Annotated in this window: 48 protein-coding genes and 1 pseudogene (1 of these 49 running past the window's edge); 23 read left to right on the forward strand and 26 right to left on the reverse strand. The window is 67.0% G+C overall.

Annotated features, from left to right (window positions below; translation table 11 throughout):
- Positions 1–82: 82 nt before the first annotated feature.
- Positions 83–229 (forward strand): annotated as a pseudogene (locus tag MSZK_RS32120) (CAP domain-containing protein); the annotation flags it as partial.
- Positions 230–380: 151 nt separating this feature from the next.
- On the opposite strand, the gene MSZK_RS21855 reads toward MSZK_RS32120, so the two are convergent.
- The 6 genes from MSZK_RS21855 to MSZK_RS21880 all read right to left on the reverse strand — a co-directional run bounded on the left by MSZK_RS21855 (position 381) and on the right by MSZK_RS21880 (position 5,676).
- On the reverse strand, positions 381–1,424 hold the full coding sequence (locus MSZK_RS21855) for an MBL fold metallo-hydrolase (RefSeq protein ID WP_047040146.1): 1,044 nt from the start codon (positions 1,422–1,424) through the stop codon (positions 381–383).
- Positions 1,425–1,476: 52 nt separating this feature from the next.
- Positions 1,477–2,103, reverse strand: a complete 627-nt coding sequence (locus MSZK_RS21860) for a TetR/AcrR family transcriptional regulator (RefSeq protein WP_232530502.1) — start codon at positions 2,101–2,103, stop codon at positions 1,477–1,479.
- Between the two features lie 254 nt (positions 2,104–2,357).
- Positions 2,358–3,884, reverse strand: a complete 1,527-nt coding sequence (locus MSZK_RS21865; RefSeq protein WP_080989703.1) for an aldehyde dehydrogenase — start codon at positions 3,882–3,884, stop codon at positions 2,358–2,360.
- A 55-nt stretch (positions 3,885–3,939) separates the two neighbouring features.
- A complete protein-coding gene (locus MSZK_RS21870; RefSeq protein WP_064895175.1) occupies positions 3,940–4,152 on the reverse strand; it encodes a ferredoxin in 213 nt (70 codons plus the stop codon).
- A gap of 57 nt (positions 4,153–4,209) precedes the next feature.
- Complete coding sequence (locus MSZK_RS21875) at positions 4,210–4,449, reverse strand: hypothetical protein (RefSeq protein WP_064895177.1); 240 nt, start codon at positions 4,447–4,449, stop codon at positions 4,210–4,212.
- A 105-nt stretch (positions 4,450–4,554) separates the two neighbouring features.
- Positions 4,555–5,676 carry an NDMA-dependent alcohol dehydrogenase gene (locus MSZK_RS21880; RefSeq protein ID WP_047040138.1) on the reverse strand — a complete coding sequence of 374 codons (1,122 nt, stop codon included), beginning with the start codon at positions 5,674–5,676 and terminating at the stop codon, positions 4,555–4,557.
- A 328-nt stretch (positions 5,677–6,004) separates the two neighbouring features.
- Between MSZK_RS21880 and MSZK_RS21885 the strand changes: the two genes are divergently transcribed.
- From MSZK_RS21885 to MSZK_RS21900, 4 genes are all read left to right on the forward strand, one after another.
- On the forward strand, positions 6,005–7,522 hold the full coding sequence (locus MSZK_RS21885) for an FAD-dependent oxidoreductase (RefSeq protein ID WP_198419699.1): 1,518 nt from the start codon (positions 6,005–6,007) through the stop codon (positions 7,520–7,522).
- A gap of 104 nt (positions 7,523–7,626) precedes the next feature.
- The gene (locus MSZK_RS21890) at positions 7,627–9,360 is read left to right on the forward strand and encodes an AMP-binding protein (RefSeq protein ID WP_158230620.1); all 1,734 of its coding nucleotides are present in this window, start codon (positions 7,627–7,629) and stop codon (positions 9,358–9,360) included.
- Positions 9,357–10,532 carry a CaiB/BaiF CoA-transferase family protein gene (locus tag MSZK_RS21895; RefSeq protein ID WP_047040135.1) on the forward strand — a complete coding sequence of 392 codons (1,176 nt, stop codon included), beginning with the start codon at positions 9,357–9,359 and terminating at the stop codon, positions 10,530–10,532. The genes MSZK_RS21890 and MSZK_RS21895 overlap by 4 nt, the downstream gene beginning before the upstream one ends.
- Before the next feature lie 94 nt (positions 10,533–10,626).
- Positions 10,627–11,382, forward strand: a complete 756-nt coding sequence (locus MSZK_RS21900; protein WP_047040173.1) for an SDR family NAD(P)-dependent oxidoreductase — start codon at positions 10,627–10,629, stop codon at positions 11,380–11,382.
- A 48-nt stretch (positions 11,383–11,430) separates the two neighbouring features.
- On the opposite strand, the gene fdxA is transcribed toward MSZK_RS21900, so the two are convergent.
- The 5 genes from fdxA to MSZK_RS21925 form a co-directional block, all read right to left on the reverse strand.
- Positions 11,431–11,763 carry a ferredoxin gene (fdxA, locus tag MSZK_RS21905; RefSeq protein WP_047040134.1) on the reverse strand — a complete coding sequence of 111 codons (333 nt, stop codon included), beginning with the start codon at positions 11,761–11,763 and terminating at the stop codon, positions 11,431–11,433.
- Positions 11,764–11,864: 101 nt separating this feature from the next.
- Positions 11,865–12,881, reverse strand: a complete 1,017-nt coding sequence (locus MSZK_RS21910) for an acyl-CoA dehydrogenase family protein (protein ID WP_158230621.1) — start codon at positions 12,879–12,881, stop codon at positions 11,865–11,867.
- Positions 12,878–14,041 carry an acyl-CoA dehydrogenase family protein gene (locus MSZK_RS21915; RefSeq protein ID WP_099250703.1) on the reverse strand — a complete coding sequence of 388 codons (1,164 nt, stop codon included), beginning with the start codon at positions 14,039–14,041 and terminating at the stop codon, positions 12,878–12,880. The genes MSZK_RS21910 and MSZK_RS21915 overlap by 4 nt, the downstream gene beginning before the upstream one ends.
- Positions 14,042–14,096: 55 nt before the next feature.
- Entirely contained in the window at positions 14,097–14,906 is an 810-nt protein-coding gene (locus tag MSZK_RS21920) for an enoyl-CoA hydratase-related protein (protein WP_233211443.1), read from the reverse strand.
- A 157-nt stretch (positions 14,907–15,063) separates the two neighbouring features.
- Entirely contained in the window at positions 15,064–15,855 is a 792-nt protein-coding gene (locus MSZK_RS21925; protein WP_099250704.1) for an enoyl-CoA hydratase/isomerase family protein, read from the reverse strand.
- Between the two features lie 168 nt (positions 15,856–16,023).
- Between MSZK_RS21925 and MSZK_RS21930 the strand changes: the two genes are divergently transcribed.
- Together MSZK_RS21930 and MSZK_RS21935 are read left to right on the forward strand one after the other, a co-directional pair.
- Entirely contained in the window at positions 16,024–17,196 is a 1,173-nt protein-coding gene (locus MSZK_RS21930) for an acyl-CoA dehydrogenase family protein (RefSeq protein ID WP_171055141.1), read from the forward strand.
- A 94-nt stretch (positions 17,197–17,290) separates the two neighbouring features.
- Complete coding sequence (locus MSZK_RS21935; protein WP_158230623.1) at positions 17,291–18,055, forward strand: SDR family NAD(P)-dependent oxidoreductase; 765 nt, start codon at positions 17,291–17,293, stop codon at positions 18,053–18,055.
- Between the two features lie 293 nt (positions 18,056–18,348).
- On the opposite strand, the gene MSZK_RS21940 is transcribed toward MSZK_RS21935, so the two are convergent.
- Positions 18,349–20,025, reverse strand: a complete 1,677-nt coding sequence (locus MSZK_RS21940; protein ID WP_095785376.1) for an AMP-binding protein — start codon at positions 20,023–20,025, stop codon at positions 18,349–18,351.
- Between the two features lie 65 nt (positions 20,026–20,090).
- Positions 20,091–20,726, reverse strand: a complete 636-nt coding sequence (locus MSZK_RS21945; RefSeq protein WP_233211444.1) for a TetR/AcrR family transcriptional regulator — start codon at positions 20,724–20,726, stop codon at positions 20,091–20,093.
- 58 nt (positions 20,727–20,784) lie between these two features.
- On the opposite strand from MSZK_RS21945, the gene MSZK_RS21950 reads away from it, so the two are divergent.
- The 5 genes from MSZK_RS21950 to MSZK_RS21970 are packed head-to-tail and all read left to right on the forward strand — an operon-like array spanning position 20,785 to position 27,665.
- On the forward strand, positions 20,785–22,383 hold the full coding sequence (locus tag MSZK_RS21950; protein ID WP_095785377.1) for an acyl-CoA carboxylase subunit beta: 1,599 nt from the start codon (positions 20,785–20,787) through the stop codon (positions 22,381–22,383).
- Positions 22,384–22,388: 5 nt separating this feature from the next.
- Positions 22,389–24,374, forward strand: a complete 1,986-nt coding sequence (locus tag MSZK_RS21955; RefSeq protein ID WP_095785378.1) for a biotin carboxylase N-terminal domain-containing protein — start codon at positions 22,389–22,391, stop codon at positions 24,372–24,374.
- Positions 24,371–25,135, forward strand: coding sequence for an enoyl-CoA hydratase/isomerase family protein (locus MSZK_RS21960; protein ID WP_095785379.1), 765 nt, complete (start codon positions 24,371–24,373; stop codon positions 25,133–25,135). Before MSZK_RS21955 ends, MSZK_RS21960 begins: the two co-directional genes overlap by 4 nt.
- Positions 25,136–25,137: 2 nt before the next feature.
- Positions 25,138–25,932: a TIGR03084 family metal-binding protein gene (locus MSZK_RS21965; RefSeq protein ID WP_095785380.1), complete on the forward strand. Its 795-nt coding sequence runs from the start codon at positions 25,138–25,140 to the stop codon at positions 25,930–25,932.
- Positions 25,929–27,665 (forward strand): acyclic terpene utilization AtuA family protein, encoded by a 1,737-nt coding sequence (locus MSZK_RS21970; RefSeq protein ID WP_095785381.1) that lies wholly within the window; start codon positions 25,929–25,931, stop codon positions 27,663–27,665. Before MSZK_RS21965 ends, MSZK_RS21970 begins: the two co-directional genes overlap by 4 nt.
- 55 nt (positions 27,666–27,720) lie before the next feature.
- Here the strand turns inward: MSZK_RS21970 and MSZK_RS21975 are convergent, their stop codons facing one another.
- The 4 genes from MSZK_RS21975 to MSZK_RS21990 form a co-directional block, all read right to left on the reverse strand.
- Complete coding sequence (locus MSZK_RS21975; protein WP_099250707.1) at positions 27,721–28,875, reverse strand: thiolase family protein; 1,155 nt, start codon at positions 28,873–28,875, stop codon at positions 27,721–27,723.
- Positions 28,876–28,975: 100 nt separating this feature from the next.
- Positions 28,976–29,704, reverse strand: coding sequence for an enoyl-CoA hydratase-related protein (locus tag MSZK_RS21980; protein ID WP_099250708.1), 729 nt, complete (start codon positions 29,702–29,704; stop codon positions 28,976–28,978).
- A gap of 19 nt (positions 29,705–29,723) precedes the next feature.
- Positions 29,724–30,779 (reverse strand): acyl-CoA dehydrogenase, encoded by a 1,056-nt coding sequence (locus MSZK_RS21985; RefSeq protein WP_095785384.1) that lies wholly within the window; start codon positions 30,777–30,779, stop codon positions 29,724–29,726.
- Positions 30,776–31,948: an acyl-CoA dehydrogenase family protein gene (locus tag MSZK_RS21990; RefSeq protein ID WP_232530505.1), complete on the reverse strand. Its 1,173-nt coding sequence runs from the start codon at positions 31,946–31,948 to the stop codon at positions 30,776–30,778. Before MSZK_RS21990 ends, MSZK_RS21985 begins: the two co-directional genes overlap by 4 nt.
- An 803-nt stretch (positions 31,949–32,751) precedes the next feature.
- Here MSZK_RS21990 and MSZK_RS21995 point away from each other — a divergent pair.
- Positions 32,752–33,678: an LLM class flavin-dependent oxidoreductase gene (locus MSZK_RS21995; protein ID WP_158230624.1), complete on the forward strand. Its 927-nt coding sequence runs from the start codon at positions 32,752–32,754 to the stop codon at positions 33,676–33,678.
- Between the two features lie 37 nt (positions 33,679–33,715).
- Here the strand turns inward: MSZK_RS21995 and MSZK_RS22000 are convergent, their stop codons facing one another.
- The 3 genes from MSZK_RS22000 to MSZK_RS22010 all read right to left on the reverse strand — a co-directional run bounded on the left by MSZK_RS22000 (position 33,716) and on the right by MSZK_RS22010 (position 38,194).
- Positions 33,716–34,861, reverse strand: a complete 1,146-nt coding sequence (locus MSZK_RS22000; RefSeq protein ID WP_095785387.1) for an acyl-CoA dehydrogenase family protein — start codon at positions 34,859–34,861, stop codon at positions 33,716–33,718.
- Positions 34,862–35,236: 375 nt separating this feature from the next.
- Positions 35,237–36,457 carry an acetyl-CoA hydrolase/transferase family protein gene (locus MSZK_RS22005; RefSeq protein ID WP_095785388.1) on the reverse strand — a complete coding sequence of 407 codons (1,221 nt, stop codon included), beginning with the start codon at positions 36,455–36,457 and terminating at the stop codon, positions 35,237–35,239.
- A gap of 48 nt (positions 36,458–36,505) precedes the next feature.
- Positions 36,506–38,194 (reverse strand): class I adenylate-forming enzyme family protein, encoded by a 1,689-nt coding sequence (locus MSZK_RS22010; protein ID WP_158230625.1) that lies wholly within the window; start codon positions 38,192–38,194, stop codon positions 36,506–36,508.
- A gap of 237 nt (positions 38,195–38,431) precedes the next feature.
- Here MSZK_RS22010 and MSZK_RS22015 point away from each other — a divergent pair, with 237 nt between their 5' ends.
- A complete protein-coding gene (locus MSZK_RS22015) occupies positions 38,432–39,487 on the forward strand; it encodes an LLM class flavin-dependent oxidoreductase (RefSeq protein WP_095785390.1) in 1,056 nt (351 codons plus the stop codon).
- Positions 39,488–39,555: 68 nt separating this feature from the next.
- On the opposite strand, the gene MSZK_RS22020 is transcribed toward MSZK_RS22015, so the two are convergent.
- The 4 genes from MSZK_RS22020 to MSZK_RS22035 form a co-directional block, all read right to left on the reverse strand.
- Entirely contained in the window at positions 39,556–40,767 is a 1,212-nt protein-coding gene (locus tag MSZK_RS22020; protein WP_095785391.1) for an acetyl-CoA C-acetyltransferase, read from the reverse strand.
- Positions 40,768–40,838: 71 nt separating this feature from the next.
- Positions 40,839–41,627, reverse strand: a complete 789-nt coding sequence (locus MSZK_RS22025) for a CoA-transferase subunit beta (RefSeq protein ID WP_095785392.1) — start codon at positions 41,625–41,627, stop codon at positions 40,839–40,841.
- Positions 41,624–42,568 carry a CoA transferase subunit A gene (locus MSZK_RS22030; protein ID WP_095785393.1) on the reverse strand — a complete coding sequence of 315 codons (945 nt, stop codon included), beginning with the start codon at positions 42,566–42,568 and terminating at the stop codon, positions 41,624–41,626. Before MSZK_RS22030 ends, MSZK_RS22025 begins: the two co-directional genes overlap by 4 nt.
- Before the next feature lie 250 nt (positions 42,569–42,818).
- A complete protein-coding gene (locus tag MSZK_RS22035; protein WP_095785394.1) occupies positions 42,819–43,733 on the reverse strand; it encodes a LysR family transcriptional regulator in 915 nt (304 codons plus the stop codon).
- A 525-nt stretch (positions 43,734–44,258) separates the two neighbouring features.
- Here MSZK_RS22035 and MSZK_RS33620 point away from each other — a divergent pair.
- Complete coding sequence (locus tag MSZK_RS33620) at positions 44,259–44,339, forward strand: hypothetical protein (RefSeq protein WP_142305035.1); 81 nt, start codon at positions 44,259–44,261, stop codon at positions 44,337–44,339.
- Between the two features lie 76 nt (positions 44,340–44,415).
- Here the strand turns inward: MSZK_RS33620 and MSZK_RS22045 are convergent, their stop codons facing one another.
- Complete coding sequence (locus tag MSZK_RS22045; RefSeq protein WP_095785396.1) at positions 44,416–46,227, reverse strand: sigma-54-dependent Fis family transcriptional regulator; 1,812 nt, start codon at positions 46,225–46,227, stop codon at positions 44,416–44,418.
- 326 nt (positions 46,228–46,553) lie between these two features.
- Here MSZK_RS22045 and MSZK_RS22050 point away from each other — a divergent pair, with 326 nt between their 5' ends.
- The 5 genes from MSZK_RS22050 to MSZK_RS22070 all read left to right on the forward strand — a co-directional run bounded on the left by MSZK_RS22050 (position 46,554) and on the right by MSZK_RS22070 (position 52,768).
- Positions 46,554–47,453, forward strand: a complete 900-nt coding sequence (locus tag MSZK_RS22050; RefSeq protein WP_095785397.1) for an alpha/beta hydrolase — start codon at positions 46,554–46,556, stop codon at positions 47,451–47,453.
- 64 nt (positions 47,454–47,517) lie between these two features.
- Complete coding sequence (locus MSZK_RS22055) at positions 47,518–49,107, forward strand: NAD(P)/FAD-dependent oxidoreductase (protein WP_095785398.1); 1,590 nt, start codon at positions 47,518–47,520, stop codon at positions 49,105–49,107.
- Positions 49,108–49,183: 76 nt separating this feature from the next.
- Complete coding sequence (locus MSZK_RS22060) at positions 49,184–50,659, forward strand: NAD-dependent succinate-semialdehyde dehydrogenase (RefSeq protein WP_232530506.1); 1,476 nt, start codon at positions 49,184–49,186, stop codon at positions 50,657–50,659.
- Positions 50,660–50,729: 70 nt separating this feature from the next.
- On the forward strand, positions 50,730–51,482 hold the full coding sequence (locus tag MSZK_RS22065) for a glucose 1-dehydrogenase (protein ID WP_095785399.1): 753 nt from the start codon (positions 50,730–50,732) through the stop codon (positions 51,480–51,482).
- A gap of 173 nt (positions 51,483–51,655) precedes the next feature.
- Positions 51,656–52,768, forward strand: a complete 1,113-nt coding sequence (locus tag MSZK_RS22070) for an NDMA-dependent alcohol dehydrogenase (RefSeq protein ID WP_095785420.1) — start codon at positions 51,656–51,658, stop codon at positions 52,766–52,768.
- A 36-nt stretch (positions 52,769–52,804) separates the two neighbouring features.
- Here the strand turns inward: MSZK_RS22070 and MSZK_RS22075 are convergent, their stop codons facing one another.
- Positions 52,805–53,548, reverse strand: coding sequence for a TetR/AcrR family transcriptional regulator (locus MSZK_RS22075; RefSeq protein ID WP_095785400.1), 744 nt, complete (start codon positions 53,546–53,548; stop codon positions 52,805–52,807).
- A gap of 123 nt (positions 53,549–53,671) precedes the next feature.
- Here MSZK_RS22075 and MSZK_RS22080 point away from each other — a divergent pair, with 123 nt between their 5' ends.
- The 3 genes in view from MSZK_RS22080 to MSZK_RS22090 are tightly spaced (at most 26 nt apart) and all read left to right on the forward strand, a layout consistent with a single transcriptional unit that may run on beyond the window.
- Positions 53,672–54,811, forward strand: coding sequence for an acyl-CoA dehydrogenase family protein (locus tag MSZK_RS22080; RefSeq protein ID WP_095785401.1), 1,140 nt, complete (start codon positions 53,672–53,674; stop codon positions 54,809–54,811).
- Complete coding sequence (locus tag MSZK_RS22085; protein WP_198419701.1) at positions 54,808–56,361, forward strand: acyl-CoA carboxylase subunit beta; 1,554 nt, start codon at positions 54,808–54,810, stop codon at positions 56,359–56,361. The genes MSZK_RS22080 and MSZK_RS22085 overlap by 4 nt, the downstream gene beginning before the upstream one ends.
- Before the next feature lie 26 nt (positions 56,362–56,387).
- Positions 56,388–57,671, forward strand: partial view of an AMP-binding protein gene (locus MSZK_RS22090; protein WP_095785402.1) — the 5' portion only. It continues 672 nt past the right edge of the window; 1,284 of the gene's 1,956 nt are visible here — the first part of the coding sequence; its start codon is at positions 56,388–56,390; its stop codon lies off the right edge, out of view.

The following is a 57,671-nucleotide window of genomic DNA, read 5'->3' on the forward strand; positions in this document are numbered from 1 at the left end:
ATCACCACCGACCCCACACCGGCATCGGCGGAATGACACCAATCGAGCGCCTACGCGTTCACAACCTACCCGTGAAGAACACCTAGCGATCAGCGGTGTGGAGTTGATTAGCCGGTGGTATGACAACGCGGCATATCTCGCCATCATGTCCGATTGCGCCCACACTCACATCGGCGTGTGGTCGGAGAACAGTTTCGACCGCACCGTCGTGGTCGCCGACTACGGGTAGCCAGAGCGGGCCAGATCCCGCACATCGAAGCGACACGGTACATCGGCCGTCGGCCTCACGCCTGTGGTGTTGTCGGAGCTGACGGCACAGCCACGGACATGGGCGGTGCCTGAAGGCGCAATGTCGAGGCCGTCGGATACAGGATCGCGGGTCACTGCTTCGGCCACCATGTGGTGACGGTGTCACGCATCGGTTCTACGCGGTGCTCTGCCGCCAAGAGCGCCAGATGGGCCAGTGTTTCACCGTTGGCGGCCCGGCGCATGAAGTTGGGTACCTGAGCCCAGGGCCGCGACCACCCCAGGCGGGTGGTGATCTGCCAGCAGGTTGCCCCAGGGCAGTCGGCCACCGCGCGTTCGATCTCACCAAGGCGCGTGCGGTGATGGGCGAAAAGTTCGTCCAGCCTGGTTGTGAACGCGTCGAAGCGGTATTCGTGGGCGGGAAGCACCTCGTCGGGTTGATATCCACGCAGTTTGGCCAGCGAGGCGAGGAAGTCGGCGAGGGGATTGGCGGCTTGCTGGGGATGCACGGAGATGTTCGGGGTGATCCGCGGCAACACACAATCGCCGGTCAGCATCAGCCTGCGGTCGGGCTCGGCGAAGCAGAGATGCCCGGGCGAATGGCCGGGCGTCCAGATCGCGCGCAGGTTCCAGCCCGGCAACGGGAGACGATCGCCATCGTCGATGAACCGGTCCGGTTCGGCCTGCCGGACGAACTGCCGGATTCCAAGCGACGCCGAGCTCAGTTCGTCCAACTCGACCTCGGGCACCCCGCAGTCCACCAAGAGGTCCCGCATACTCGCCACGAGAGGTTCTACCTCGCCGTAGCGGGTGGGCAACACCGCGGCATCGGCCGGGTGCACCCCGACCCATGCTCCGGAATGCTCGCGCACCCGCCCAGCCAATCCGTAGTGGTCGGGGTGGACGTGCGTGATCAGCACCGCAGAGACGTCGGTGATGTCGCATCCGGCCTTGGACAGTCCCTCGACGAGGGCCGTCCACGCTTCCTCGGTGTCCCAGCCGGCGTCGACGATGGCGACCCCGTCAGGCAGCTCGAACGCATACACCAGCACGTATCGCAACGGATTGTCCGGGATTGGCACCGGGATCGACCACAATCCCGGTCGCACCTGCTCGACCGGCGGCAACACGCCGTCGACCCAGGCCTGCCGCTGAACGGCCCCCGGCGCCTCGGCCATGGCTGTGTTCCTCCTGTCGCGGTCCCGACGCACACCGTCACACGCACAAATGTTAGTCATCGTTCACAATCCTGGGCAGGTCGTCGCTGGCTGCTATGCCGAGCACCGCGTAACCCATGGCGGCCAGACGGGCAGCGACCCGCTCGGGGGGCAGGCCGGTGTCGCGGTAGTGAAGGATCGACTGGATCGCGCCGATCGCACCATGTACGACCGCGCGGACGTCGGCCTCATCAAGCTCCGGCCGCAACTCCGCGACCACGTGCACCCATTCCTCGAGATACAGTCGCTGCTTACGTCGCAGGCGGCGCCGCTGCTCATCGGACAAGTTATGCAACTCGCGGTAATAGACAATCGCCAGCTCCCGATCGTTGATCACCAGCGAGACATGGTCGGCGACCAGCCCAGTCAACGCCTCACGCTCATCACGAGCCTGGTCCACGATGGTCGAGGCCCGCTCCAGCAGCGCGTCGATCACCCGCTCGAACAGCGACGCGAGCACGGCGGCCTTGCTGTCGAAATGCCGGTAGATTCCCGGTCCCACGATTCCAGCCGCCACACCGAGATCCGTCATCGACACGGCGTGATATCCCCGCTCGGCGATGAGCTCGGCGGCCGCGGCCAGAATCCGCTCACGACGTTCGCTTCCCCGAGTCCGTTGAGTAACGATCGCTCCGCTCACCGTGCCCCTTCCTCTTGGGTGAAACCACATGGGCCGGCGTCGCCTGCTTGTGCCCTGAACTCGCGTGGTCCCACCGCGGCCAACAGCAATGCTAACAGCGGTTAACACGCTGCAGGGCCGGGTAGCGAATTGGCGCGGACGAGGCGAAGCGGTTGCTGACGATGATTGGCCGACGAGGTGTTGGTCGACCGGGCCAGCGGGAAGCGACACCTGCACCGCGGTCGGCGACGCTAGGCGGTGGGCGGCCCCCGCTCCTATTCCTCAGCGGGCAGGATTAGGGACCAGAAGCGCGACTGGCGATCATTCGTCAGGCTCATGTAGATGTGTTTGGCTTCGGTGAAATCGAGGAATCCGTCGTCTCCGAGTTCGCGGCCGATGCCGCTTTGCCGGTATCCGCCGAACGGTGCGTCGGGGCGCAACTGGTGGTGGTCATTGATCCAGACCGTGCCGGCGCGTAACCGGCGGCTGATTTCGTAGGCGTTGACCATGTTGGTGGACCACACCGTCGCTGCCAAGCCGTATATCGTGTCGTTGGCCAGGCGCACCGCGTCGTCGACGGAGTCGTACCCGATGACCGACAGCACGGGGCCGAAAAGCTCCTGACGGGCGATCGGCATGTCGTTGTTGACGTTGTGGATCACTGTCGGCTGGAAGAAGTAGCCGTCGCCGATGTCGGCACGACGACCACCACACGCCACTGTGGCGCCGGCGGCCGCGGCGTCATTGACGACGCGCTCCAGCTCGGCGGCTTTCTCGGCCGAGATCACCGGGCCGAGGTCGGTCTGCGGGTTGCGCGTGTCTCCGAGTCTGATCGTGGCGGCCCGCCGCACCAGCCGGTCGATGAGTTCCTCTTCGCGCCCGCGTGGCACGAAGACCCGGCTGCCCGCTTCACAGCACTGCCCGGCGTAGAAGTTGACGCCGAACAGCACGCCGTCGACGACGAGATCGAAGTCAGCGTCGGGCAGGATGACTGACGGCGACTTTCCGCCGAGCTCTAGGGTGACGTTCTTCAACGTTTGCGCAGCCCCGGCGGCGACGCTCCGCCCGACCCCGGTGCTGCCGGTGAACGTGACATGGTCCACCAGAGCGCTTTCGACGAGGTATTGGCCCACTTCGACGTCCCCGGTGACGACGTTGAATTGCCCGGGGGGAAGATCTGTGCGCGACAATGCTTCAGCCAGTAGCATCGCCGACAGCGGCGTGCGTGGGTTGGGCTTGAGCACGACGCTGTTGCCCATCAGCAGTGCGGGAATGACTTTCCACACGGCCAACAAGAGCGGGAAGTTGAACGGGGTGATGGCCGCGACGACGCCCTCGGGTTCCCGTACGACGTGACTGACGCTAAACGGCGGCGAATGGAACCCCAATGGCTGCTCCAGACGCACGCTTGGGGCCATATCGAGGAAGTACTGGCTGTGGGCCAAGGCGAATCCGACGTGCAGAGCGCTCGCCGTCTTGATCGGAGATCCGCATTCGGCGATTTCCGCTTCCAGGAGGGCGTCCTGGTTTTCGACCAGGTAGTCGATGGCTGGCTGCAGCGCTCGGACCCTGCTTCGCACGTCCAGGCCGGCCCAGGGGCCCTCGTCGAAGGCCGTGCGGGCACACGCGACCGCCGCCTCGACGTCGGCGATCCCTCCGTCGGCGACATCGCCGACGACGGTCGCGGTGGCCGGGTCGATGACCTGCCTGCGTTTGCCACTGACGGAGGGACGCCATGTCCCGCCGATGTATTGCTCGAAGCGCCATCGCACATCGGATTTCAGCGGTGCCGTCATTGTCATCTTGGGTCTCGCTTTGCTGGTTGTAAGACGGTTTTGGTCAGCTGGTGACGAGCTGTCAATCGTGGTAGCGAACTGTGATCGCGTGTTCGGGGCACGCCTGCGCGCCTTCCTCTGCTTCGTTGACCAACTCTGGCGGAACGGGATTGACGATCACGACGGACTTTCCTTCGTCGTCCAGGCCATAAACCGCAGGTGCCAGTGAGTGGCAGCGGGCATGGCCCATGCACCGGTTGAGATCGACGGTGACCTCTGCGGATTTGCTGGTCACGGGACTCGTCACGACCTGGCCTCGAAGATCACCGGCAAAGACTTCACACCCCAGGTGTCACCGGTGTGCCACACCGGTGGCTTGTCGGGATCCAGCCGGTATTCGGGTGTGGCCGCCGTGTTCGACGGAGTGCCCGACCGGGCATGCTTCACGCATCCGGTCGTAGATCGCCAGTCGGTGGCGTTGAACCTCCCGGTCGTGCATGCTCAGATGCTCGATGAACTTGTCGGCCGCTTCGGCGTTGAGCCGCGTGGGTCGTTCGTCATCGATATCGGTGTTGCGCTGTTGTGTCGTCATTGTTGAATTCGCTCCAATCTTCACGAACGGCTATCGGTTTTGCGTCGCGGCCGTGGCCGAGACAACTTTGCACTGCAGGGCGGAATCAGCTCTCCACTTGGGCTGCTAGTCGTCCGACAGAATGACCAACCCGCGGATGTTGCGACCCGCGAGCATGGCCTCGTACCCCTCGTTGATTTGATCAAGCGAGTAGGTGTTGGTCACCAGCTCATCGAGTTTCAATTTGCCGGATTGATAGAGGTCGATCAGCTGGGGAATGTCGGAGAACGGGTTGCTGCTGCCATACACGGTGCCCAGGATCTGGCGTTCGAACATCACAACGTCGAAGGGAGCGATGGGTAGGTGGTCGGCGCCGGCGGGCGGCACGGCGACCAGGACGGCCCGCCCGCCTTTCCCCAGCGCCTGCAGCGCTTGTGCGAGGATCGCCTGGGTCAGAACGCCGGGCGTGGCGATGGACACGTCGGCCCCCCTGTTCCAGGTGGCCTCCAACACCGCGTCGACCGGGTCGACGGCGGTCGGATCGACGACGTGTGTCGCGCCGAACACTTCGTAGGCGAGTTTGCGCTTGGCCTCGTCCGGTTCGACGGCCACGACGACGCGGGCGCCCGACGTAGCGGCCCCCTGGATCGCGTTCATGCCGATTCCCCCGGCGCCCCAGACGACCACGGATTCACCGGGCCGCACCTTGGCCTTGTTGACTGCCGCCCCGTAGCCGGTGGGCACGCCGCACCCGATCAGGGCTGCGGTGCGCAGCGGAACGCTCCGATCGATCTTGACGACGGAAACATCAGGCACCACGGTGTGCTCGGCAAACGTTCCCAGCAAGCACATCTGGCCAGCGCCTTGCGCTCCCACGTGGAATCGGTAGGTCCCGTCGAGCTGCGGACCGGCCAGGATGTTGGCACCCAGGTCGCAAAGGTTGGAGTGTCCGACCGCACACGAGCGGCAGTGCCCACACGCGGGGATGAACGACAACACCACATGATCGCCCGGTTCGACCGCCGTGACCTCGGCGCCGACCTCTTCGATGACCCCGGCCCCTTCGTGGCCGCCGATCACCGGATACGGCATCGGAAGATCGCCTGTCACCAGGTGGTAGTCGCTGTGGCAGAGGCCGGTCGCCGCCAGGCGCACCCGCACCTCGTGCGGGCCCGGCGGGTCGAGATCCACCTCCTGCACCTTGAACTGCTCGTTCTGCCCATGGAGCACGGCTGCCCGAGTCTTCACGAAACTCCCTTCGTCGACCTAATCACATCGATCTTGATCCGCGCGTCGACGCCGGCTGCCCAGACTGTTGTGTCGATCGAAGGGCCCCGTCGCCGTTGTCGGTGTTGACACAAGTCATCGTTGATGTGACTCATGTCATTAAGCACTATGATCATAGGTCATACCCACACCGCTGGCAAGGAAAACGATTCCTGGATTCTGTCGCACCGCCGATCATCGGCAAGCAGTCTTGCCAGTTCACTGGCCACGGACCAGGAGTTTTGTACGCCGGACGGGAAGAAGAGAACGGGAAGAGGTACCTCAATAACGTGATGACAATTAGCCTCCGATGCGGTTCCCCACATCGATGTACGGCTCTGACGCGCAGCCAGACCGGTCAGCACGCTCCGAGGTCGGCGTGACGCACACCGTCGCCCCCGGCGGCGAGGCCCGCGGACCGGCACGCATCGCTGTGGTGGGTGCGGGGCCGGCCGGCCTGTACGCGGTGACCGAACTTGTGGAGTCGGGTCACCCGGTGAAGATAGACGTGTTCGAACGGCTGCCCTCGCCGTTCGGGCTCGTCCGGTACGGAGTCGCGCCGGATAACCAGAAGATCAAGTCGGTCGCCCGCGTTCTGGGCGCACCCTTCACCGCCCATTCAGCCACGGTCCGTTTTCTGGGGAACGTCTCTGTCGGCCGTGATATCAGCCGACACGAGTTGCGAGGATTTTACGACGCCGTCATCTACGCTTTTGGCGCGGAAGACGCCCGAGTGCTGGACGTACCCGGTAGCCGCCTGCCGGGCAGCTTTGCGGCCAAAGAATTCGTCGGCTGGTATTCCGGACATCCCGACGCCGCCGACCGCAACTTCCCACTGCACGGTCGGGGCGTGGCCGTGGTGGGGGCCGGCAACGTCGCCCTCGATGTCGCGCGAGTGCTCGCGCGCAGCGCCGAGGAGATCGCCGCCACCGACGTGCCCGACCGGGTCGTCACCGCACTTGGCTCCAGCGCCATCACCGACATCTATCTGCTGTGCCGACGCGGCCCCGCGCAGATGAAATTCACACCGGTCGAACTTCGCGAACTCGGCGAGCTGTCCAACGCCGATCTCATCATCGATCCGACCGAATTGGCGTTGAGCGAAAGCGAGCGAGCCGAGCTGTTGGGAAGGCCCCAGCTCGAACGCATGGTCTCAACGCTGCGGCAGTGGGCGGATCGGCCGCTGCAGGGCAAACCGAGGAGACTGCACCTGAGATTCCTCCGGAGCCCTGTCGCTATCCTCGGCGACGACCACGTCAATGCCCTGGTTGTCGAACGCAACGAACTGACCGACGACGGCCAGGCGCGCGGTTCAGGCCAGTACGAGGTGCTCGACGTGAACCTGGTGCTGCATTCCGTCGGCTACCAGGTGCGTCCGGTAGCCGACTTGCCCTACGACAGCGGTACGCAAACCATCCGCAACCAAGGGGGCCGCCTAGTGGACGGACAGGGCCATTTCCTGCCGGGCGAGTACGTGACCGGTTGGGCCAAGCGCGGCCCCAGTGGCGTGATCGGCACCAATCGAGCCGACGCCGCCGAGACCGTCAAGAACCTGCTGGCCGACCTGCCCGGCCTCGCACCGCCGAGACACGACCACCGCCGGACGGTCATCGAACTGCTCGAGCACCGCGCAGTCAACGTCGTGGACTGGGCGGGATGGCTACGGCTGGACTCCCACGAAATCCAAGCAGGTCGGCGCCGAGGAAGCCCCCGGGTCAAAACCCCGGATCTGGCCGCCATGCTCGATCACGCCCACCCCCTGGCACACGACGCCCCGACGGACGCCGCGGCCGGCACCCCGAGCCCGGCCGGGCGAACACCAGGATGACCCGCACGTATCGAGTGGTGCGCCCGGGAGCCCGCCGACACCGGCACGCACAGTCGACATCCCAACTCAGGTCCACAACACAGTCTCTGCGAAGGAGCCACGATATGATCGACCGCCACATTCCTTGGATGCAGCCCGCCTCGGCCCCGGGCCGCTTCCGTGAGATCGGCGTGTGGGGCGACCAGACGATCGCGGACGTCGTCGACGACCACGCACAACGGCATCCCGAAAAGACTGCGGTCATCGATTCCCGCGAAAAGCTGACATACGCCCAACTCAGGGACCTGTCGCTGCGCCTTGCGCGGGTCCTGCTCGATCACGGTGTCGAGCCCGGCGACCCGGTCGCCATCCACCTGCCCGGCTGCGTTTTGCTGCCGGCACTGCACCTGGCGTGCAACAGGATCGGCGCGCTGTTCCTGCCGGTGAGCACCGGCTGGCGCGGCGCCGAGCTGCGGTCTCTGCTGGGCACGGTACGGGCTTCGATGCTGATCGTCCTCAACGATAACGGCGGCTTCGACTACGTCGGCCTGGCGGAAACGCTGCGTGACGGGCTGCCCGACCTCAAACACGTGTTGACCGCCCGAAGCGGTTCGCTGGAATCGCTGGCAGCCAACTCGGCGCCTCTGACCGCCGGCGAGCTCGACGAGCATCGGCCGAGCGCCGATGCGCCCGCACACGTGATGTCCTCGTCGGGAACGACCGGTATCCCCAAGGCGTCGGTGTGGAGTTCGAATGACCTGGTCGCCCTGCTCGTCCACCATATGGGCCGCCGCCTCCACCTCGGTGCCGACGACGTCGCCGCCGCCATCGCACCGGCCAGCACGGGCTCGACCGGCTACGTCTTTCCCGTGCTGGCACCACTGTTGGTGGGTGCGACGACCGCGCTGCTGGAAACCTGGAAGCCGCAGGCCGCACTGGACCTGATCATCCGGGAGCAGTGCACCTACGCGACCGCCGTGCCCACCCAGATGATCATGATGCTGGAGTTCCCGCTCGAGCAGTATGACCTGTCCCACTTCACCCGATTCAACAACGCGGGCGCCCCGCTGCCACAGTCCACCGCGCGCGACCTCGAATCACGGATGGGCTGCCGCGTGCAAACCATTTACGGCGCCACCGATGGGGGAGTGCCCGCCATCACGTCGATCGACGATCCAGACGAGCTACGCCACACGACCGTCGGCTCGGTCTGCCCCGGTGTCGAGGTGGTGTTGCTCGGCGCGGACGGCAACCCCGTGCCGCCGGGCGACGCTGGTGAACTGTGCTGGCGTGGGCCCAACAAGTCATACGGCTATCTCAACGAGCCCGACTACGACCGGCAGGCTTGGGATGATCAGGGTTTCTTCCACTCCGGTGACGTCGGTGAGTTCGATGACCGCGGATACCTACGCATCGTGGGGCGCATCAAGGACATGATCTTGCGGGGAGGCACCAACATCTTCCCGCGGGAAGTCGAGGAGCTGCTGCTCGAGCACCCTGACGTGGCTGGCGTAGCGATCGTGGGAATCCCCGATGAGCGGCTGGGCGAGCGGGCCTGCGCCGCAGTGGTGCCCGCTTTAGGCTCTCACCCCCGGCTCGACGATCTGTGCTCGTTTCTGCTCGACCGCCAGCTCGCCAAGGCCAAGCTGCCCGAAAGATTCATCGTGCTCGATGAGCTGCCGACCAATGCCGGCGGAAAGGTCGACAAAGCGCTCCTTCGAGACATCGCCATCAAGGACCTGGCAGGTCACGCGCGTAACGAAGACGGGACCTCAGCTCGCCATCGGCCGCCGGCGCCAGGTACGCCGGCTGACACCGCACCGTCAACCGCAGAACGCGCAGCTGAGGGAACGGCATGAGCGATCCGACCGGCCCGCTGTCCGGGGTACGCATCCTCGACCTGTCCGCGCTGGCCCCAGGGCCGTTTGCCACCATGCTGCTCGGCGACCTCGGCGCGGAGGTGATCACGGTGGAAGCCCCGGCCGCCGCGCGAAGCGGCAGCGGTCTTGGCGCGCTACCCGGTTACGGTGGTGAGCGCGCGCGCCGACAGGGCATCAATCCGCTGTATCGCTCCCGACGATCACTCGTGCTGGACCTCAAGCAACCGCAAGCCCTGGAGATCGCCCTGCAACTGGCGCAGCGCAGTGACGTCTTCGTCGAGGGATTCCGGCCGGGAACCTGCGAGCGGCTCGGATTGGGCTACGACACGGTCGCCGCGCGGAACCCGGCGATCGTCTATTGCTCGCTGACCGGCTATGGGCAATCCGGGGAGCTGGCGATGCGCGCCGGTCACGATCTCAACTACATCGCCGAGTCGGGCCTGCTGTCGGCGACGACACGCGATGGCCAGCGTCCGGGCATACCCGTCAACGTGGTGGCCGACTTCGCCGCAGGAGGTTTGCTGGCCGCGTTCGGCATCCTGGCCGGCCTCCTGGGCCGCCAGGCCAGCGGCCGGGGAACTCACATCGACGTGTCGATGTATGAGGGGCTGCTCGGCCTGCTGCAGGTGGTCCAGTCGTGGACGCTGGCGTCGGCGCCGGATCCGTCGTGGGGCCGGGGCCTGCTGTCGGGGGCGGTCCCCTTCTATGACTGCTATCGCACGGCCGACGGGCAATGGCTGTCGGTGGCTGCTCTGGAGCCGAAGTTCTTCGCGAACCTCTGCACAGCACTCGGCCGCCCCGACCTGATCTCGGCTTATGCCGACCAGTCTCGATGGGGCGAGCTGCGGGCCGCATTCGAGAAGACCTTCTCCGCTGCCTCGCTCGCGGAATGGCTGGCCCGGCTGGAAGAGGTCGACACCGCGGTGGCTCCCGTGAGGTCGCTGCCCGACGCGTTCGACGCAGCGCAGCGCAGAGGGTTGCTGGACGCGCCGGGTGTGGTTGGCCCGCTGCCGCGCATGAGCGCGTGGAAGCCAACCGCGGGATCGGTCGTTACCCGGCCCGGGCAGCACACTCGCGAAATTCTCGACGAGATCGGCCTTTCCCCGGACGAGATCGAAACGCTGCGGGCGACCGGCGCGGTCACGGAGTGAAATCGGCGAGGACGATCCAAATCGGGATGATCATCGTCATTGTAAAGTATATGGACTCTGGACGTCGTAACGGAGAAACGATCGGAGAATGAGCATGCAGGCACGTGTCGCCGTCGTCACCGGCGCCGCTAGAGGAATCGGACGCGAGATCGCGTTAGCGCTAGGCCGGCAAGGCCGCCACGTCGCGGTGGTCGATCTGCGCGACCACGAGGCTAAGGAGACCGCGGCGACGATCACCGCAGCCGGCGGCACCGCCGTGCCCGTCGCCGTGGATGTCACCGACCCGGCGTCGGTGAAGGAGGGCCTCAACGAGGTTCGCCAGAAGCTGGGATCGATCTCCATCCTGGTCAACAACGCTGGGTGGGACGAGCTCAAGCCCTTTGTCGATACCGACGAGGAGTTCTGGCAGCGCGTCATCGAGATCAACTACAAGGGCGTGCTTCGGACCACGCACGACGTGCTTCCGGCGATGATCGAGGCGGGGTGGGGGCGGATTGTCAACATCGGCTCGGACGCCGGTCGTGTCGGTTCGTCGCTGGAGTCGGTGTACTCGGGGGCCAAGGGCGCTGTGATCGCATTCACGAAGACGATCGCTCGCGAGGTCGCCCGCGCGGGGGTAACCGCCAACACCGTGTGCCCCGGCCCGACCGACACCCCTTTGCTACAAGAGATCGTCCGCGGCCAAGCCGATGCAGACAAGGTGATCGGTGCGATGACCCGGGCGGTGCCGATGAAGCGTCTGGGCCGGCCGGAGGAGGTCGCCGCCGCGGTCGCGTTCCTCGCTTCCGACGACGCGGGGTTCATCACCGGACAGACGCTGTCGGTGAGCGGCGGCCTTACCATGGCGTAGCTCTGAACCATGGCGTAGCTCTGACCGACGGCCGCAGCGCCGGGAACGCTACCGCCCCCCGGTGCCGCTCCTTAGCTCCAGGTTCTTGACGATAGGGGGATCGGCGCTGAGCTTCCCGACGCGGCGGGCGCCACCGGGAGAGCCGATTTCGGAGAAGAAGTCGGCATTGATCTGCTGATAGTGCCGTACACCGTCGGGGAGGTCGGTCTCGTAGTGGATCGCCTCCACGGGGCAGACCGGTTCGCACGCCCCGCAATCGATGCACTCGGCGGGGTGGATGTACATCATCCGTTCGCCTTCGTATATGCAGTCGACCGGGCATTCTTTGATGCACGTCTTGTCGAGAACGTCGACACATGCCTCGGTAATCACATAAGTCACGGATTCACCTTTCTCTACTCTTTATGTAACCCCGTTGCGACGTCACGCTGGACGTGGCGGATGACCGTAGGCTGGTACCTGCCAGAACGGGGCCGTGCGCTTCACACGGCCGAGGAGCCGAAGATGGTCTCGGCTATCCGGGCACGGTGTTGGCGCGGGGTCCCGTACGCCTGTTCCATGGCCTTCCCCCGTTTGAGCCACAGGTGCAGGTCATGCTCCCAGGTGAAACCGATCCCACCGTGGCATTGCAAAGCGCTGTCGTTGGCGGTCTTTTCCGCTTCCGACGCGCAACTCTTGGCAACCGCCGCGGCCGTCGGCGCTTCATCCGAACCAATGGCGACCAAGTGCGCGGCGACCCACGTCGCCGGCCGGGCGAATTCGACCGCGAGATAGGCATTGGAGAGTTGATGCTTGACGGCCTGAAACGATCCGACCGGTCTGCCGAACTGCTCCCGCTGCCGCACATAATCGACCGTGGTTTCTACTAAGTACGCCCCGATGCCCACGAGCGTGGCAGCGGCGGCCACGGCGGCGCGTACGGCTAAAAGGTCCGCCCGTCCGGTGCTGCCGGGCAACAAGGTATCGGAGGTGGCTTCGGCGCGGATAGTCGCCAGGCGGCGGGCGCCGTCCTCGACTTCGTGGGACTCGATGTCGCAGTTGCTCACGGGTACGACATGCAGACAGTCCTCGCTCGCCACCACGATGAGGTCGAACGAGCTGTCGATGACAGCGAACGGTGCACCCGGCGGCTGAATGGTGGCGATTAGTTCGCCGGCTGCGATGGCGGGCAACCACCGCTCGATCTGGCGGTCGCTGCCCATGTCTGCGATCGTCAGCGCCGCCACCGCGGTCTCCAGCAGCGGGTCGGGAAGCGCGACCCGGCCGGCTTCCTCGAGCAGCAATGCGAGCTCCACATCAGAGCGCCCCAGGCCGCCGAACCGTTCTGGCACTACGACACCGAGGAACCCAATCTCGGCCAGTCGAGCCCACGCCGCGCGATCGACGGCGCAGTCGGCATCCCAGGCCGAACGAACCCGCGACGCAGGGTACTCGGCACGCAAGAATTCCCGTGCCGCGGCTGCCAGCTCTTTCTGGTCGGGCGTGAGGTCGATGTTCACCGCGGCTCCCGTGGAAGTCCGAGCAGGCGCTCGCCGATGATGTTGCGTTGTATCTCGTTGGTGCCGGCGAAGATTCGCGACGCCCGAGCGTGCCAGTATCGGCGATGAAACCCGGCTCCAGCGGCACAGCCGGATGAATCCGCCAGTTCTGCGAAGGGACCCAGGATCTGCAGAGCGGTTTCCTGGATTCTGCTGTCGAGCTCCGACCAATACAACTTGACGAGGCTGGACCTGGAACCGACGCCGGTGCCCGCGGCGAGTTGGCTGGCGATGTGCTGCATGTACCGGCGGAAAAGCTCGGCCTCGGCGAAGCGCGAGGCGATCTCGTCCCGGAGGGCGGGATCGTCGGCGATGCCCATACGTGTGGCGAGGTCGACCAATTGCCGCACGTCGTTGGACAGACGCACGTGGTTGCCCAAGCCGGTGCCGCGCTCGTAGCCCAGCGTCGCCATGGCAACGCGCCACCCGTCACCGACCGCACCGATGACGTTCTTCGCGGGAACGCGCACGTCGGTGAAAAACACCTCGGAGAAACCCGGCTCGCCGTGCAACTGGCGGATCGGCCGCAACTCGATGCCAGCAGTGTCCATCGGCAGCACGATGTATGTCAGGCCCCGATGCCGAGTCTGGCCGGGGTCCGTGCGGACCAGGGCGAACATCCATTCGGCGAACGCGGACAGTGATGTCCAGATCTTCTGGCCATTGATGACGAAATCGTCTCCGTCAAGGACCGCCCGAGTTCGCACGGCGGACAGGTCGCTGCCCGCGCCCGGTTCGGAGAATCCCTGGCACCATAACTCGTCGCAGCTGAGCATCCCCGGCAGCCAGCGCTGCTTCTGCTCGGTGGTGCCGAATTCGATGATGGTGGGGCCCGCTAGTCCGAGGGCGAGACGGTTCAACCGCTGCGGAGCTGCGGCTCGGTGGTACTCCTCGTCGAACAGCATCTGGCGCATGAAGTCGGCACCTCCGCCGCGGTACTCTCGCGGCCAATGCAGCGCCGAGTAGCCCGCGGTGTACAGCGCTTTCTCCCATTCCCGATGTGCGGCCACACCCTCGGCCGTGTAGGGCGGCGGTAAGGGGTGAGTGGGCGCGTTGGTCGTCAGCCAGGCGCGTACTTCATCGCGGAACGCCAGCTCTGAATCGGAGTACGACAATTCCATCGTCAACGTCCCCCCGGATTCTCGCCCACACCGCCGTTGCGAGTTGAGCGCATCGTCAACGCCAAGGGGAGAAGTCGGGCTTGCGTTTGTTCATGAAGGCATCGGCGCCTTCGGATTGCTCTCCGGACACGAAGAAGCCGGGGTTCACCTGGTTGAGAATGCTGAACCGGTCCTGTGCTTCCCGCATGGGCGCGACCGCGTCGTCAAAGGACTTTTTGACCAGTTTCAGCACGGTCGGGCTAAGCGCCAGCAACTCGTCACACCAACGCGCGACTTCGGCATCGAGATCCTCCGGCGGCACACACGCGTTGATGAGCCCCCAGTCCAGCGCCTGCTTGGCCGAGTAGCGCCGGCACAACATCCACATCTCCTTGGCCCGCTTCATACCGACCACCGTCCACAGGTAGCTCACCAGCCACCCCTCGGCTGGACTGGCGACGCGCGGACCGTTCTGTCCGAGCACCGAGCGATCAGACGCGATGGTGAAATCGCAGGCGTAGGCCATGTGGTGTCCCCCGCCGATCGCGTAGCCGTCCACCCGGGCGATCACCGGCTTGAGACATTCACGAAACGCGCGGTAGAGCTGCTTGACCAACTCGTCGAAGGAGTCATCGCCGGCGTTGAACGTGCTCTCGTCCTCCACGCTGACGTCACCACCCGCGCAGAATGCCCGTTCGCCGGCACCGGTCAGCACGATCACCCCGACGTCGCCGTCCTCGCCGGCACGTCGCACGGCCGATGTCAACTCCCTGAGGGTGTGCGGCGTGAATGCATTCAATTTGTCGGGACGATTGATCGTTATCCGGGCGACGGCATCCTTGACTTCGTAGCGGATGTCGGAGAACTCCACCATTGAACTGCTCATTGAACAACTGCTCCTTCCCAACGTTTCCGGGCCTCGGACTTGGCCTCGGTTACCGATATGCAGAGGACTTGGGTTGCCACGCGGGGGACAGCGGCCCTGCCGTCACACCGAGACGTTGCACGTTCTCGGCACGCCCCGCAGCAAACGCGACTGTCGCCTAGCCATAGCCGAAGTCGGGTGGCCGCTTATTGATGAAGGCGTCGAAGCCCACCCGGGCCTCTTCCCCGGCGAAGAGGTCGACAACCCCAGCGGACTCGGCCCGAAAGCCCGCGCAACGCCCCCCGTCCAGTCGTGCGAGCACACACGATTTGATGCGGCGCATGGCCTGGCGCGCGCCCGACGCGAGTTGTCGAGCGAACTCGACGGCTTCGCCAACGACTCGGTCGCCCTCCACGACTCGGTTGACCAGGCCGAGCGCATGCGCTTCGGCAGCGCTCACCTGCCGGCCGGTGTAGAGCAGTTCCAGGGCGCGGCCCTTGCCGATCGTCTCGCACAGCCGCTGCGTTCCTCCGGCGCCGGGAAGCAGGCCCAGACGAACCTCGGGAACGCCGAGCCGCACGTGTTCGCCTGCGAACCGCAGGTCGCACGCGAGGGCGAGTTCGAGGCCACCGCCCATGGCGTTACCGTTGATCGCTGCGATCACCGGCAACGGCAGTGCTTCCAGATCGTTGAGGGCCCGTTGAATCGCGTTGACGAAATACGCAAATCCGGCAAGATCGATGTCGCGCATCACCTTGATGTCGGCGCCGGCGACAAACTGTTTTCCGTGTCCGGTAACGACGATGGCGCCGACCTCAGGCTGCAACGCTGTCTCCGAGGCTGCCCTGCTGATTTCGTGTACCACCTGCAGATCCAGCGCGTTAGCCGGCGGGCGGTCCACCGTCAACAGCGCGACACCTCTATCCACCTCGACGCGGACGAACTTCGTGTCGCCTACGGCGATAACCATCGAACCTCCAGTAGCGCTGACGCTTGCACCCTTGCACGCCAGACCTTATCGTAGTACTGATTATAAGGCAATGTGGCTATCCGCGCCGCCTACTGAACCGGGAGGCGCAGGACTGCACGCATGCCAGCTGCACCACACCAGGGGGCGTGTAGTCGCCGGGTGGTCGTCATGACCGAAACAAGGGAGTTCCGAATGCTCACGTTCCGCGGAAAGCCGACACCGGAGCAGTCGGCATTTGTCGAAGCCGTCGATGGCTTCTGCCAGCGCGAATGCCCACCGCACAAGCTCCGCGAGCTGACCAAGGGCGGGACCGTCGCCCACAATGACGAGCTGTACGGCAAGCTCGCCAGCACCGGCTGGCTCGGACTGACGATCCCCGAGGAGTACGGCGGGGTCGGGGGAACACTGTCAGAGGTCGCGCTGCTGACCGAGCGCCTGGCCTACCATCGCGTCCCGGTCGGCGGGTACCTGACCACGGTGATCACACTGCAGGCGCTGATCAAGTACGGGTCAGAAGAGCAGAAACGTGCCGTCTTGCCCGGCGTCGCTGCCGGCGACATCCTGTCCATCGCGATCACCGAGCCCGACACCGGCTCTGACGCAGCTGCGGTCAAGACGCGTGCCCGCAAGGAGGGCTCGCGGTGGACGCTCAGCGGTGAAAAGACCTTCACGAGCAACGCCAACCATGCCCGCTGGGTACTCGTGGTGACCCGCACCAACACCGAAGCGCCCAAGCATCAAGGGCTGAGCCTGTTTCTGCTGCCGATGGACCGGCACGGCATCAGCTTCGAACGGCTCGACATGCTCGGCCATATCGACACCAACATCACTCGCTATGAGGATGTCGATGCCGGCGATGACGAGATCGTCGGAGGAATCGACCAAGGGTGGCGGGTGCTGGTACGCGGCCTCAACAGCGAGCGGCTCATCATCGCGGCCGAGGCCCTCGGCATCGGGCAGCGCGCGTTCGACGACACGCTCCGTTATGTAAAGGAGCGGCGCCAGTTCGGCCAACCTATCGGTCGCTTCCAAGCACTCCAACACGGCCTTGCCGAGAGCGCGACGAAGTTGCTGTCCACCCGGTTGCTGGTGGAGCACACCGCCGCGTTACTCGCAGCCGGAGACCCAGCGCCGGGTGAGGCTTCCATCACGAAGCTGCAGGCGACGGAGACCGCAAAGGACGTAGCACTGCAAGGTATGCAGTTCATGGGCGGTATGGGGTACAGCATGGAAAGCGAGATGCAGTCCTATGTCAGGGACGCTCTGGTCATGACAATTTTCGGCGGCACGTCGCAGATTCAGAAGAACATCATCGCCGCCCAACTCGGACTTGCCGACTGATCCGAGAGTACTGCGGCACAGCAACGTTCGCGCTTTTCCGGGCGCGGGATGGTCACATCAAGAGGCACATCGAACAGGGATGAAGGGAACAATCATGGCAGTCGAGATCGACTTGACCGGGCGCTCCGCGATCGTCACCGGCGCGGGCAGCGGAATCGGGCGCGAGGTAGCAACTCTTCTCGCGCGCGCCGGCGCGAAAGTTGCGGCGGCGGATGTCAACGAGGCTGCCGCCAAGGAAACGGCTGCGATCGTCGAACAGGCGGGCGGCACTGCGATCGCCGTCACGGTGGATGTGCGCGACCCCCAGCGCGCGCGCGATGCGGTGAGCGCCACGGTAGAGCAGTTCGGTGGTCTGGATATCCTCGTCAACAACGCCGCGGCCTGGAGTGTGGATCTCTTCAAGAACCTCACCTACGAGCAGTACCAACTCGACGTCGGCGTCACCCTGATCGGCACGATGGTGATGACCAAGGCGGCCTACGACCACATGCGTGAGCAGAAATCGGGAACGGTGGTGAATCTGATCTCAGACGCCGGCCGGATCGGCGAACCATTCCTCGTTTCCTACAGCGCCGCTAAAGGTGGGGTCGTCGGCTTTACGAAGGCATTCGCCAAAGAAGCCGGCCGCTACGGCATCCGATGCAACGCGGTGTCGCCGGGCACCACGAAGACCCCAGGCGCCAGCGCACTGATCGAAAAGTGGGGTGGTGAGGAGACTTTGGTCAAGGCCTACCCGCTGGGCCGACTCGGCGAACCTATCGACCAGGCCAACGCGATCCTGTTCTTCTGCTCGGATCTCAGCTCGTGGATCACCGGTCAGATCCTCAGCGTCAGCGGTGGCTACAGCATGGTGGACTGATCGTCACCCTCTACAGCCCTCCGCGTATAGGATTGCGTTTTTTGTCATGTCAGCGAAGTGGTCAGGTAGGGGAATCACCGCATGCCGTCCCGTAACTTCACCGGGCGCGAAGCAGCGGAACAGAACCGCGGTGGTCCGCCTGGCCGGACCTACAGCGAACCGAGGCACACATAAACGAGGCATACGAGCATGACCGTCGCGGATGCTACCCCGCTGCCGTGGTCAGACGGCGACCGTCGGCGGTCGGGCCGGCACTTCTACTGCTCGCTTGGCAGCGGTTGTAGACCGCAGAATCAGCGGCTGGCGCTAACCGGCTTGGTAGCTTGGTAGAGCGCAGCGAACTGCTCGCGGAGCTGGTATTTGAGTATTTTGCCGCCGACGGTCTCGGGTAGCTTTTCGGCGAACACGACGCGCTTAGGGGTCTCGAAACCGGCGAGCCGCTGGCGGCAGAAGGCGACAATGTCCGACTCGGTGGGCGCGCGCCCGGCGTGGGACGTGACGATTGCTGTGACGGCTTCACCCCAGTGGGGGTGGGGCAGTCCGATGACCGCCGCACGCGCTACGTCGGGGTGGGTGTGCAGCACAGCCTCTACGCGCATGCTCGAGACGTTCTCTCCACCGGTCTTGACGATGTCTTTGTAGCGATCGACCATGATCCGCAGCCCGTCGCGGTCAATCGATGCGCTGTCGCCGGAGTGAAACCAACCGCCGCGGAATGCCTCGCGGGTGGCGGCTGGGTTGCGGTAGTAGCCGGCGGTCATGATGGGCGATCGGTAGACCGCCTCACCGGGCTGCCCGCGCACAGGTTGGCCAGATTCGTCGACGACGTCGGAGGCCAGCAGCGGGCTGGGCACACCGACGTAGTTGGCCTGCGGCGCGGTGGCGCGGTGCGCCTCGGGCCATTTTGCGGGCCAGAACCGGTGACATGCGATCGCCTCGGTCTGACCGAAGATGCCCATCGCCACCAGTTCTGGGCCGCAGCGCTGCACCAGCCGGTCGAGCAGCTCCGGGGCCAGTGCTCCCCACCCGTACACCAGCACGCGCAGGCTGGTTGGGTCGAACTCCGGGTGGGCCTCGAACTCGTCGGCTAGGGACGCAACGAACTGCGGTGAGCCGGCCCACAGCGCCGTGATCCGCCGGGCGTCGACAGCCTTGGCTACCACCTCGGGTACAGGCTTTCGGCCGATGAGCAGGCGGCCTCCGCTGAGAAACGCCGAGAACATGAAGATCTGGTCGCCGACGTGATAGGTGACCGGCAGGAACGTGGCAAGGCGCAGGTCGGATTCCACGGTGAGACCGCGAGTCAGCGAGAGTGCGAAGTTCATCGCCGCCAGGTAGGTGCAGTGGTGGGACATCATTGCGCCTTTGGGCATCGATGTGGTGCCGGAGGTGAACAACAGCTCCCAGATGTCGTCGCCGTGGATCTCCACGTCGGGCTCGGTGTCGGGTTTGCTGTCGATCAGCTCGGCGAAACTTGGCGAGCCAACCACAGGGGCGCCGCCGATGGTGATCGTCACACCTGGGCGCAGGCCGGCCGCGCTGAATCCGCGTTCGGCGCGGGGCCATAGCTCGGCGTCCACCACCGCGAAGGCCGGTTCGGTTTGTCCGATGAGGTGTTCAACCACATCGGGAGCCAGGTTGGGGTTGAGGGGGACGGCCACCATTCCCGCCTTCGCGATGCCGATCTTGGCGAGACAGGCTTCGACGGAGTTCTCGCAGAACAGCAGCACCCGCGCGCCAGGTTGGAGCCCCGCGCTGGCGAGCGCGTGCGCGAATTGGTTTGCGGTTTGGTCTGCCTCACGATAGGTCAGCCGGGCAAACCGCCGGTCCCCATAGGCACCGGGCCATCCGGCGATCGCGATCTGGTCGGGATAGCTCCAGGTGAGCCGTTCGAGCACATCACCTACCGATGTCCGTTCCCAGCGGCGCGTTGCTCGCCTGCCTCGCAGGGTGGTCACATCCGGGTCCATTGCAGCTCCTTGTGCGCGAGTCACGTTCAGAATGTCACGCCGATGCCGCGCGATCAATGCTCTAGTTACTCCTGGTTCACAATGTCTGGTGCTGGCGCCACCCCGAGACAGCCGTGCGCGGCCGTCCTGAGCAGCTCGGCGAGCCGAACTGGCGGTAGTCCGCTGCGGAAGAACAGGGTCGACTGGATGGCGCCGATGGCGGCATGCACCGCGACCCGCAACTCGGCGTCGGCCAGGTCGGGACGCAGGTGGCCGAGCACGTGGACCCACTCCTCCACGTAGTGTCGTTGGTCTCGGCGCAGTCTTCGCTGCTGTTCCGGCGCAACGTTGTGCCCCTCGCGGTGGTAGACGGCCAGCACCGCGCGGTCTTCGACGGCTATCCGGACATGGTCGTCGACCAGCGCCGACAGGGCTTCGGCATCGCTCGGCGCTGTCGAAATGATCGCCCCGGCACCGTGACTGAGCCGTCGCATCACCCTGTCGAGAAGTGCTACCAGGATCGCGTCCTTGCTGGGGAAGTGGCGATAGATCCCCGAGCCCACGATGCCCGCCCGGGCTCCGATGTCGACGAGGGCCACGCCGTGGTACCCGCGCTCGGCGACCAGTTCGGCCGAAGCGGTCAGGATCCGCTCCTTTCGTTGCGGGTCGCGCTGCCGTGCGTGCGTCGCACCGTCCCCCATCTGGCCCTCCTCGCCGTGCATGTCGTACAGTCTCCTACGTGAACAGTGAATCACATACCGTGCTTCTCGAGGGAACACTGTGCCGGTGCTGACATCGCAGCTCGATACGTCGAGCGAGGCTTATCAGGCCAACCGGGAGGCGCAGTTGGCGCTGCTTGCACAGCTCGACGAGCAGGTTGCACTTGCGGTCGCCGGGGGTGGTGAGCGGTATCGGCGGCGGCATCGTGAGCGGGGGCGGCTTCTGGTCCGGGAGCGTATCGAGTTGTTGCTGGACCCGGCCAGCCCGTTTTTGGAGTTGTCGACGTTGGCTGCCTGGGGGACCGGGTTCACCGTCGGCGCCAGCGTGGTGACGGGCATCGGGGTGGTGTCGGGCGTGGAGTGCATGGTGATTGCGCACGACCCGACGGTGCGGGGTGGGGCGATGAACCCGTATTCGCTGCGAAAGACGCTGCGCGCGCTGGAGATCGCGCGGGTGAACCGGCTGCCGGTGATCAACCTGGTGGAGTCCGGCGGGGCGGACCTGCCCCAGCAGGCCGACCTGTTTGTGCCGGCCGGCCGTATCTTTCACGAGCTTACGGAGTTGTCGGCGCTGGCGATCCCCACGGTCGCCTTGGTGTTCGGGAATTCGACGGCGGGCGGGGCGTATGTGCCGGGGATGTGTGACTACGCGGTCCTGGTGGACCGGCAGGCCAAGGTTTTTCTGGGTGGTCCGCCGTTGGTCAAAATGGCGACAGGTGAGGTGGCCGACGATGAGGCGCTGGGCGGTGCCGAGATGCATAGTCGGGTGTCGGGGTTGTCGGACTATTTCGCCGCGGACGAGCGCGATGCGATACGGATTGGCCGCCAGATCATGTCGCGGATCAACTGGCGCAAACTCGGCCCCGCTCCTGTGGGGTGCGCGGCGGCGCCGCTGTATGACCCGGAGGAGATTCTCGGGATCGTCTCGGCCGATGTGAAGGTGCCGTTCGACCCGCGTGAGGCGCTGGCGCGGGTGGTGGATGGCTCGGAGTTCGACGAGTACAAGCCGCTGTACGGGACATCGCTGGTCACCGGGTGGGCGCAGGTGCACGGCTATCCGGTGGGGATCCTGGCCAACCATCGAGGCGTGTTGTTCTCCGAGGAGGCCAAGAAGGCCAGCGAGTTCATCCTGCTGGCCAACCAGACCGATACGCCGTTGGTGTTTCTGCAGAACACCACGGGCTACATGGTCGGTGCGAGCTACGAGCAGGGCGGCATCATCAAGGACGGCGCCAAGATGATCAACGCGGTGACCAACAGCACGGTGCCGCACCTGACGATCACCATGGCCAGTTCGTTCGGTGCCGGCAACTACGGCATGTCCGGGCGCGCGTATGATCCGCGGCTGCTGTTCGCCTGGCCCGGGGCGAAGCTGGCGGTGATGGGCGCGGCGCAGTTGGCCGGGGTGATGTCGATCGTCGGGCGGGAGTCGGCGGCGTCGATGGGGCGGCCGTTCGACGAGGAGGCCAACCGCGAGCGCACAGCGGCGATCGAGGCCCAGATCGACACGGAGTCGCACAGTTTCTTTGTCACCGCCCGGCTGTATGACGACGGGATCATCGATCCGCGCGACACCCGCACCGTGCTGGGCATGTCGCTGTCGGCGGTGCACTCCAACACCGTGGCCGGCCGCCGCGGCTTCGGCGTCTTTCGGATGTGAGGCAGATGATCCAGAAACTGTTGGTGGCCAATCGCGGCGAGATCGCCGCCCGGGTGATGCGCACCGCGCACGCCATGGGTCTGGGGACCGTCGCGGTCTATTCCGACCCTGACGCCGACGCGCCGTTTGTCGGCCTGGCCGATGAGGCTGTGCGGCTGGCGGGCGCCGCGCCGTCGGATACCTACCTCAACGCCGAGGCGATCATCGATGCGGCCCGGTTGACGGGGGCCGATGCGGTGCATCCGGGCTATGGGTTCCTCTCGGAGAACGCCGGGTTCGCGGCCGCCTGCGCCGAGGCCGGGCTGACGTTCGTGGGGCCACCGCCGGCGGTCATCGCCGCGATGGGCTCAAAGGTCGAGGCGAAAGCGCTCATGGAGAAGGCCGGCGTGCCCGTGCTGCCCGGCGCAACCCTGGACGAGGACTCCGATCTGGCCGCCGAGGGTCAGCGGGTGGGCTACCCGCTGCTGGTGAAGGCGGCGTTCGGCGGTGGCGGGCGCGGCATGCGGATCGTGGAATCCGCCGACGCGCTGGCCGACGCGGTGGCGGCTGCCCGCCGGGAAGCGGCCTCGGCCTTCGGCGATGCGACGGTGTTCCTCGAGCGCTACGTCGTGAATCCGCGGCACGTGGAAGTGCAGATCCTTGCCGACACACACGGGGCGGTGGTGCATCTGTTCGAGCGCGACTGCTCGATTCAGCGCCGCCACCAGAAGATCGTCGAGGAGTCCCCGTCGCCGGCCGTCGACGACACACTGCGCGCCGAACTCGGTGCGGCCGCGGTGGCCGCGGCCAAGGCAATCGGTTATGTCGGCGCGGGCACCGTCGAGTTCGTGTTGTGGGCGGGCGGGTTCGCCTTCCTGGAGGTCAATACCCGGCTGCAGGTGGAACATCCGGTCACCGAGCTGATCACCGGCCTGGACCTGGTGGAATTGCAGCTGCGGATCGCCGACGGCGAGCCGCTGCCACCGGAGGCGTTCGATGCCCGCATTCGCGGGCATGCGATCGAGGCGCGGCTGTATGCCGAGGACGTCTGCGCCGGCTTCCTGCCCGCCACCGGCGTGCTGCACCGCTTCGCCGTACCGGATGACCCGGGCGTGCGGGTGGACACAGGCGTGGCCGACGGCTCGGTGGTCAGCCCGCATTACGACCCGATGCTGGCCAAGGTGATCGCGCACGGACCCACCCGGGCCGACGCCGCACGAAGGCTGGCGCGGACGCTGGCGCGCGCTCAGCTGCACGGCGTGACCACCAACCGCGACCTGCTCGTCGGGATCCTGCGCGAGGAGGAGTTCCTGGCTGGCAGCACCGACACGGGCTATCTCACTCGCCATGACCCGTCGGTGCTGGCGGCGCGCGTGCCTGGCGCGCTGGCCGTGCATGCGGCCGCGGCGGCGCTGGCCGCCCAGGTGCTAGACAGGTTGTCGAGCCCGGTGTTGCGGACCCTTCCTGCGGCGTGGCGCAACATTGTGAGGACGTCCCAACGCGCCAGCTACCGTTGCGGTGAGCGTGCTATCGGGGTCGCCCACCGCCAAGTCGGTGATCGGGTGCTGATCGAGGTGGACGGTGAGCCGCTGTCTGGGGTACGGGTGCAGGCGGCGGCGCCGCAGCGGGTCGTCCTGGAGATCGATGGCGTGCGTCGCTCGATCAGTGTGCATCGCGCTTGCGGTGTGTCGTATGTGGATAGCGCTTTGGGTTCGACGGTTCTGGTCGAGGTGCCGCGGTTCCCCGATCCGTCGTCGGCGCGGCACGCCGGCTCGCTGGTGGCCCCGATGCCGGGAACGGTTGTGCGGGTACTGGCTACCCCCGGCGCGGATGTCGCCACCGGGCAGGGGTTGATCGTGTTGGAGGCGATGAAGATGGAGCACACCGTCACCGCGCCCGCCGACGGGACCGTCGTCGACGTCTGTGTGGCGGCCGGTGATCAGGTCGACGCCGGCCAGACACTCGCCATTGTCGAGGACAGCAGCGCGGCCAGTGACGGAGGGCAGCAGTGAGCGATCCGGTGACCTACCAGGTCGTCGACGGCGTGGCCTGGTTGACCATCAACCGGCCCGAGGCGCGCAACGCGCTCAACGCCGCCGTGCGCGAGGGCCTGTGGGATGGGATCCGTCGGTTCAACGACGACGCGAACGCCCAGGTTCTGGTCCTGACCGGGGCGGGGGACAAGGCGTTCTGCGCGGGCGGGGACCTCAAGGAGATGGCCCAGGGCGGCCTGACCGTGCCGCCGCCGGATTTCGCCCCGCAGTTCGGCCGCAACATCGATGTCGCCAAGCCGACCATCGCCGCTGTCAACGGGGTCGCGTTCGCCGGTGGGTTCCTGCTCGCCCAGCAGTGCGACCTGGTGCTGGCCGCCGAGCACGCGACGTTCGCGATCACCGAGGTCAAGGTCGGCAGGGGAGCGCCCTGGGCCGCCCCGCTGTCATGGTTGGTGCCGCCGAGGATCGCCCTGCAGGTCCTGCTCACCGGGGATTCGCTCAGCGCGCACCGGGCACACGAGGTGGGGCTGGTCAACGAGGTGGTGCCGGCAGCCCGGCTGCGCGAGCGCGCCCAGGAGCTCGCGGAGCGGATCGCCGCCAACGCGCCGCTGTCGGTGCTGGCCGCAAAGCGCACGGCCTATTTGTCGGCGCACCACCGGCTCGATGAGGCCTACGCGCGCGCCGAGCAGATCTGGGCGCCGGTGTATCACTCCGAAGACGCGCAGGAGGGGCCGCGGGCGTTTCGGGAGAAGCGGGCACCGGTGTGGAAGGGACGCTGAGCGTGGCGGTATCGATGAATGCGCTGGCCGATGACCTGGCCGCCGAGACCGCCGACCTGCGCGACCTGCTACTGCCGCTGAGCGACGCCGATTGGCGCCGGTCTACGCCAGCGGAAGGGTGGTGTATCGGCGACCAGGTATCGCACCTGGCCTACTTCGATGACGTCGCCGTGCAAGCGGCGACCGACGCAGACGGCTTCCTCGCCGAGTTGGCCCGGCTGAACGCCGACGGCGGGGTCAACCCGGATTCGATCGCCACGCGCTATCACGAGATGTCCGGCGAGGAGCTGCTGGCCTGGCTGGACCAGGCGCGAAGCCGCCTGCTGGCCGTGTACAGCTCGCTCGACCCGTCCACACGAGTGCCGTGGTTCGGCCCACCGATGAGCGCCGCGTCGTCTCTGACCGCTCGGCTGATGGAGACCTGGGCGCACGGCCAGGACATCGCCGATGCGCTCGGCATCGGCCGCGAACCCACCCACCGGCTGCGCCACGTCGCCCACCTGGGCGTGCGCGCGCGGGCGTTCAGCTATACGGCCAACGGGCGTCAGGCGCCGGATTTGCCGGTGCGGGTCGAGCTCACCGCACCAAGTGGCGCGATGTGGAGTTGGGGCCCCCAGGACGCCGTGGATCGGGTGAGCGGGCCTGCGCTGGACTTCTGTCTGGTGGTGACCCAGCGGCGGCACCGCGACGACACCGCGTTGGTGATCAGCGGGTGTGCGGCGGGGGAGTGGATGGCCATCGCCCAGGCGTTCGCCGGACCCGCGGGAGCGGGCCGGAAGAGGGGACAGTTCCGATGACGGCGACAACCGATCGTGCCTCGGTGGTGCGGATCGCCAACTGTTCCGGGTTCTACGGCGACCGCATCGCTGCCGCGCGCGACATGGTCGAGGGCGGCCCCATCGACGTGCTGACCGGGGACTATCTGGCCGAGCTGACCATGCTCATTCTCGCCAAGGCGCAGCGGAAGGATCCGGGCGCCGGGTACGCGAAGACGTTTCTCACCCAGATCGAGCAGGTGCTCGGCACCTGCCTGGATCGCGGCATCAGGATCGTGGCCAATGCCGGCGGGCTGAACCCGGCGGGCCTTGCCGGCGCTGTCCGCGACGTGGCGGCTGAGCTCGGGCTCGACGCGCGGGTGGCCCACGTGCAAGGTGACGACCTGCGCGGCAAACTGACGGCCATCACCCCGCCGGTGGGCGGGGAGCCCGTCTCGGCCAACGCCTACCTCGGGGGGTGGGGTATCGCGGCCGCCCTCGACGCGGGTGTCGATGTGGTGGTGACCGGCCGGGTCACCGACGCGTCGCTGGTCCTCGGGCCGGCGGCGTGGTGGCATGGCTGGCGAAGCGACGACTGGGATGCGCTGGCCGGCGCGGTCGTCGCCGGGCACGTCATCGAGTGCGGGCCGCAGGCGACCGGTGGCAACTACGCGTTCGCCGAGGACCTGCCCGACTCACGCTATCCGGGTTTTCCAATCGCCGAGGTCGCCGCGGACGGGTCGTCGGTGATCACCAAACACCCGGGTACCGGCGGCCTCGTGTCGGTCGGCACGGTCACCGCGCAGCTGCTCTACGAGATCGGCCCGCCCGCCTACCTCGGGCCCGACGTCATCACGCACTTCGACACCATCACCCTCACCCAGGCCGGCCCGGACCGGGTCGCGATCCGCGGCACCCGGGGCAGCCCCCCACCGCCCACCCTCAAAGTTGCGCTCAACGACGCCGGCGGGTTCCGCAACACCATGACGATGGTGCTCACCGGGCTGGACATCGAGGACAAGGCCGCCCGCGCGGAAGCGATGCTGTTCGACGTACTGGGTGGACGCGACCGCTTTGCCGAGGTCGACGTGCGGCTGCTGCGCTTCGACACCGCCGACGCGCCGACCAATGAGCAGGCCACCGCTCACCTGCGGGTCACCGTCAAAGACCACGACCCCGCGAAGGTGGGCCGCCGCTTCTCCAACGCGGTGATGGAACTGGCGCTGGCCGGCTACGCAGGTTTCCACACCACCAGCCCGCCCACCTCGGAGTCGGCCTACGGGGTCTACCGGCCCGCGGCGGTGCCCCGCGCGATGGTCGAGCATGTCGTGGTGCTGCCCGACGGCGAGCGCCGTGTAGTGCCCGATCCACCCGCAGCCGCCGCGCTCGTGGTGGACCCCGTTGCTGCCCCGCCGGCGTGCCAGCCGGCCGGGCCGACCCGGCGCGCCCCGCTCGGCCGGGTCTGCGGCGCCCGCTCGGGTGACAAGGGCGGCGACGCCAACATCGGGCTTTGGGCACGCCACGACAACGGGTACGCGTGGCTGCGCGAGTACCTCACCGTGCAGCGGATACGCGAGCTGCTCGGCCCCGAGGTCGCCGACCTGAAGATCGACCGGTTCGACCTGCCCAACCTGCGCGCGATCAACATCGTTGTGCACGGCCTGCTCGGCGACGGGGTGGCCTCCTGCACCAGGCCCGACCCGCAGGCCAAGGGGCTGGGGGAGTACCTACGAAGCCGCATAGTCGACATCCCCGAGGCGCTGCTCGACAGCTAACCCGACCACAGACCACCCGCCGGCCGAGACCGACGCCCCATCCGCGCGCGGTTGATCAGTCGATGAGCTCGACAATGGTCGCGTTGGCCATGCCGCCGCCTTCACACATGGTTTGCAGCCCAAAACGAATGCCCTGATCACGCAGGTGGTGCACGAGCCGGGTCATCAGGATCGCCCCCGACGCGCCCAGGGGATGCCCGACCGCGATCGCGCCGCCCAGCGGATTCACCCGCGCCGGATCGGCACCCGTCTCCGCCAGCCAGGCCAGCGGCACCGCCGCGAACGCCTCATTCACCTCAAACGCCCCGATATCACCGATGGACAACCCGCCACGGCGGAGCACCTTCGCCGTCGCCGGGATCGGTCCCGTCAGCATCACGACCGGATCATTTCCCGCCACCGCGCCGGCATGGTAGCGGACGACGGGGGACAGGCCGAGTTCTTTGGCCCGCTCCGGCGAGCTGACCAGCACGGCGGCGGCCCCGTCCGAGATCTGGGAGGCGTTACCGGCATGGATGACCCCGTTTTCGAGGAAGGACGGTGTCAGTTTCGCCAGCTTCTCGACGGTGCTGCCGCGGCGCACCCCTTCGTCGGCCGCCAGGCCGGGGGCTTCCGGGACCGCGACGAGCTGGCCGTCGAAGGCGCCGGCGTCGATAGCCGCCGCGGTCTTGGCGTGGCTCGCGCAGGCAAATTCGTCGAGTGTGCGCCGAGAAAAGCCCCATTTCGCCGCGATCATCTCGGCTCCACGGCCCTGATGGAAGGTCCCTCCCTCGAGGGCCGTCTCGTAGCGGCGTAGCAGCCGTGGCCCGTAGGGCAGCCCGACGTCGCGACCGGCGCCTAACGGAACCCTGCTCATGCACTCCACGCCGCCGGCGACGACGAGATCGTACTGGCCCGACATCACCATGGCGGCCGCGAAATCCAGCGCCTGCTGGCTGGAGCCGCAGGCCCGGTTGACGGTGGTGCCGGGCACGGTGTCGGGCCAGCCGGCGGCCAGCGCCGCGGAACGGCCCACGTTCGCCGACTGGTCACCGACCTGGTTCACGCAACCCCAGATGACGTCGTCGATCAGGGCAGGGTCCACCCCGGTGCGCTCGACCAGCGCCTCCAGCACCCGTGCGGACAGATCTACTGGGTGCACATCTGCCAGCGCACCGCCCCGCTTGCCGATGGGCGTCCGTATCGCTTCGACGATCACCGCCTCAGGCATGCCAACCTCCCATACCCATTACCGAATAATCTCTAATAAGCATTGTGATGATCACCTCTGACGTGATGGATCCAACTCCGGTTTCGTGCTCGCTTTACGTCTACCGTCGGCGCATTGACCACATTTGCGGGGCGCGCTCGGTCTGTACAGCCACGTCCCAGCCCAGTGCCGGCGGCCCTGTCTCCAGCCGGAAGGTGCGCGCCATGGCGCGGGCAAGCGAAGGGTCTTTCGCCGCTTCGCGGGCAAGTTCGAACGCCTGTTCCTCGACGGCCTCGTCGGCAACCGATTCCCACGCAAGGCCCAATTGCGCCGCGCGGTCTCCATCGATCTCCGCGCCACACAGCGCCATCGCGGCGGGGGCTTCGCGGCCGGCGAGGCGGGAGAGCAGCACGAAGTGTCCCCCGCCCGGGTGCAGACCGATGCGCTGGAAGCCCGACATCAGCCGCGCGGTGCGAGCGACGATCCGCAGGTCGGTGGCCAACGCGAGGTTCAGGCCCGCGCCGACGGCCGGGCCGCGCACGGCGGCAATCGTCACCGCCCGGATCGACCCGATCCGGGTGAACGCGGCATAGATGGCGGACAGGCTGGCATAGGTGCTCTCTTCGGCGGGGTCTGATCCAGCGTCGCCGAGCGTCGTGGTGTGCGCTCCCGCGCAGAACGATCCGCCGGAGCCGCGGATCACCAGCGCGCCGATGGAGTCGTCGGCGTCGATTCGATCGGCGGCGGCGACCAGTTCCCGGGACATCTCCGGTGTCAGCGCGTTGCGCCGCTGGGGCGCGGCCAGGGTGAGGGTGGCCACGCCGCTTTCGACGGTGAGCTCGATCTCCATGTTCCTCCGTTCAGGCGGGTTACATGCCGGTGATCGTCGGCCACAGCCCGTCGCCGCCGCCCGCGATGACAGCGCGGCCCAGCTCTCGGGCCCAGTGTTCGGCGGAGCCGCACTCTTCGCGCCAGGCCCACAGCCGGCGGGTCAGGTGATGTAGGCGGTGTTCCTGGGTAAACCCGATCGCCCCGTGTACCTGATGGGCAATCCGGGCCGCTGGTCCGGCCGCGGCGCTGGTACGCGCTTTGGCCGCGGCTATGGCCAAGGTCGCGCTGTGCGGATCGGCAGCCACTGCGGCGACCGCTGCCTGGGCGGCAGCGCCGGCACCCGCAGCCAGGCAGGCCAACTCCGCGATCTGATGGGCCACGGCCTGAAACTGCCCGATGGGCCGACCAAATTGGACCCGCTCCCCGGCGTAGCGCACCGTCGCGTCCAGCACTGCATCCAGGGCACCGGAGAGTTGGACCGCGCGGGCGAGCGCACCAAGTCGGCGCAGGTGGCCCGCGGTGCCTGGCGGAACTTCGGCAAGCGCTGAGCGGGGTATCCGGACTTCATCGGCAGCCAGGTCGTCGCGCGGCTCACCGGCCAGATTGTCGATGCTCACCAATCGGCAGTCGGCAGGGTCGACAAGCGCCGCCAGCGCGGGCTGCGGATCGTCGGTCACCACCAGCACGCGTTGAGACACCCGTGCATACGGCACCCGGTTGGCCACGCCGCGGACGACGGCTCCGGCGCCGTCCGGCGTGAGGGTCAGACCGGCCCCGTAGGCGACCGTCACCGGCCCATCGGGCAGGGCAAGCCCCGACACGGTGCACCCGGCGGCCACCGGGAACAGCGTCTCCGCCAGCGGGACGGGCGCGGCGTGGCCGGCAGCGACACGCAGCACCGTGGCCGCGTCGGCAATTCCACCGCCGGCGCCCCCCAGCCGTTCGTCGACGCCGATCCGGGTCAGCCCGATTTCCTCGAGCCGCTGCCAAAGCTGTGGGCTCCACGAGCCTTCAGCCGCGGAGATCAGCTCCGGCGTGCAGTGCCGGTCCAGCAGATCCGCTACGGTGCGTTCGACCAGATCGATGTCGCTCACCGCAACCCCAGCCCGCGCGCCACGATGCCGCGGAGCACCTCGTTCGTGCCTCCGCGCAAGGTGAACCCAGGCGCGTGCAGTACCGCCCGGGCTAACTCCCGTTCCAGGGGATGAGGTGAGTTTCGGCTCGGCTCGACCTGCGCCAGCGCCCGCACGACATCGATGATGTCGTTTTCCACCGTGGTGCCCGCGTCCTTCACCAAGGCGGCGGCGACATCGGGGGCCTCCCCCCGATCAAGCGATCCGGCTATTTGCAGCGAGAGCCGGCGCAACGCCCACAGCTGCGCCACGAGCGCGCCGACTTCGGTCGCCTGACGCTCATCGTCGGGGTCGGCGCCGCGCACCAGTTCGCGCAGCAGCGGCAGCGTCGACAGGAACCGCTCCGGCCCGGAGCGCTCATAGGCAAGTTCGGAGGTGACCTGCCGCCAGCCCGCGCCGACCTCGCCCAGGACCATGTCGTCGCCGACCCGGACGTCGTCGAGGACGACCTGATTGAAGTGATGCTCGCCGTCCAGCAACCTGATCGGTGTGATTGTCACTCCCGGCGCGGTCAGATCGACGATGAACTGGCTCAGGCCCGCGTGCCGGTCTTCGTGCTGCAGCGGGGCCGTCCGGCACAACGCGATCATGTAGTGGCAGCGGTGGGCCTGGCTGGTCCAGACCTTCGTCCCGTTGAGCACCCAACCGTCTCCGTCGCGTCGCGCGCCAGTCCGGATGGAGGCCAGATCCGAACCGCTATCGGGCTCACTCATCCCGATGGCGAAGAAGCACCGGCCTGCCGCCATCGCGGGCAGGAGCTTCTCGCGCTGCGACTCGGTGCCGTAGCGCAGCAATGCCGGCCCGCTCTGCCGGTCGCTGACCCAGTGCGCCACTACCGGCGCTCCGGCGGCGAGCAACTCCTCCACCACGACGAACCGATGCAGCGCTGGTCGCTCATGACCGCCGTAGCGGCGCGGCCAGGTCATCCCAAGCCAACCGCGATCCCCGAGGCGCGCCGAGAAGGCCGGGTCGAAACCGGCCAGCCAGGCGTCGGTCTGCGGCTCGAACGCGCCTCGGCGCAGTTCTTCGTTGAGGAATGCCCGGACCTCATCGCGCAATTGTTCGGCCTCGGCGGGAAGTTCGACGTCCGGCAGCCTTAGCAGCGGCGAGGCCATCGTTGACGTCGCCATCAGCCGACCACCTGCCAAGCGAGGCTCGGTCCCGATCCGTCGCCGCGCGGGCTGTGCGTGCACTGATCATGCGGAATGGCAGGCACGATCCCGTTCTTCCGGGCTAGAGCTGGGCGAGCAGGGGAGGTACTCCGATGTCCGGCGGCCATGGTCTCAAGACTACCCTATAGATCGTAATCATTATGATCTGATGCCCCGGATTGATTACCGGGGATTCGTCACCGCGGTGCCCAGCCGATGTCGGTGGTCCGGGTGGGCCAGCTCGCGCATGCCCGATGGTGTGGAGTCCCCAACAGGTCGGCGGCGCCGTGCTCGGTCACCACCGTCGGCGCACGCTGTGCTGGCCGGACCGTCCAAGCGGTCCACGATGCGCGAGACGGACCCGTGTGTTTGCCGCCGATGGCAGTGCCACCACGCCCACCCTCCTGGTGACATGGCCCCGCCGTGCAGGAAGTCGACCTGACCACTGACCACCGATCGCGCCGCGCCGGCATTCGGCGCATTCTCGGCAGGACCGGAAGGTGACTCGACTCGCCCCGGATGAGTCGGAGCCGTTGGCTGGTCTACCCTCACGGCCGAACCGAAATGCCATAATCATTCGAACGGATTAGAAATTCACGACCCGCAGGATGGGCGGTCAGACGTTCACTGCACGGCTGTGCCGTGCCAGATCGCAGGAGGACCGACATGGCGACGAACCCGCCGCGATTGCTTTCCTCGTCCGAGGACAGGCTCCCGGGTGAGGAACCGATTCCCGCCAACGAGATGCCGCTCAGTCTGGTCGGCGCCCGATGAATTCACCGGTGACGGTGAAGGAAGCTGGGTTCGGCGTGATGCTGCCCAATTTCGATCCCCTACGGCTTGGCGCGCCGCCGCTCCTGGCCGCCGCCCGCCTCGCTGAAGACCTGGGGTTTGACTCAGGGTGGGTTGGCGATCATCTGAGCTTTCATCCGCCAATATTGGAGCCGTGCGGGGCGCTCGCGGCCGTCGCTGCTGTCACTCAGCGGCTGGTGCTGGGCACCGGCGTGTTGCTCCTGCCGATGCGCAATCCGGTATGGACCGCCAAGCAGCTCGGGACGGTCGCCGCGCTCGCGCCGGACCGCCTGATCGTCGGAGTCGGTGTGGGCGGGGAGAACCCGGCGGAGTTCAAGGCCGCCGGGTACCCCGTTGCACAGCGTGGCCGCAGGCTCGACGAGGCGATGGTTGTCGTCGACGCGCTGATGCGCGGCGAGGCCGTGGACCATCCAGGCCCATTACTTCCGGTGCGTTCGCCGAAGCTGGAGCCGGTGCCATCGTCTCGCCCGCCGCTGGTTGTCGGTGGCCGATCCGCTCACGCGGTGCGGCGCGCGGCCCGGCTCGCCGAAGGCTGGTTTGCGGTGTGGCTGAGTCCCCGTCGTGTGCGTGCGGCAGTCGAAGATCTGCGGGCTCACGCAGAGGAGTTCCGCAGGCCGGTGTGCACAACGGTGATGTTGATGTTCGCGCACATCACCGAAGACGCGGAAACCGGTCGCGCCGAACTCCAACGATTCGTCGCGGGCCAGTACGGCATGCCCGTCGAAGCAATCGAGAAATGGTGTGTCATCGGAAGCGAGGCGCGGGTGGCCGACGCGCTCGCGGAGTACCGCGACGCCGGCGCCGAGTCGTTCGTGATCATGCCGACCGCCGCCAACGTGCTGGCACAGTACGATCGCCTCGCCGCGGTTCGGGAGCGGCTTGCGACGTCCGTCTGACGAGTCGACCGCGTCCCCAGACCGAACTCGCAGCTGCCTACGGAGCGAACTCTCGCCCCAGTAGATGGCGGGCAACAACCAGCTTGGCAACCTGCGCCGTTCCATCGGCGATCTCGAACGCCAACACGTCGCGCAGCCGCTGTCCCTGCAGACTGTCGGTTCCCCATCCAGCGTGGCCGAAGGTCAGCAGCGCCTGGTGCACGACCTCACCCGCGGTCTTGGGCGCGAACCACTTCGCCATGTTCGCGGCCACCGTGTGATCCAAGCCCTGGTCCTTTCGCCACAGCGCCTCGTAGCAGATGTGACGCGCCCCGGCCAGCCTGGTGGCGTGCTCGACCAGCGGGAACGCCACGCCCTGGTTGCGACCGATCGGACCACCGAAAGCCTGCCGCGTTCGCGCATACTCCAGTGCGTCGTCGAGCGCCGCCTGGGCGATGCCGACGCACATCAGGCCGATCACCGCCCGCGAGTAGTCGAAGCCTCGCATCACCGAGACGAATCCAGCGCCCTGTTGTCCGATCAGCTCGTCGCAACCCACTGGCACCCCATCGAAATGCAGCGACGCTCGCCCTATGGCTCGGCCGCCGTGGTCATCGAGCGCGGTTCGCGCGATCCGCTCGTCGTTCAGGTCGACGTAGAACGCGCTGACTCCACGGGCCCCGGGCCCTCCCGTGCGCGCGAACACCACACCGGTGTCGGCCAACATCCCCAGTGAGATCGAAGTCTTCTCTCCCAGCAGCCGCCACCCTGCCCCGTCGCGCTGCGCACGCAGCGACAGGTTGGCCGCGTCGGACCCGTGCTCCGGCTCGGTGAGCACCAGCGCCGACAGGGTGGAGCCATCTGCGATCGGAGGTAGCCACCGCGCCAGCTGCTCCTCGTCGGCGTTGCCGACCAAGATGTCGGCGTTGAGACCGGCGATCAGCAGGATGTAACAGGCGTTGATGTCGGCCCGCGAGATCTCCTCGGCTGCTATGCCGGTCGTGACGGCGTCGGCCCCCTGGCCGCCGAAACGCCCCGGAATGCGCAGGCCGGTCAGGCCCATCGCCGCCATCTGGCGAGGTAACTCCGGGCGCATCCGCGCGGCCCGGTCATCGGCCTGATAGTGCGGAGCGAGCACCCGCTCAGCGAAAGTGGCGAGTTCACGCCGGAAGGCCTCCTGGTCTTCGTCGAAAGCGTAGTGCACGTGCGGCTCCCCGATAGGTTGCTCGGGCGACGGAAGTAGTGTCCGTCACGCCAATTGCGCTGACATTGTCCCTTGTAGTTGGATCCTGGTGAACCCCGGTTCGCCCGGCGTCGCGGCGCTTCGCCTGACCGTGGCCACCGTCAGTCTGCCAGCGGCGAACAGGCGCGGCCTCGACCGGTACTTCCCGAAACCGCTGCCAGGTAGCTGAGGCCGAGACGCCGAACAGTCCCGCACTGATCAAGCGTGGATGGCCGCCACGATCCCTCCCTTCCGGGCTAAAGCCGGGCGGGCAGGGGAACCGACCCTGGGTACGCTTGCCACGAGCCCAAGAGTGCCGTTTGGATAGTAATCATTGAGATCTAACCCGTCGATCGATCACCCGGCACCTGCGACCGCAGCCCTCAGCCGATATCGATGATCCGGGTGAGCCAGCTCGCATATCGCCGCGGTGCGTGCGACCGTGTCGAGTCCCCGCAGGTCGGCGGCACCGTACTCGGTCACCACCCAATGCACATCCGCGCGCCCGGTGGTGACTGGACCGTCCACGCGGTCCACAATGCGGGAGACCGATCCGCGGTTGGCGGTCGACGGCAGCGCCACCACGCCTACCCCTCCCGCAGACATCGCCGCGGCGCGTAGGAAATCGACCTGACCGCCGATCGCGCCGCGCCGTCGGCCGCCGATCACCTCCGCGTTGACCTGGCCGGAAAGGTCGACTTGCAGGGCCGAGTTGACGGCGACGAAGCGAGCGATCCCGCCCGCGACCGCCGGGTCGTGCACGCGCTCGACCGGCCGCACCTCGACGGCCGGGTTGTCACGCAGAAACTCATACAGCCGGTCGGTGCCCACGGCGGTGCCGGTAACCACGGCTGGCCCGCCCGGCTCCCAAGCGAGCGCACCCGACTCGGCGAGACCCACGACCCAGTCCCCGACCAGGCCACTGTGCACGCGCAGGTTCCGGTGCCCACGCAGGGCGGTCGCGACCGCCGAGGCCAGGCCGCCGATCCCCAGTTGTACGGTGGCGCTGTCGGGCACCAATTCGGCGACCTGCGCGCCGATTTGCGCGGTCACCGGATCGGGCTCCGGGTCTGGAATCTGGATCAGACAATGGTCTGCGGTCACGGTGGCGGCCAGACGCGAGTGCGGGACCGGCGGCGAGCCGCGCGTGCGGGGTACGGCCGGGTTGACCTCGCCCAGCACGACGCGGGCGACATCAAGCGCACAGGCGAGGTAGTCGACCGTGACGCCCAGGCTGTGGTTGCCGTCAGCATCCGCCGGGGACAGCTGACACAGCACGACGTCGGCACGCAGACGGCCCGACCGGAGCAACTTGGGCAGCGCAGACATATGACAAGTGATCACCTCGAGCGGCATGTCGGCCGCAGCGCCGAGCGCGCCATAGGAGCGCAATCGAAGCCCCGGGGCCGCCAGACGCGGGTTGTAGGTCAGGCCTACGAATCCGACGACCCCACCCAGCCGCTCGGCCTGCTCGGCCAGCGCCGCCGTGAGCGTCAGCGGCTCTCCGGCACCCTGGCCCCACAGAATCGTGTCGCCCGGCCGCACGAAGCGGCTCAGGTCGATGTCGGCCGCGGGCACCGTTGGAACCGGCCAGTGGACGCGCTTACCCTGATCGCCCACGCGGGTTCAGCGCTGCGGCCTTAGTTGCTCGGCCCGCGATCGCAGCGCGTAGCGCATGAACTTCCCCGTGCTGGTCAGCGGGAACGACTCGACCATCTCGACCGCCTCCGGCCACTTCGTCCGGCTAACCCCCTTCTTCTCCAGGAACGCGGTAAGTTCGGCGAGGTCGAGGTGGTCGCCCGGTGAGCTCGGGACGATAAACGCCGCGGGCCGCTGACCGAGCCGTGCATCGGGCATGGCCACCACCGCCGCCTGACTCACCCCCGGGTGCTCGTAAAGCACCTCCTCGACCTCCCGTGGATCGATCTTGTACCCACCCCGGTTGATGAGGTCGTCGCGGCGTGACACGAAATATCCGTAGCCGTCGGCGTCGAAGCGGGCCACATCGGCCGACCGGAACCAGCCGTCGACGGTGAACATCTTGGCCGTCGTCTCCGGCTGGCCGTAGTAGCCGACGATGAAGCTGGGCCCACGCGCCCACAGCTCACCCTCTCCCGGCAACGGCACCTCGCGCTCGGCCTCGCCCGCCTCCACCAGCTCCATCAGCCGCTGCTCCACGCCGCGGATGGCCTTGCCGAAACTTCGGCTGGTGATCGAGATCGGGTCGCCGGGCCGCGTCATGTGGGTCACGCCCGCCTCGGTGTAGCCGTAGAACGCATTTACATCGGCGCCGAGGTCGGCGTTGAGCCGGTTGAGGATGTCGGCCGGGCACGGGGCGCCGGCATAGCAGATCCCGCGCACCGAGCGCACATCACGCTCGCGCAGCTGCGGAAACCGGGCGAGGTCGATCAGCATCGGGGGGGCCCCGAGCAGGTAGCTGGGGCGGTCCCGTTCGAGCAGTTCAACACAGCGGCCCGCGTCCCACGCCGCCAGCAGGGTGAACGCCGCCCCCCGGTGCAGCGCCGAGAGCACACCGATTCCCAGGCCCGTCAGATGGGCGATCGGGGTGACGATGATCCACCGCGCGTCGGCGGGAAACCGCTGTTCGGCCTCGAAGTTCTGGATCCAGAAGAGGTTGTTGGCGTGCGTGTGCAGCTCGGCCTTGGGCCGTCCGGTGGTGCCGGAGGTGAACATGACGAAAAACGGGTCGGCCCCCGTCGGGCGCAGTGCTGCAAGGTCATGTTCGGGGCCTTCGGCGCTGACGAGGTCCTCGAAGCGGATCGTCCCGGCCGCGCTGGCACCGCCGACGGCGATCACGTGCTCCAGTGTGTCGATCCGCTCGCGCATCGCCAGAGCCAGTGGGACGTACTCGCGGCTTCTGAGGCGCTCCGGCACGACAAGCGCCCGCGCCCCCGTGAGACCGAGCACATAGTCGAGCTCATGCTCGTCGTAAGCCATGTGGCAGAACACGGCCAGGAGTCCGGCGCGCGCGCAGGCCAACAACGTCAGGCAAAACTCGCTGGTGTTGGGCAGCTGCATGGCCACCCGGTCGCCCGGGCGCAGACCCAACTCCAGCAGCGACCGCGCCAGCCGACACGTGCGTTGCTCATACTCACCGTAGGTGGTCCGACGCCCGTCCTCGTCGACGATGGCCAGCGCTTCTGGGCGCTCGGCGGCATGCCGCTCGAGGTCGTGCACAAAACTCTGCTCGGTCCAGGCTTCCTCGTCGACATAGCGTTGCAGATCCTCGCGTGTGACCCAGGTGTCCTCGCGCGCGGCGAGCGCATCTAGCCGCGCATTCAGTCGATCGCCCACGTTCTCACTCCTGTGTCTCGTGCTGCTCCGCACGGTGCGGCGCATGTCCTGCGCGGCGGGGGCACCGAAGGCATTGCGAACTTGCTCTTCGGTCGAGAAGACCCGTTCCCGGCGCTGTAGCGTCACCGCATACCACCGGCCGATTTGTTATAAGCATACGGAGGTATAGTACAGGCTTTGTGATCCCTGTCACCTCACCCTGCGGGCGTGCATATCAGACGATTGGCGGGTGCGTGCATGACGGTATCGACGGCTGACGAAGGCGGGGCGATGGGTTCTTCAGACTCTGCTTCCAGCACGGGCAGGCCTTCCCTTGTTTGTTTCGGCGCCGACATCGATCAGTTGCGCGACGCGGCCGTCGCAGCGGAAAAGGCCGGCTTCGAATCGGTGTGGGCCGCGGAGTTCTACGATCGATCCGCCACGATCGCCCTGGCCGCGATGGCCACCGCGACATCGACGATCGAACTCGGCAGCGGCATCGCCTACGGGTTCGGGCGAACGCCGTTGGTGCTCGCCGCTGAGGCGCGCGATCTCGACGCGCTCTCCCGCGGTCGGCTGCTGCTGGGCCTGGGCACCGGCACCACGCGCATGCAGCAGGACTGGCACGGACTTGATGGCCTGCACCCGGCAGCGCGCATCGAGGAACTTGTCGGCCTGTTGCGCAACCTGTGGCGGCTGCACGAGGGCCCGATCGCCCACGACGGGCGCTTCTACCGCCTGCATGTCCAGCCGACCGCCGCGGTGTCGGCGCCGCTGCGCACTGACATCCCGATCTATCTCGCAGGCGTGAACCGGCGCATGGTGCAGGCCGCGGGCGCGGTGGCCGACGGTCTGGTCGGCCACCCCTTGTACACCCGTGATTACGTCGAGCAGGTGGTTCGGCCGATGCTGGCCGAAGGTGCCGCGCGCACCGGCCGGCGGCCGGATGTGCCCATCGCGGGATACCTCATTTGCTCGGTGGACCTCGACGAAGAGCGCGCCCGCGCCCGCGCCGCGGCGCAGATCGCGTTCTACTCGACCGTCAAGACCTACAACCCGATCCTCGAACTCGGCGGGTTCATGCGCGAAGCGGAGGCGATCCGAGCCGCGTGGAAAGAGGGATCGAAGGACGCCATGCTGGCCGCGGTCAGCGACCCGATGATCGACGCGATGGCCGTCGCCGGTACACCCGAACAGGTGCGCCGGCAGGTCGAGCAACGCTGGGCGGGGGTGTACGACCGAACCCTGCTCTACCCGCCGACCTTTGGCGGTGAGCCCGACCTTCGCTTGTTGATCGACAGCTTTGCCCAGTGAGCAGCCGCTGCACGCCTGACTCACAGCAGCGCCCGGCCTGCGCGGGCTGGCACAGGGTGAGGTAGCCGTCAGTTGACCCGCTCGAAGACCGCGGCCAGGCCTTGGCCACCCCCGATGCACATCGTTTCGAGGCCGTAGCGTGCCTGCCGGCGGTGCAGTTCACGCGAGAGCGTGGCGAGCATCCTGACGCCGGTGGCGCCGACCGGGTGGCCGAGCGAGATGCCGGAACCATGCACGTTGGTGCGGGTGAGATCCTCCTCGGTGAACTTCCACTCACGCATCACGGCGAGCGCCTGGGCGGCGAACGCCTCGTTGAGTTCGATCACTTCCATGTCCGCGAGCGTCAGTCCGGCGCGGGCGAGAGCCGCCTCGGTGGCCGGCACCGGGCCGATGCCCATGATCTTGGGGGGAACCCCGGCGACCGCCCAGCTGACCATCCGGACGAGTGGACGAAGGCCGAGTTCGTCGGCCAGCTCGGCGGTGGTTACGAGGCACATCGCAGCGGCGTCGTTCTGGCCGCTTGAGTTGCCCGCGGTCACGGTGGCCTCGGGGTCCGAGGAGACCAGGATCGGCCGGAGTTTCGCCAGTGTTTCGAGCGTGGCGCCCGGGCGCGGATGCTCGTCGGTGTCGATGACGGTGTCACCTTTGCGGCCGGACACTGTGACCGCGACAATCTCTTCGGCGAGGACGCCGGCCTGCTGGGCCGCGACTGCGCGCTGATGGGAGCTGACCGCGAGCCGGTCTTGCTCCTCGCGTGGGATGCGGTATTCGCGTCGGAGGTTCTCGGCGGTCTCCAGCATTCCGCCGGGCACCGGGTGGAACCGGCCGCCGGCTGTGGACCGCGCTCTGACCAACCCGTCGTGCATCCGAACACCGGTGCGCGCGCCGCCCCATCGGATGTCGGTGGAGTAGAACGCCGCGTTGCTCATACTCTCCGTGCCGCCGGCGACGACCAGGTTCTGGGCGCCGGTCAGCACCTGCATCACCGCGTTGATCACGGCCTGCAGGCCCGACCCGCACCGCCGGTCCAGGTGCTGTCCCGGGACGGTGACCGGCAGCCCGGCGTCAAGGGCGATCACCCGGCCTATCGCCGGTGCTTCGCTGTTGGCGTTGCAGTGCCCGAGGATCACGTCGCCGATCCGGTCCGGGTCGATGCCGGTGCGGTCCAGCAGGCCGCGCAGGGCGGTGACTCCCAGGTCGACGGCGGTGAGGTCCTTGAACATGCCGCCGTAGCGGCCGATGGGGGTGCGAACGGGCTCGCAGATGACGACGTCACGCATCGCTCGCGCCTTTCGGGGTGTCGGTTGCCTCGCGGTCACATGAACCTCGGTGCGAGCGCGTTCAGGAGAGGTCATCGCAGGTACAGCCGCACTGTGTCGATCTCCTCGCGTAGCAGGCGGACATCCTCCTGGGTGGGGCGGGCCGTCTCACAGACGTCGGGTGCGACACGGATGTCCCAGCCGGTTGCGGCCTTGACTTCCTGGACCGTGAGCCCCGGATGTACCTCGCTGATGAGCAACTCGCCGAACTTCTCTGGCCGGCGAAGGACCGCCATAGGAGTGATGACGGTCGACACTCCATGACCAGGGGGCACCATCCGCACATCCTCGTCGCGCACGCGCACCGGGCTGGGCGAGGTGCAGAAGTCCAGCCGTTGCGGAAGTGCACCGGGGTCGTGTCGGCGCAGCACGACGATGCACTCTCCGGCGTTGGGCATGATCTCGGTGGCGCCACCGGCTCCGGGCAGCCGCACGCTCGGCTTGTCCCAGTCGCCGATGATGCTGGTGTTGAGGCTGCCCCAGCGGTCTACCTGCGCGGCGCCGAGGAAGCCCACGTCGATGTGGCCGCCCTGCAGCACGTAGCCGAAGAGCGCGTGCATGCTGATCACCGCCTCGGCGCCCGACACCAGAACGGAGTCTGCGATGCCCTCGGCCAGTGCCTCGGGGTGGGCGCCGCAGACGCCGGACTCGTACACGAGCTCGAGGCCGGGGTTGATCGTGCGCCGCGCCAGGTCGACGGCGAGGGTCGGCAGCCCTACACCGGCGAAGACCCGGGTTTTCCCGGCCAATTGGCGGGCAGCGACGGCGGCGAGGAACTCGGTGCTCGACGGGGCAACGGCGGAGGGCGGCGGAGTCGTCATGAGTGCTCCAAGACTGGGCTGGCCCGACCACCGTAGTTGACAGGCTGTGATGGCCGGTCGGCGACGCGGAGGCCCGTCCAGCGTTCCTCTCCGAGCCGCTCGAGGTATGCCTCCCGGTCGGGCACTTCGTAGACCCACTGGGAGAGCCACGCGAGGACTGCCGCGCGGTCACGGCTGATCGGCGTCCACTCGCGGTAGAAGGCGTTGTCGCGGTCGTAGTAGCCCTGGCTATACGACGGGTGCGCGCCACCCGGGCAGTGGGCGACCGCGGTGACGGCGTGCCCGGGGATGACAGTGCGGTTCGGATCCGACCTGATCACCTCGGCGTCGACGATCTCCTCGACGGTGACGATGACGGTGCGCGCGGCGTAGGCGGCCTCCTGCTGGGCGCCTAGGATGCCCCACATCTGAACATTGCCGCAGCGGTCGGCACGCTGGGCATGCACGACCGTGACATCCGGCCGGAGCGGGGGCACGACGTAGACGTCAGGTCCGCCATAGGGATCGCCGACCTTGCGGATCTGAGCGTTGAGCTTCGGCAGGTCACTGCCGGCATAGGACCGCAAGGGAAAGAACGGCAGGCGCGCGGCGCCCGCTTGGTAGCGGCAGACCATTCCGTAGTGGCTGTACTCCTCCACCTCAAGGGGTCTCGGGTCGGCCCGTTCGATGCGCCGGCGCACTTCGTGCAGGGATCCGGCGGAACCGCTTGCGAAAAACGAGGCGACCAGCCGACGCGCGCAGCCGGCCGCGATCAACTGGTCGGCCAACAGATCGGGCGTCATCCGGCAGAGCGTGAGCTCGCGGCGACCTTGGCGGATGATCTCATGGGCCGCCGCGAATGGAATCAGGTGGCCGAAGCCCTCCATGGCGATCACCATGCCGTCGGCCACATGCGCCGCGACCGCCGACGCGAGGTCGGTGACCTTGCTGGTTTCGGCCATGCGGGCTCCCTGAAGAACTCTGGTGGAGGCGAAGCGACTTTCAGCGTCCCTGATGGGAAGGTCAAAACTCCAATACTTCTTGGCTGGTCGATTCATGCACTCACTGGTATCAATCGTTCGCAACAGATATACCGCCCGACGGCAAAACGCCGCAGAATTCCAGCCTCGACCCTCACGTTCGACGACGTCGGGGTTTCTGGCGACAGCCAGCTAAGTGGCGCTGGTCAGGGCCGCCGCAGCCGGTAACCAGTCAGTGCGCTCGGTTTAGCAGGTCGGGCGTGGGCAGCGCCTCTTCCGAGGCACGCAAGACCTCCCGCAACGCCGGGTTCGTGTCGCCCTTTCGCCAGGCGAGCCTGGAGTACGTCGGCGTCCGGCCCTCCTGCAGCGGAACCACGGAAATGCCGTCCTGGATAACGTTGGCGACCGCGACGTCGACGGTGAAGGTGATTCCGACACCCGCCGCCACCAGCGCCATCACGGTCCACGAGTCCGGAGCGGTCTGCACGATGTTCGGCGGGTAGCCGGCGTCGTGGGCCGCGCGGGTAAACGCGTCGCGCAGGCTGGATCCGGGGTCGGCCGGCAGCGCGACGAATGCCTCGTCGCGGCACTCCGCCATGCTCACCAGATTTCGCCCGGCGAGCCGATGCCCCTTCGGGACCACGAGCACGTAGTGCTCCACGGTGACGATCCGGTGCGAGATCGCGGGCGGTTCCACCGACCAGCGCACGATCGCGAGATCGAGACTCCCGTCCATCACCGAACGCAGCCCCTCGGCGGCATACGTCGTGCTCTGCAGGCTCAACTCGATGCCGGGATGGCGCTCGCGAACGAGCCGACCAAGCTGACCGACCAAGAGGTGCGACGACGGGCCGGCGAAGCCCATTCGGACGCACCCGGTCTCACCGCGGCCCGCCGACTGCACGGCGCGACGCGCGGCGCGGCAGCTCTCGAGTGCCTGCCGCGCCGGATCGAGCAGAGCCTCGCCGGCGCTGGTGAGCCGCACGCTGCGGGTCGTGCGCTCAAAGAGGTGGGCCCCCAGGTCGCGCTCCAACTGTTTGATCGTGCGGCTCAATGGGGGCTGGGCGACATGCAGCCGTTCGGCCGCCCGGCCGAAGTGCAGTTCCTCGGCGACCGCGAGGAACGCCTCGAGGTGGTGCAGCTCCACAGCCCGCAACTCTTGCACAAGCGGCAACAGTGCATCCCCGATTGCGTTTTGGACGCGCAAGAGACGGTGTCGCACCGTGGAATCCGAGGAATTGCATTAGTTCTCGACGCCGTCCGAATGTTCGTCCGAAAAGACGTCGTCGCGGCCGAGCACGAGATACGGATCGAATTCCCGACCGGATCCGGGAGAAGGCCGCCGCTATGGGCTATGGGTCTGTTCGGATTCGCCATCCCGGAGGGTACGGCGGGCGCGGGCTCTCGATGTACGAAGAAGATGGAGCTGGGCTGGACCAACCCGGCCTTTCGGTCCATGCGCGGCACCAACAACGGCATCGCCGGACAGGTCCTGGTCAACTACTGCCACGCAGGAACACCGGAACAGGTACCGACCCGGTCTGGCCGGTGGCCTAATCGTCGCGTCCTTCGCACTCACCGAATTAAACCTGGCCGACCGGGCCGTCCAGATCCACGGCGGCATGGGATACATGCACGGGGTACCGGTCGAGCAGTTTAGCGAGACGCCCGGCTGTTTCGCCTCTACGAAGGCACCAGCGAGATCCAGCGCCGCATCATCGCCAACCAGCTCGTGCGAGGGTTCCAATCGTGACGCCCGGGCTCCGGCGCGGGCCGCCCCGGCTCGCCGAGATCCGGTCGCACCGTACTTGACCGGGTCGGATGCATCGTCAGCCACCGCTCGTGGTGGTGAACATGGTGTCGGGGCAGTCGATGTGGAGGGAACGGATCTTGCGGTACAGGGTGGTTCGCCCGATCCCAAGCAGTGCCGCCGCCTTGGAGCGATTGCCGTTGGCTTCCTGGACGGCAGCAAGGATTGCGTCGCGTTCGGCTCTTTCATAGCCGGTCAGCTGACGTTTGTGCGCCGCGTCCCTCAGGCTCAGAGGCAGATTCTCGAGTTGGACAAGCCATCCCGGCCTGGTGGCCGCAACGTCGACCATCGCCTGGCGAAGCTCTTTGATGTTGCCCGGCCACGGGTAGGCCATGAGCGCCTGTCGGGGGGCGGATGCCAAGGTGGTGCCGGGCCGGATTCCTTCCAGGCCGGAGAGGATGGCCTCGGCGATTGCGGGTATCTGCTCCTTCATGTCGCACAGGTTGGGCAGCGTGACAACGGTCGCCGCGCCCTTCACCAATTCGGCGACGTGATCGCTCGCCGCTCGCAGGTCGACGGTGAGCAGCAGTCGACCCTTCCCGCCGCCCGCTGCGGTGGTCAACGCCGTCAGCGCCGTGACCTTGTCGACCGACCCAGGGTCCAGCAGTTCCAGGTGGCGCACGATGACGTGGCCGCCGCTCGACAGCGCATCGGCCGCATCCGCGAGCCACCCGGTGTCGCGCTCGGCGGCGAATGCTGCGACGTCGACCACCCGCGTGGGGCACTGCGGGGTGGTCTCGGCGATTGTTCGGGCCAGGTGGTACTTCCCGGTGCCAGCCCGACCGTCGATCGCGATCGTCCTTGAAACCCGAAGTGCGTACTGCAGCCGCTCATCGATCGCCGGCAAAGGATGCAGGAACCGGCCCGTTTCCGGTGCACGTCGGCGAGCTGCCCGGCTGCTTTTCGAATCTTGACTGAACTCCAGCCGGTAGGCATGACCGGTGGGGTCGCTGAGCCGCTCCGCCACGGCGAGCACGCGTCCGCTGGGCAGGTCGAGTTCGATGGTTCGCGGCTCGCTGCCCCAGGTCTGGTTTGTCACGGCCTCCCACAGCAATGGGTGGTGCTCGGGGGTGACGAACTGAAGACCCGCGGTGTTGGAAACGACCGCTTCCGGGGTCAGTACAACCATCGGCGCCCGGCCCGCTGCGCCCGACTTGGGGTTGAGCGCGGCGAAAAGGGCCCTGTTGCGCCCTCCGTCCAGGTCGGCCATCACCTGTTCGATTTGCCGGGCGGCGTTCACCGCCAGGGTCAGCATCATCGGGTTGGTGGCTTCAACCGAGCAGGTCAGGGCGATCGAGCCGAGGACGCGACCGGCCGGAGCCATGCGGATGGGTGCACCGGCGCAGGTCAGCGGCTCCAGCAGGTCGTTGAAGTGCTCACCTCCGCGGACGAACAGCGGGGCCTTCTCCTCGAGGACCGTACCGATGCCATTGGTTCCCACAGCACACTCGGAGAAGTCGAACCCCTCTGCAGCACACGAGCCGTCGAGCTTCCTTAGCTGCACGTTGCCGGCGGCCCGCCGGGACAGGATCCGACCCTTGTGGTCGCTGAGAAAAACCGCCACACCGAGCCCGTCCAGGTCGGCCTGCAGGCGATCCAGCACGGGATCGGCCGACCGGCACAGCAGCTCGGAACGTCCATGAGCATCGAGATGCTGAAAGGCAATCCGGCCCGTGGGCACGCCCTGGCTCGCCGACCGGCGCCAGCTACGCATGATCGATTCCCGGACTGTGCCCGACACGTCGACGTGGTGCAGCACGCCTTGATCCCGCAGCCGCTCACGGGCCGCTCGCAAGCGGTCCAGCTCGATGCCACTGGAAGGCCTCTCCATCGTTCCTCCGAGGGCTGACGGGACTCACGCAACCACTGTCAGGCGCCCGGTCCGCCGAGAGGAATTCGCCCCGCCAACCCGTTCTCAAGCGAGCCGTGCCGGCGCGTCCGCAAGAGCGCCGGGAACAAGCCTACCGCTGAGGATGGTGATTTCGGGCGGCCTTTCGTCTTGGCCGGGGGTTGGCCAGCTGTGGAAGCCCGGAAACGTGTGGCCGCTGCCGCCCTGTTTCAAATCGGAACAGTCGTTGGTATTGCGCCGCTCACACACTGTAACTCAGTTGTCCACATCACAATCCCCGGGCAACTGTGATCCGAAAGGCAACGCTCGTGACCGTCTCCGCCGAAGCCGGCTTTCTCGAGGCGCTCTACCGGGACTGGACCAGCCGCATGGCCGCCGACCCGCAAATGTCCATTGGGATGCTGCGCAGCATGTTCGACGAGTGGCACCAGCCGACTAAGGAGCCCGAGGCCGTGACGTACCGGTCGGACATCGTCGCCGGTGTCGAGGGTATCTGGGCACTCCCGCTCGGCGCGGACACGTCGAGGGTCGTCCTGTACACCCACGGTGGCGGCTTCGCCGTCGGATCCGCGGCCAGCCACCGCAAGCTCGCCGCACACCTCGCCAAAGCGCTCGGGACGACAGCGTTCGTCATCGATTACCGGCGAGCGCCCGAGCATCCCTTCCCCGCGCAGATCGAGGACGTCACCGCGGTGTATCGCGCGCTGCTGGACCGAGGCTTCGCGCCCGGCAGCATCATCACCGCCGGCGACTCCGCCGGCGGCAACCTGGCCGTCGCCACCGTACTGAAGCTCCGCGACGACGGCTCGCCGCTGCCCGGAGCGGTGATCGCCCTCTCGCCATGGCTTGACATGGAGCTCGCCGGCGAAAGCTTGACCACCAACGCGGACAGCGATGGCCTGGTCAGTCGGCAGATCCTCGAGGGGATGTCGGCGATGTTCCTCGGCGAGACCGGCAAGCCCGATGATCCGCACGCCAACCCGCTGTACGCCGACTACACCGGTTTCCCGCGGCTGTACATCAGCGCCGGCTCGGCGGAAACGCTGCTGGATGACGCAACCCGGCTCGCCGACCGGGCCTCGGCGGCGGGCGCCGAGGTGACGCTCTCGGTCGTCGACTGCATGCAGCACGTGTTTCCCTGCCTCGCCGGGCGCGCCCCGGAGGCCGACGCGGAAATCGCCCGGATCTGCAGCTGGTACCGCCGCTGACCCTCCCGGCGGACGAACTCGGACAGACGAACTCGGGCACGAAGAGAACAGAGGACCGACTGATATGAGCACTCACCACGATGCGATCGTTATCGGCGCGGGCTTCGGCGGGATGTATGCCCTGAAGAAGCTGCGGGACGAGCACGGCTTGAACGTGCGACTGTTCGACAAGGCCGGCGGCATAGGCGGTACCTGGTACTGGAACCGTTACCCGGGCGCACTCTCGGACACCGAGTCGTTCGTTTACTGCTACTCCTGCGACAAGGACTTGCTGAAAGAGTGGGACTTCGACACCCGCTACGTCACCCAGCCGCAAATCCTGCGCTACCTCGAGCACGTGGCCGACCGCTGGAACCTGCGGCCCGATATTCAGCTCAACACCGGGGTCGTCGCGGCGCACTTCCACGAGAATGACAACCTCTGGCACGTCAGGACCGACACCGGCGAACTGCACACCGCGAAGTACCTCGTCACCGCGGTGGGGCTGCTGTCGGCCACGAACCTCCCCGACCTCAAGGGCATCGACACCTTCCAAGGCGTCCACGTGCACACCGGCCAGTGGCCGGCCGACCTCGAGCTGGCCGGCAAACGGGTCGGTGTGATCGGGAACGGATCCACCGGAGTCCAGGTCATCACCGCGATCGCTCCCGAGGTCGACCATCTGACCGTGTTCCAGCGCTCGGCCCAGTTCACCGTCCCCGTGGGCAACGGGCCGGTCTCTCGGGAGTACGTCGCAGACGTCAAGGAGAACTACGAAGCCATCTGGGAGCAGGTGCGCAACTCGGTCGTCGCCTTCGGCTTCGAGGAGAGCACCACCACCTACGAGTCCGTGTCGTCGTCGGAGGCGCTGGCGATCTTCGAGCGAGCGTGGGAAAAGGGCGGCGGCTTCCGGTTCATGTTCGAGACCTTCGCCGACATCGCCACCAGCGAGGTCGCGAACAAGGCCGCACAGGACTTCATCAAGGGCAAGATCGCCGAGATCGTCACGGACCCCGAGACGGCCCGCAAGCTGATGCCGAAGGACCTCTATGCCAAGCGGCCGCTGTGCGATGGCGGGTACTACGCAACCTTCAACCGTGACAACGTCGAACTCGTGGACGTCAAGGAGAATCCGATCACGGAGATCACGCCTGCCGGCGTCAGGACCGCCGACGGGGTGGAGCACGAGATCGACATCCTGATCTTCGCCACCGGGTTCGATGCGGTCGACGGCAATTACAAGCGCTTCGACCTGCGAGGCCGCAATGGCCTCACGATGGCGGACTACTGGAAGGACGGACCGTCCAGCTATCTCGGGGCGGCGGTCGCGAACTTCCCGAACATGTTCATGGTGCTCGGGCCCAACGGCCCCTTCACCAACCTGCCGCCGTCGATCGAGACACAGGTGGAGTGGTCCACCGACCTGATCGAGCACGTGGAGCAGACCGGTTACTCCGCCGTGGAGCCGACTGCCGACGCCGAGCAGGACTGGACCGCCACCTGCCGCGAGATCGCCGACGCGACGCTGTTCCCGAAGGCACAGTCGTGGATCTTCGGCGCCAACATTCCCGGCAAGAAGAACACGGTCTACTTCTACCTCGCCGGTCTGGGTGCCTACCGCAACGTGCTCTCGGAATGCAAGGACGCCGGCTACAAGGGCTTTCAGTTCAGCTGAGCGGGCCGCAGCGCGCAGGCCGTAATCCGGCCACCCGCGCCGAAGCTCGTTGACTCCCATCGAAAGGAACGTTCTGGTGTCTCGCACGGTCACCGTCAACTTTCCCGGCACCGCACGCCAACACACCATCCCGACCGGACTACACGTCGACGGTGAATGGATCGACCTCGGCGACACCTTCGACGTGGTCGACCCCGCGACGGGGGAACCATTCGCATCCGTCTCAGACGCGACAAACGCTCACACGCGAGCTGCCCTCGACGCCGCCCACGCCGCGCAGGCCGCGTGGGCCGACGTGGCACCGAGGGTGCGCGGCGACCTCATGCATGGCATCCACCAGCTGCTCTCGGAACGCGCGGAGGCCTTTATCGACCTCATGGTGCTTGAGGCGGGGAAGCCACGATCCGAGGCCGCAGGCGAGATGGCGCTGACGCTCGATTTCGTCAAGTGGCTGGCGGAGCAGGCGGCTCACGTGCATGGCTCCTTCGCCCGAGGTTCGCGCGGCAATTTCCGGATCATCGCCACGATGCAACCCGTCGGTCCCAGCCTGCTCGTATCGCCGTGGAATTTTCCCGTCCTCGTCCCGGGTCGCAAGGCCGTCGCTGCGCTTGCCGCGGGATGCACGGCAATCATGAAACCCGCGGAGCAGACGCCGCTGAGCTCGGCACTGCTGATGCAGGCCGTCATCGACGCGGGCATTCCCGCAGGCGTGTTGAATCTGGTCCATACCTCTCGTCCGGGGGAGCTGTCTACGGAACTTATGCACGACCGGCGGCTGCGCAAGGTCAGCTTCACCGGCTCGGTCGCCGTCGGCTCGTTGATGATGCGCCAGGCAGCGCGCAATGTCGTGAGTGTTCAACTCGAACTCGGAGGAAACGGCCCGTTCATCGTCCTCGACGACGCCGACGTCGAGCATGCCGTCGCAGCAGCCGTCGCCGCGAAATTCCGCAACGCGGGGCAGGCCTGTGTCGCCGCGAACAGGATCATCCTGCAGCAGGGTATCGCCGCGGAGTTCACCGAGTTGTTCGTCGATGAGGTGCGCAATCTGGTCGTCGGACCGGGGTACCGGCCGGGGGTCGACGTCGGGCCGATGATCTCCGAAACACAGCGGCAAGCGATCACCGGCATAGTCCAAAGTGTCGTCGGCGCGCAGGCCGATGTGCTTGTGGGCGGTAAGCCGGTGGGCGGCGACGGCTACTTCTTCGAGCCGACAGTCCTGGCGATGCGGGACAAGGCTCCCGAGTTTTCCGGTCAGGAACTCTTCGCCCCGGTGGCGCCCCTGTTCGTCGTCGACTCGATCGATGAGGCCGTCTCCTTCGCAAACGATACGCAGTACGGACTTGCGGGCTATCTGTTCACTCGAGACATTTCGCGCGCGGTGTCCATCAGCGAGCGCCTCGACGTCGGCATGGTCGGCGTGAACCGTGGCCTGATGGCCGACCCGGCTGCGCCGTTCGGGGGGGTCAAGAGCTCGGGTCTCGGTCGCGAGGGCGGTCACCACGCGCTCGAAGACTTCATGGAGACGAAGTACATCGCCCTCACCACGGATTGAAACCGCCGGCACGCCCGGCCAGCGCCGCAACAACTGGCCGACAACCACTATCGGAAAGAGAGACGCAGAAATGACGAACCGCCTCGAAGGCAAGGTTGCGCTCATCACCGGAGCCGCGCGCGGACAAGGTGCAGCGGAGGCCCGGCTGTTTGCCGCCGAAGGTGCCTCCGTCGTCATCACCGACGTTCGTGACGACGCGCTGGTGTCCCTCGAAAAGGAACTTCTGGACTCGGGGGCTACGGTGTCAGCCACCCGGCTCGACGTTGCCGACGAGGCGGATTGGGACCGCGCGGTCCAACACGCGACTGCCGTGTTCGGTGAACTGAACGTATTGGTCAACAACGCCGGGATCCTGGACATGGCCGGTGTTGAGCAGACCTCGCTGGAGGTGTGGAACCGGATTGTCGCCGTGAACCAGACCGGGGTTTGGCTGGGCATGAAGTCCGCCATTCCTTCCATGCGCAGGGCCGGCGGGGGCTCGATCGTCAATGTCTCTTCGATCTACGGCCTGATCGGCAGTGGTGCGGCCGCGGCCTACCAGGCGACCAAGGGTGCGGTGCGCCTGCTCACCAAGACCGCGGCGATTCAGTACGCACCCGAGGGCATTCGGGTGAACTCGCTTCATCCCGGCGTGATCGACACGGGAATGGTGGATGAAGAGGTCCCGGCCGAGTCTCGACCGGCGCTGATCGCCGCCACACCGCTGGGGCGGATGGGAAGACCCGAGGAAATCGCCAGTGGCGCGCTGTTTCTCGCATCGGACGAGTCGTCGTTCATGACCGGTTCAGAGCTCGTCCTGGACGGGGGATACACCGCCCAATAGCCAATGGGAGGCCCCGGGCGGATACTTCGCGTCTGCTGGCGATGCTGAGGTGCAGGCTGCTGACCCATTGCCCAGACGGTTGGTCGCATGTTTCGATCGGTCGAGGAAGGGTTCTGAGTTCAGTTGAACCGGTGCGACGGCGAACCCACCGCAACGTGCAGAAGGAGGAGAAAATGAAAACCAGGGCGGCTGTGTTGTTCGAGGCTGGCAAGCCCTTTGAGATCGTCGAGTTGGATCTTGACGGCCCCCGGGCAGGCGAAGTGCTGATCAGGTATGTGGCCGCCGGTTTGTGCCACTCCGATCTGCACCTGACCGACGGCGATCTGGTGCCTCGGTTCCCGATCGTCGGCGGCCACGAAGGTGCGGGCATCATCGAGGAGGTCGGCGCGGGCGTGACGAAGGTCAAGCCGGGTGATCACGTGGTGTGTAGCTTCATCCCGAACTGTGGACGGTGTCGCTATTGCGCGACGGGGCGCTCCAACCTGTGCGACATGGGTGCGACGATTCTCGATGGCAATATGCCCGACGGGTCGTTCCGCTTCCACATGGGCGACACCGATTTCGGCGCGATGTGCATGCTGGGCACCTTCGCCGAGCGCGCGACCATCTCCGAGCATTCGGTGGTGAAGGTCGATGATTGGCTGCCGCTGCAGACAGCCGTTTTGGTGGGCTGCGGTGTGCCGACCGGGTGGGGGAGTGCCAATTATGCGGGCGCCGTCCGTGCCGGTGATACCACGGTGGTGTATGGCATCGGCGGCATCGGCATCAACGCGGTGCAGGGCGCAAAGCAGGCCGGCGCGAAGTATGTGGTCGCGGTGGATCCGGTCGAGTTCAAGCGCAATACCGCGGCGAAGTTCGGCGCAACGCACGTTGTCGCGACGGCCGAGGAGGCCGCCGAAAAGGTGACCGAGTTGACCTGGGGGCAGATGGCTGATCAGGCCATCATCACCGTCGGCACCGTCGATGAGCAGGTGGTGACCGAGGCCTTCAACGTCGTCGGGCGGGGCGGCACGGTGGTGATCACCGGGTTGGCCAACCCGGAGAAGTTGACCGTGCATGTCTCTGGCGGGGTGATGACGCTGTTCGAGAAGACGATCAAGGGCACGCTGTTCGGTTCGGCCAATCCGCAGTACGACATCGTCAAGCTGTTGCGGCTCTATGACGCCGGTCAGCTGAAACTCGACGAGCTGGTCACGAAGACGTACACGCTCGAGCAGGTGAATGAGGGCTACCAGGACTTGCGGGACGGCCACAACATCCGGGGCGTCATCACCCATGCGCAGTGAGCCCGGTACGCGTTCAGACGTTGCGAACGGTACTGGCTAACCGCCGTTGTCTGATGATCGCGTTGTCGTGACGCCGTAGGGCCGGCGGGTGTTTCGGGGGCGAACGTACGGCACCGATGCCGACGGCGCGTCAGCTGCGTCGGTGGGCTCTGGCGGCGCGGTGTCATCGTCGGGGTCGAGCGGTGTGGTGAGAGACCGGGCAATCTGCTCGCCGAGTTCCTCGGGGCTGGCCGCTCCGTCGGCTCGAAACCACTTGTAGCACCAGTTCGCCGCTCCGAGGCACATGTTCACGTAGACCGTGGGGGTCATCCCCACGAGTTTGCCGGGGTGCCGTGCGAGGTGCTCCCGCAGAGCAGCGAGGAAGAGCTCCTCGAAGGTGCGTCGACGTTGCAGCACCTCGGTGAGGAGCTCGACGGGCAATTCCTGCTCCTCCTCGAAGCACACCGTGAGCAGTGCCTGATTGCGGCAGGTATAGGCCACCCGCGAGGCGATGAGACTGCGGATTGCGGCCAGCGGGGAATCCGCTTCGGCGACTGTCTTTCGGCCCATCTCCAGACTCTCGTCGAGCATGTTCAAGTAGAGCCGCACCAGCAGTTCTTCCTTGCTTCGGAAGTAGTGGTACAGCGTGGGTTTCGACAGGCCGACGGCCGCCGCGATTTCGTTCATCGAGGTGGCGCGGAAGCCACGTCTGCTGAAGATTTCCATCGACTCGGAGAGCACCCGCTGCCGCTGAGCGTCCGCTTTCCTGAGCGACGCCTTGTACGGCGCGCTCCGCGCCATATCTGCTCCCGTCTGCCGACCGACCCGGAGTGTCCACGGTATCTCTCGTAGGGGTTGACACGGGCAGCCGCCTCCGGGAAAAATCTCGACCGTCCGGTCGGTCTAATTTTACGGGGCGATGCGATGCCGTGGGAACTCGACGACGATCACGCGACTTTTCGCGAGGTATGTCGCGACTTCACCGACCGGGAGGTCCGTCCGCTGGTCGACACCGCCGAATCCGGTGGCGTCTTCCCCGCCGAACTGTGGAAACCGTTGGGTGCCGCCGGCCTGCTGGGTCTGATGATGCCCGAGGAGTACGGCGGATCGGGCGGCGACGCGCTTGCCGTCGCGATCCTTGCCGAGGAACTCACCCGCGCGAGCGGCGGTATCGCCGTGACCGCCCTGGTCAGCGCCTACATGGCGGGCCCTCACCTGGTCCGGGATGGCACCGACGAGCAGCGGCAGCGCTGGCTTGCGCCGCTCGCCGCGGGTGAAGCGGTGGCCGCCATCGCGGTCACCGAGCCGGGGACCGGGTCCGATGTCGCGGGCATTACCACGCGGGCCCGCCGTACCCACGACGGCTGGGTGCTCGCCGGGCGGAAGATGTTCATCACCAACGCGGGCCTGGCCGACGTGATAATCGTGGCCGCCCGTACCGGAGGGCCGCGGCATTCGGGTATCACTCTGTTCGCGGTTGAGCGTGACACCCCGGGCTTGGCGGTGGGTCGGCCGCTGCGCAAGATGGGCTGGCACTCCTCGGACACTCGTGAGGTCATTCTCGACGAGGTCGCCGTGCCGGCCTCCGCCGTCGTCGGTGCCGAGAACCGCGGCTTCCACCAGATCATGCAGGGATTTCAGCTGGAGCGAATCGCCCTCGCCGGGATGGGCCTCGGGCATGCCGCTGAGTGCTTGGACCTGGTCAGGGCCTACGTGCGCGAGCGGGAGGTCTTTGGCGCTCCGTTGGCGCACCTGCAGACGGTTCGACACCGAATCGCGGTGATGGAAATCGAGCTGGAGGCGGCCCGGTTGCTGACGTACCGGGGCGCGGTGCGGCTCGATTGTGGGCATCCCGAGGCGGGTTCATCGGTGGCCCGGGCGAAGTACTTCGCCGCGGTGGCGGCCAACCGGATCGTCGACGAGGCCGTGCAATTGTTCGGTGGCGCCGGCTTTGTCGAAGAGGCGCCGATCGCGCGGCACTACCGCGACGCCCGGATTTTGCGGATTGGCGGCGGCGCCGACGAGGTGCAGCTCGAGATCCTGGCCAAGGCGATGGCGTCGTGACGGCGACTACCACCACCGTGCCGAATGTGGCCGCCGATGGTCGACCGACCACCCGGGATGTCGCGGCCGCCATCGACCACGCCCGCCGCGGCGGGGACTGCACCCGCTGGCCGGAAAAGCTGCCCGTCCGGGACCGTCTCGCGGTGCTGTTCGATCCGGGGACGTTCGTTGAGGACGGCTTGTTGGCGTCGGCTGCCGACGCCGGGTTGCCGGCCGATGGTGTGATCACCGGTGTCGGCGGCGTGGAGGGCCGTCCGGTCGCCGTGATCGCGCACGACTTCACGGTGAAGGCCGGCTCCTGGGGGGCGTTGACCTGCGAAAAGCAGATCCGCATTCTCGAACGGGCTGATCGAGACCTGCTTCCGGTGGTATATCTGGTCGATTCCGCGGGCGGGCGGCTGACCGATCAGATGGGTTTTTTCCCGGGCCGCCGCGGCGCGTCGGCGATCTTTCACATGCAGGTGCGGCTGTCCGGGCGGGTGCCGCAGATCTGCTGTCTGCACGGACCGTCGGCCGCCGGCGGCGCCTACATGCCCGCCTTCTGCGACTGGGTCGGCATGGTCAACGGGAACGCATCGATGTATCTGGCCAGTCCGCGTGTCGCGGAGAAGGTCACCGGTGAGCGCACCACGCTGCAGGAGATGGGTGGGGCGATGATGCACGCGACCGTCTCCGGGTGCGGCGACGAGGTGTTCGACACCGACTGGGAGGCCATCGCGGCGGCCCGGCTGCTGTTGTCGTACCTGCCGGACGACTTTCGCGCCCCGCCCGCGCGGCGCGGGGCCGCTGAGCCCGAGCGGCCGCTGGGGGACGTGGTTCCCGACGACCCCAACACCGCCTACGACGTCCGTGACGTGATCGACGGCATCGTCGATGGTGGGTCATTCTTCGAGATCAAAGCCCGCTGGGCGCGGGAGATCGTGGTGGGCCTCGCCCGGCTGGACGGCCGTGTCGTCGGCATCGTGGCGAACCAGCCGAGCGTCCGAAGCGGGGCCATCTTCGTGGACTCCGCGGACAAGGCGGCGCGGTTCATCTCGATGTGCGATGCGTTCGGCATCTCGTTGGTGTTCCTTCAGGACGTTCCCGGCTTCATGGTCGGCGTCGAGGTCGAGCGCCAAGGCATCATCCGGCACGGCGCCAAGATGGTGGCCGCGATGTCATCTGCAGAGGTGCCGAAGTACACCGTCGTGCTGCGCAAGGCCTACGCTGCCGGTTACTACGCGATGTGTGCCCCCGGCTTCGAACCCCGGGCCACTCTCGCGTTACCGACGGCCACCATTGGAGCCATGTCCGCCGAGGCGTCGGTGAACGCGGTGTACGCCAACAAGATGGCAGCCATCGCGGACGAGGATGAGCGCGCCGCGTACATCGCTGCCCGTACCGTCGAGCAGCAGGCCGACGTCGACCTGTTCCGGATGGCCAGCGATCTCGTCGTCGATGCCGTCGTCGGCCCGGGTTCGCTACGCGCCGAGCTGGTCGCCAGGATGGTCGACGCCGACCGTTGGACCCGGTCGTCGCGACGCCGCCATCACCTGATCAGCCCCGTGTAGCCAGCTACCCGCCCCGGAGGACAACGATGTCGCAACGCAGAACTCAGGACACCCCGCGCAACACTTCGTCCGACCCGCTGACCCAGCTCATCGCCGACCCACTGCGCCCCCTTCCGCCGGCGTGGGTCGTGCCGGGGCGGGTGGCCGCGTTGGAGCACGCCCGGTCCTTCGTGACCGCCGACGACTACTGGGAGTGGGTGGCGCGCCAGCAACGCTGGTCACAACCCTGGCGCACCGTGCGTACCGGCGATATGTCCGACTTCCGCTACTTCGAGGGCGGACGGATCAATGTCGCCGACAACTGTGTGGACCGGTGGGCCGAGCAGCAGGCCACCGCAGAACGGACGGCGGTGATCTGGGAGGGCGAACCCGGTGACGTCCGCACACTGAGCTATGCCGAGTTGGCCGACGAAGTCTCACGTCTGGCGGCCGGACTGCTCGCGCTCGGCGTCCGCAAGGGTGACGTCGTGGGCGTTTACATGCAGAACCTGATCGAGGCGTTCACCACCATCCACGCCTGCAACCGGATCGGCGCGATCTACACCGTCCTGTTCTCCGGGTTCGGCGAAGACGCGGTCGCGTCGCGGCTGCAGGCGGCGCGCGCCTCCGTGGTGGTGGTGGCCGACGCGAGCTACCGGCGCGGCCGGCTCATCCCGCTGCTGGAGACCCTGCGCTTGGCCCGCACGCGCGCTCCCTCCGTGCGCGCCACGGTCGTGGTGGACCGAACCGGCAACCGCGTCGCGCTCCAGGAGGGCGAGCACGCCTACGGCGCAATCCTGGAGGCGGGCGCCGCGGGCACACCGCCGGTGCCGCTCGACCCGAACGAGGCGTCGTTTCTGATCTTCACCAGCGGCACGGAGGCCAAACCCAAAGGCCTGGTGCACACCGTCGCCGGTTTCCTCCTCGGCGCGTGGGCGAATGCCCACTGGCAGGTCGGCTACGAGCCGGATGACGTGTACTGGGTGGCCGCCGATGTCGGTTGGCTGACCTTTCCGATCCAGGCCGTCGTCGGCGGGCTGGCCTGCGGCATGACAATCGCCTGCTACGAGGGCGCCCCCGACACCCCGACCGCCGCCCGGTTTTACCAGATCTGCCAGCGGCATCGAGTCACCAAGGTACTTGCCGCACCGACTTTCGCCCGCATGCTGCGCAAGTTCGGCGACGACCTGGCCGCCGAACATCCTCTGAGCCTGAAGCTGATCACGATGCAGGGCGAGCCGCTCGACGCGGACACCTTCGAGTGGACGACGAACACCTTCGGCATCCCGGTGGTGAACGCCTACGGCCAGACCGAGACCGGCTCGACCTGG

The sequence above is a fragment of the Mycobacterium sp. shizuoka-1 genome, from assembly GCF_002723835.1.
Taxonomy (GTDB): Bacteria; Actinomycetota; Actinomycetes; order Mycobacteriales; family Mycobacteriaceae; genus Mycobacterium.

What these genes read in the sequence shown, in the direction of transcription:
- MSZK_RS21855 (WP_047040146.1), bottom strand. Translation starts at nt 1,424, where the DNA reads ATGGCCGAGGCGCCGGGGGCCGTTCAGCGGCAGGCCTGGGTCGACGGC.
- MSZK_RS21865 (WP_080989703.1), bottom strand. Translation starts at nt 3,884, where the DNA reads ATGACAATGACGGCACCGCTGAAATCCGATGTGCGATGGCGCTTCGAG.
- MSZK_RS21875 (WP_064895177.1), bottom strand. Translation starts at nt 4,449, where the DNA reads ATGACGACACAACAGCGCAACACCGATATCGATGACGAACGACCCACG.
- MSZK_RS21885 (WP_198419699.1), top strand. Translation starts at nt 6,005, where the DNA reads ATGCGGTTCCCCACATCGATGTACGGCTCTGACGCGCAGCCAGACCGG.
- MSZK_RS21890 (WP_158230620.1), top strand. Translation starts at nt 7,627, where the DNA reads ATGATCGACCGCCACATTCCTTGGATGCAGCCCGCCTCGGCCCCGGGC.
- MSZK_RS21895 (WP_047040135.1), top strand. Translation starts at nt 9,357, where the DNA reads ATGAGCGATCCGACCGGCCCGCTGTCCGGGGTACGCATCCTCGACCTG.
- MSZK_RS21900 (WP_047040173.1), top strand. Translation starts at nt 10,627, where the DNA reads ATGCAGGCACGTGTCGCCGTCGTCACCGGCGCCGCTAGAGGAATCGGA.
- MSZK_RS21915 (WP_099250703.1), bottom strand. Translation starts at nt 14,041, where the DNA reads ATGGAATTGTCGTACTCCGATTCAGAGCTGGCGTTCCGCGATGAAGTA.
- MSZK_RS21920 (WP_233211443.1), bottom strand. Translation starts at nt 14,906, where the DNA reads ATGAGCAGTTCAATGGTGGAGTTCTCCGACATCCGCTACGAAGTCAAG.
- MSZK_RS21925 (WP_099250704.1), bottom strand. Translation starts at nt 15,855, where the DNA reads ATGGTTATCGCCGTAGGCGACACGAAGTTCGTCCGCGTCGAGGTGGAT.
- MSZK_RS21930 (WP_171055141.1), top strand. Translation starts at nt 16,024, where the DNA reads ATGACCGAAACAAGGGAGTTCCGAATGCTCACGTTCCGCGGAAAGCCG.
- MSZK_RS21935 (WP_158230623.1), top strand. Translation starts at nt 17,291, where the DNA reads ATGGCAGTCGAGATCGACTTGACCGGGCGCTCCGCGATCGTCACCGGC.
- MSZK_RS21940 (WP_095785376.1), bottom strand. Translation starts at nt 20,025, where the DNA reads ATGGACCCGGATGTGACCACCCTGCGAGGCAGGCGAGCAACGCGCCGC.
- MSZK_RS21945 (WP_233211444.1), bottom strand. Translation starts at nt 20,726, where the DNA reads ATGCACGGCGAGGAGGGCCAGATGGGGGACGGTGCGACGCACGCACGG.
- MSZK_RS21955 (WP_095785378.1), top strand. Translation starts at nt 22,389, where the DNA reads ATGATCCAGAAACTGTTGGTGGCCAATCGCGGCGAGATCGCCGCCCGG.
- MSZK_RS21970 (WP_095785381.1), top strand. Translation starts at nt 25,929, where the DNA reads ATGACGGCGACAACCGATCGTGCCTCGGTGGTGCGGATCGCCAACTGT.
- MSZK_RS21975 (WP_099250707.1), bottom strand. Translation starts at nt 28,875, where the DNA reads ATGCCTGAGGCGGTGATCGTCGAAGCGATACGGACGCCCATCGGCAAG.
- MSZK_RS21980 (WP_099250708.1), bottom strand. Translation starts at nt 29,704, where the DNA reads ATGGAGATCGAGCTCACCGTCGAAAGCGGCGTGGCCACCCTCACCCTG.
- MSZK_RS21990 (WP_232530505.1), bottom strand. Translation starts at nt 31,948, where the DNA reads ATGGCGACGTCAACGATGGCCTCGCCGCTGCTAAGGCTGCCGGACGTC.
- MSZK_RS22015 (WP_095785390.1), top strand. Translation starts at nt 38,432, where the DNA reads ATGACGGTATCGACGGCTGACGAAGGCGGGGCGATGGGTTCTTCAGAC.
- MSZK_RS22020 (WP_095785391.1), bottom strand. Translation starts at nt 40,767, where the DNA reads ATGCGTGACGTCGTCATCTGCGAGCCCGTTCGCACCCCCATCGGCCGC.
- MSZK_RS22025 (WP_095785392.1), bottom strand. Translation starts at nt 41,627, where the DNA reads ATGACGACTCCGCCGCCCTCCGCCGTTGCCCCGTCGAGCACCGAGTTC.
- MSZK_RS22030 (WP_095785393.1), bottom strand. Translation starts at nt 42,568, where the DNA reads ATGGCCGAAACCAGCAAGGTCACCGACCTCGCGTCGGCGGTCGCGGCG.
- MSZK_RS22045 (WP_095785396.1), bottom strand. Translation starts at nt 46,227, where the DNA reads ATGGAGAGGCCTTCCAGTGGCATCGAGCTGGACCGCTTGCGAGCGGCC.
- MSZK_RS22055 (WP_095785398.1), top strand. Translation starts at nt 47,518, where the DNA reads ATGAGCACTCACCACGATGCGATCGTTATCGGCGCGGGCTTCGGCGGG.
- MSZK_RS22065 (WP_095785399.1), top strand. Translation starts at nt 50,730, where the DNA reads ATGACGAACCGCCTCGAAGGCAAGGTTGCGCTCATCACCGGAGCCGCG.
- MSZK_RS22070 (WP_095785420.1), top strand. Translation starts at nt 51,656, where the DNA reads ATGAAAACCAGGGCGGCTGTGTTGTTCGAGGCTGGCAAGCCCTTTGAG.
- MSZK_RS22075 (WP_095785400.1), bottom strand. Translation starts at nt 53,548, where the DNA reads ATGGCGCGGAGCGCGCCGTACAAGGCGTCGCTCAGGAAAGCGGACGCT.
- MSZK_RS22080 (WP_095785401.1), top strand. Translation starts at nt 53,672, where the DNA reads ATGCCGTGGGAACTCGACGACGATCACGCGACTTTTCGCGAGGTATGT.